This is a genomic window from Nitrospirillum amazonense (genome assembly GCF_007828035.1).
In the GTDB taxonomy this organism is placed as follows: Bacteria; Pseudomonadota; Alphaproteobacteria; order Azospirillales; family Azospirillaceae; genus Nitrospirillum; species Nitrospirillum amazonense.
On the sequence record NZ_VITV01000020.1, the window covers coordinates 1 to 56305 of the forward strand.

Annotated in this window: 49 protein-coding genes, 1 tRNA gene and 1 pseudogene (1 of these 51 cut by a window edge); 21 read left to right on the plus strand and 30 right to left on the minus strand. The window is 67.4% G+C overall.

Annotated features, from left to right (window positions below; genetic code table 11):
- Positions 1 to 192: 192 nt before the first annotated feature.
- The 8 genes from FBZ87_RS28350 to FBZ87_RS28385 all read right to left on the minus strand — a co-directional run bounded on the left by FBZ87_RS28350 (position 193) and on the right by FBZ87_RS28385 (position 7595).
- Complete coding sequence (locus FBZ87_RS28350; RefSeq protein WP_040845399.1) at positions 193 to 621, minus strand: DUF1489 family protein; 429 nt, start codon at positions 619 to 621, stop codon at positions 193 to 195.
- A gap of 233 nt (positions 622 to 854) precedes the next feature.
- Complete coding sequence (locus tag FBZ87_RS28355; protein WP_145613931.1) at positions 855 to 1196, minus strand: acyl carrier protein; 342 nt, start codon at positions 1194 to 1196, stop codon at positions 855 to 857.
- Positions 1197 to 1371: 175 nt separating this feature from the next.
- The gene (locus tag FBZ87_RS28360; protein WP_145613932.1) at positions 1372 to 2331 is read right to left on the minus strand and encodes an ion channel; all 960 of its coding nucleotides are present in this window, start codon (positions 2329 to 2331) and stop codon (positions 1372 to 1374) included.
- Complete coding sequence (locus FBZ87_RS28365) at positions 2331 to 2936, minus strand: 2-hydroxychromene-2-carboxylate isomerase (protein WP_145613933.1); 606 nt, start codon at positions 2934 to 2936, stop codon at positions 2331 to 2333. Before FBZ87_RS28365 ends, FBZ87_RS28360 begins: the two co-directional genes overlap by 1 nt.
- Positions 2937 to 3037: 101 nt before the next feature.
- Complete coding sequence (locus tag FBZ87_RS28370) at positions 3038 to 4225, minus strand: acetyl-CoA C-acyltransferase (RefSeq protein ID WP_145613934.1); 1188 nt, start codon at positions 4223 to 4225, stop codon at positions 3038 to 3040.
- On the minus strand, positions 4215 to 4844 hold the full coding sequence (locus tag FBZ87_RS28375; protein WP_186455038.1) for a TetR/AcrR family transcriptional regulator: 630 nt from the start codon (positions 4842 to 4844) through the stop codon (positions 4215 to 4217). The genes FBZ87_RS28370 and FBZ87_RS28375 overlap by 11 nt, the downstream gene beginning before the upstream one ends.
- Before the next feature lie 133 nt (positions 4845 to 4977).
- Positions 4978 to 7263, minus strand: coding sequence for an NADP-dependent malic enzyme (locus tag FBZ87_RS28380; protein WP_145613936.1), 2286 nt, complete (start codon positions 7261 to 7263; stop codon positions 4978 to 4980).
- Positions 7264 to 7510: 247 nt separating this feature from the next.
- Positions 7511 to 7595, minus strand: a tRNA-Leu gene (locus tag FBZ87_RS28385).
- 189 nt (positions 7596 to 7784) lie between these two features.
- Here FBZ87_RS28385 and lipB point away from each other — a divergent pair.
- Together lipB and FBZ87_RS28395 are read left to right on the plus strand one after the other, a co-directional pair.
- On the plus strand, positions 7785 to 8510 hold the full coding sequence (gene lipB / locus FBZ87_RS28390) for a lipoyl(octanoyl) transferase LipB (protein ID WP_145613937.1): 726 nt from the start codon (positions 7785 to 7787) through the stop codon (positions 8508 to 8510).
- A gap of 165 nt (positions 8511 to 8675) precedes the next feature.
- Positions 8676 to 9383, plus strand: coding sequence for a hypothetical protein (locus tag FBZ87_RS28395; RefSeq protein ID WP_211107292.1), 708 nt, complete (start codon positions 8676 to 8678; stop codon positions 9381 to 9383).
- Between the two features lie 33 nt (positions 9384 to 9416).
- On the opposite strand, the gene mscL is transcribed toward FBZ87_RS28395, so the two are convergent.
- From mscL to FBZ87_RS28430, 7 genes are all read right to left on the minus strand, one after another.
- The gene (gene mscL, locus FBZ87_RS28400) at positions 9417 to 9818 is read right to left on the minus strand and encodes a large conductance mechanosensitive channel protein MscL (protein WP_145613939.1); all 402 of its coding nucleotides are present in this window, start codon (positions 9816 to 9818) and stop codon (positions 9417 to 9419) included.
- Between the two features lie 205 nt (positions 9819 to 10023).
- On the minus strand, positions 10024 to 10833 hold the full coding sequence (locus FBZ87_RS28405; RefSeq protein ID WP_145613940.1) for a CheR family methyltransferase: 810 nt from the start codon (positions 10831 to 10833) through the stop codon (positions 10024 to 10026).
- Entirely contained in the window at positions 10830 to 12056 is a 1227-nt protein-coding gene (locus FBZ87_RS28410; protein ID WP_145613941.1) for a protein-glutamate methylesterase/protein-glutamine glutaminase, read from the minus strand. Before FBZ87_RS28410 ends, FBZ87_RS28405 begins: the two co-directional genes overlap by 4 nt.
- A gap of 20 nt (positions 12057 to 12076) precedes the next feature.
- Positions 12077 to 12442 (minus strand): response regulator, encoded by a 366-nt coding sequence (locus FBZ87_RS28415; RefSeq protein WP_004272883.1) that lies wholly within the window; start codon positions 12440 to 12442, stop codon positions 12077 to 12079.
- A 53-nt stretch (positions 12443 to 12495) separates the two neighbouring features.
- Positions 12496 to 12987: a chemotaxis protein CheW gene (locus FBZ87_RS28420; RefSeq protein ID WP_044559593.1), complete on the minus strand. Its 492-nt coding sequence runs from the start codon at positions 12985 to 12987 to the stop codon at positions 12496 to 12498.
- Positions 12984 to 15659 (minus strand): hybrid sensor histidine kinase/response regulator, encoded by a 2676-nt coding sequence (locus FBZ87_RS28425; RefSeq protein WP_145613942.1) that lies wholly within the window; start codon positions 15657 to 15659, stop codon positions 12984 to 12986. Before FBZ87_RS28425 ends, FBZ87_RS28420 begins: the two co-directional genes overlap by 4 nt.
- Before the next feature lie 291 nt (positions 15660 to 15950).
- Positions 15951 to 16586 (minus strand): histidine phosphotransferase family protein, encoded by a 636-nt coding sequence (locus FBZ87_RS28430; RefSeq protein ID WP_145613943.1) that lies wholly within the window; start codon positions 16584 to 16586, stop codon positions 15951 to 15953.
- A gap of 207 nt (positions 16587 to 16793) precedes the next feature.
- Between FBZ87_RS28430 and FBZ87_RS28435 the strand changes: the two genes are divergently transcribed.
- From FBZ87_RS28435 to FBZ87_RS28450, 4 genes are all read left to right on the plus strand, one after another.
- Positions 16794 to 17009, plus strand: coding sequence for a DUF3553 domain-containing protein (locus tag FBZ87_RS28435; protein ID WP_145613944.1), 216 nt, complete (start codon positions 16794 to 16796; stop codon positions 17007 to 17009).
- Between the two features lie 233 nt (positions 17010 to 17242).
- A complete protein-coding gene (moaA, locus tag FBZ87_RS28440; protein ID WP_145613981.1) occupies positions 17243 to 18292 on the plus strand; it encodes a GTP 3',8-cyclase MoaA in 1050 nt (349 codons plus the stop codon).
- 160 nt (positions 18293 to 18452) lie between these two features.
- Positions 18453 to 19325, plus strand: a complete 873-nt coding sequence (locus tag FBZ87_RS28445) for an NAD kinase (RefSeq protein ID WP_145613945.1) — start codon at positions 18453 to 18455, stop codon at positions 19323 to 19325.
- 18 nt (positions 19326 to 19343) lie between these two features.
- Positions 19344 to 19817 carry a GNAT family N-acetyltransferase gene (locus tag FBZ87_RS28450; protein ID WP_211107294.1) on the plus strand — a complete coding sequence of 158 codons (474 nt, stop codon included), beginning with the start codon at positions 19344 to 19346 and terminating at the stop codon, positions 19815 to 19817.
- Between the two features lie 28 nt (positions 19818 to 19845).
- Here the strand turns inward: FBZ87_RS28450 and FBZ87_RS28455 are convergent, their stop codons facing one another.
- Positions 19846 to 20706: an N-formylglutamate amidohydrolase gene (locus FBZ87_RS28455; RefSeq protein ID WP_145613946.1), complete on the minus strand. Its 861-nt coding sequence runs from the start codon at positions 20704 to 20706 to the stop codon at positions 19846 to 19848.
- 194 nt (positions 20707 to 20900) lie between these two features.
- Here FBZ87_RS28455 and FBZ87_RS28460 point away from each other — a divergent pair, with 194 nt between their 5' ends.
- A complete protein-coding gene (locus tag FBZ87_RS28460) occupies positions 20901 to 21917 on the plus strand; it encodes a M14 family metallopeptidase (RefSeq protein ID WP_186455039.1) in 1017 nt (338 codons plus the stop codon).
- Between the two features lie 12 nt (positions 21918 to 21929).
- Here FBZ87_RS28460 and FBZ87_RS28465 read toward each other — a convergent pair whose 3' ends face one another.
- The 3 genes from FBZ87_RS28465 to FBZ87_RS28475 form a co-directional block, all read right to left on the minus strand.
- The gene (locus tag FBZ87_RS28465) at positions 21930 to 23720 is read right to left on the minus strand and encodes a hypothetical protein (RefSeq protein WP_246134655.1); all 1791 of its coding nucleotides are present in this window, start codon (positions 23718 to 23720) and stop codon (positions 21930 to 21932) included.
- Positions 23721 to 23939: 219 nt separating this feature from the next.
- A complete protein-coding gene (locus FBZ87_RS28470; protein WP_145613948.1) occupies positions 23940 to 24431 on the minus strand; it encodes a CreA family protein in 492 nt (163 codons plus the stop codon).
- Positions 24428 to 24844 (minus strand): HRDC domain-containing protein, encoded by a 417-nt coding sequence (locus FBZ87_RS28475; RefSeq protein ID WP_145613949.1) that lies wholly within the window; start codon positions 24842 to 24844, stop codon positions 24428 to 24430. Before FBZ87_RS28475 ends, FBZ87_RS28470 begins: the two co-directional genes overlap by 4 nt.
- Positions 24845 to 25125: 281 nt before the next feature.
- Here FBZ87_RS28475 and FBZ87_RS28480 point away from each other — a divergent pair, with 281 nt between their 5' ends.
- The gene (locus FBZ87_RS28480) at positions 25126 to 25443 is read left to right on the plus strand and encodes a 2Fe-2S iron-sulfur cluster-binding protein (RefSeq protein ID WP_145613950.1); all 318 of its coding nucleotides are present in this window, start codon (positions 25126 to 25128) and stop codon (positions 25441 to 25443) included.
- A 96-nt stretch (positions 25444 to 25539) separates the two neighbouring features.
- On the opposite strand, the gene FBZ87_RS28485 is transcribed toward FBZ87_RS28480, so the two are convergent.
- From FBZ87_RS28485 to FBZ87_RS28500, 4 genes are all read right to left on the minus strand, one after another.
- On the minus strand, positions 25540 to 26307 hold the full coding sequence (locus tag FBZ87_RS28485; protein ID WP_145613951.1) for a SapC family protein: 768 nt from the start codon (positions 26305 to 26307) through the stop codon (positions 25540 to 25542).
- A 188-nt stretch (positions 26308 to 26495) separates the two neighbouring features.
- Positions 26496 to 26861 carry a hypothetical protein gene (locus tag FBZ87_RS28490; protein ID WP_145613952.1) on the minus strand — a complete coding sequence of 122 codons (366 nt, stop codon included), beginning with the start codon at positions 26859 to 26861 and terminating at the stop codon, positions 26496 to 26498.
- Positions 26862 to 27030: 169 nt separating this feature from the next.
- A complete protein-coding gene (locus FBZ87_RS28495; protein WP_145613953.1) occupies positions 27031 to 28098 on the minus strand; it encodes a Glu/Leu/Phe/Val family dehydrogenase in 1068 nt (355 codons plus the stop codon).
- Between the two features lie 254 nt (positions 28099 to 28352).
- On the minus strand, positions 28353 to 29261 hold the full coding sequence (locus FBZ87_RS28500; protein ID WP_145613954.1) for a peptidoglycan-binding protein: 909 nt from the start codon (positions 29259 to 29261) through the stop codon (positions 28353 to 28355).
- 284 nt (positions 29262 to 29545) lie between these two features.
- On the opposite strand from FBZ87_RS28500, the gene FBZ87_RS28505 reads away from it, so the two are divergent.
- Positions 29546 to 29938: an Hpt domain-containing protein gene (locus FBZ87_RS28505; protein WP_186455040.1), complete on the plus strand. Its 393-nt coding sequence runs from the start codon at positions 29546 to 29548 to the stop codon at positions 29936 to 29938.
- A gap of 75 nt (positions 29939 to 30013) precedes the next feature.
- Here FBZ87_RS28505 and FBZ87_RS28510 read toward each other — a convergent pair whose 3' ends face one another.
- Positions 30014 to 30739, minus strand: coding sequence for a response regulator transcription factor (locus FBZ87_RS28510; protein ID WP_145613956.1), 726 nt, complete (start codon positions 30737 to 30739; stop codon positions 30014 to 30016).
- A gap of 287 nt (positions 30740 to 31026) precedes the next feature.
- The gene (gene putA, locus FBZ87_RS28515; protein WP_145613957.1) at positions 31027 to 34197 is read right to left on the minus strand and encodes a bifunctional proline dehydrogenase/L-glutamate gamma-semialdehyde dehydrogenase PutA; all 3171 of its coding nucleotides are present in this window, start codon (positions 34195 to 34197) and stop codon (positions 31027 to 31029) included.
- Positions 34198 to 34326: 129 nt separating this feature from the next.
- Here putA and FBZ87_RS28520 point away from each other — a divergent pair, with 129 nt between their 5' ends.
- Together FBZ87_RS28520 and FBZ87_RS28525 are read left to right on the plus strand one after the other, a co-directional pair.
- Positions 34327 to 34812 carry an Lrp/AsnC ligand binding domain-containing protein gene (locus FBZ87_RS28520; RefSeq protein ID WP_145613958.1) on the plus strand — a complete coding sequence of 162 codons (486 nt, stop codon included), beginning with the start codon at positions 34327 to 34329 and terminating at the stop codon, positions 34810 to 34812.
- A 166-nt stretch (positions 34813 to 34978) separates the two neighbouring features.
- The gene (locus FBZ87_RS28525) at positions 34979 to 37582 is read left to right on the plus strand and encodes a TonB-dependent receptor (RefSeq protein WP_145613959.1); all 2604 of its coding nucleotides are present in this window, start codon (positions 34979 to 34981) and stop codon (positions 37580 to 37582) included.
- Here FBZ87_RS28525 and FBZ87_RS28530 read toward each other — a convergent pair.
- Complete coding sequence (locus FBZ87_RS28530) at positions 37579 to 38862, minus strand: BaiN/RdsA family NAD(P)/FAD-dependent oxidoreductase (RefSeq protein WP_281289020.1); 1284 nt, start codon at positions 38860 to 38862, stop codon at positions 37579 to 37581. The genes FBZ87_RS28525 and FBZ87_RS28530 overlap by 4 nt on opposite strands.
- A 221-nt stretch (positions 38863 to 39083) precedes the next feature.
- On the opposite strand from FBZ87_RS28530, the gene FBZ87_RS28535 reads away from it, so the two are divergent.
- The 3 genes and pseudogenes from FBZ87_RS28535 (at position 39084) to FBZ87_RS28545 (ending at position 44570) form a co-directional block, all read left to right on the plus strand.
- Complete coding sequence (locus FBZ87_RS28535) at positions 39084 to 40172, plus strand: homocysteine S-methyltransferase family protein (RefSeq protein ID WP_186455041.1); 1089 nt, start codon at positions 39084 to 39086, stop codon at positions 40170 to 40172.
- Positions 40173 to 40185: 13 nt separating this feature from the next.
- Positions 40186 to 42906, plus strand: a pseudogene (metH, locus tag FBZ87_RS28540) (methionine synthase); the annotation flags it as partial.
- Between the two features lie 98 nt (positions 42907 to 43004).
- The gene (locus tag FBZ87_RS28545) at positions 43005 to 44570 is read left to right on the plus strand and encodes a S41 family peptidase (RefSeq protein WP_145613962.1); all 1566 of its coding nucleotides are present in this window, start codon (positions 43005 to 43007) and stop codon (positions 44568 to 44570) included.
- 54 nt (positions 44571 to 44624) lie between these two features.
- Here the strand turns inward: FBZ87_RS28545 and FBZ87_RS28550 are convergent, their stop codons facing one another.
- The 4 genes from FBZ87_RS28550 to FBZ87_RS28565 form a co-directional block, all read right to left on the minus strand.
- Entirely contained in the window at positions 44625 to 45218 is a 594-nt protein-coding gene (locus FBZ87_RS28550; RefSeq protein WP_186455042.1) for a beta/gamma crystallin-related protein, read from the minus strand.
- A gap of 12 nt (positions 45219 to 45230) precedes the next feature.
- Positions 45231 to 45872, minus strand: a complete 642-nt coding sequence (locus FBZ87_RS28555) for a beta/gamma crystallin-related protein (protein ID WP_186455043.1) — start codon at positions 45870 to 45872, stop codon at positions 45231 to 45233.
- 247 nt (positions 45873 to 46119) lie between these two features.
- Positions 46120 to 47100: a methylenetetrahydrofolate reductase gene (gene metF / locus FBZ87_RS28560; protein WP_145613965.1), complete on the minus strand. Its 981-nt coding sequence runs from the start codon at positions 47098 to 47100 to the stop codon at positions 46120 to 46122.
- Between the two features lie 26 nt (positions 47101 to 47126).
- On the minus strand, positions 47127 to 48056 hold the full coding sequence (locus tag FBZ87_RS28565) for an ArsR/SmtB family transcription factor (RefSeq protein ID WP_145613966.1): 930 nt from the start codon (positions 48054 to 48056) through the stop codon (positions 47127 to 47129).
- 429 nt (positions 48057 to 48485) lie between these two features.
- Here FBZ87_RS28565 and FBZ87_RS28570 point away from each other — a divergent pair, with 429 nt between their 5' ends.
- From FBZ87_RS28570 to FBZ87_RS28600, 7 genes are all read left to right on the plus strand, one after another.
- On the plus strand, positions 48486 to 49229 hold the full coding sequence (locus FBZ87_RS28570; protein ID WP_145613967.1) for an MlaA family lipoprotein: 744 nt from the start codon (positions 48486 to 48488) through the stop codon (positions 49227 to 49229).
- Between the two features lie 136 nt (positions 49230 to 49365).
- Positions 49366 to 50019 (plus strand): MlaC/ttg2D family ABC transporter substrate-binding protein, encoded by a 654-nt coding sequence (locus tag FBZ87_RS28575; protein ID WP_145613968.1) that lies wholly within the window; start codon positions 49366 to 49368, stop codon positions 50017 to 50019.
- 99 nt (positions 50020 to 50118) lie between these two features.
- Positions 50119 to 50898 (plus strand): hypothetical protein, encoded by a 780-nt coding sequence (locus FBZ87_RS30155; RefSeq protein ID WP_145613969.1) that lies wholly within the window; start codon positions 50119 to 50121, stop codon positions 50896 to 50898.
- 91 nt (positions 50899 to 50989) lie between these two features.
- Entirely contained in the window at positions 50990 to 51505 is a 516-nt protein-coding gene (locus tag FBZ87_RS28585; protein ID WP_145613970.1) for an RNA polymerase sigma factor, read from the plus strand.
- Positions 51505 to 52488, plus strand: a complete 984-nt coding sequence (locus tag FBZ87_RS28590; RefSeq protein WP_145613971.1) for a FecR family protein — start codon at positions 51505 to 51507, stop codon at positions 52486 to 52488. The genes FBZ87_RS28585 and FBZ87_RS28590 overlap by 1 nt, the downstream gene beginning before the upstream one ends.
- A 123-nt stretch (positions 52489 to 52611) precedes the next feature.
- Positions 52612 to 55548, plus strand: coding sequence for a TonB-dependent receptor (locus tag FBZ87_RS28595; RefSeq protein ID WP_145613972.1), 2937 nt, complete (start codon positions 52612 to 52614; stop codon positions 55546 to 55548).
- On the plus strand, positions 55548 to 56305 hold the 5' portion of the coding sequence (locus tag FBZ87_RS28600; protein WP_145613973.1) for a histidine-type phosphatase. 508 nt of this gene lie beyond the right edge of the window; the window shows 758 of its 1266 coding nt (coding positions 1–758); it begins with the start codon at positions 55548 to 55550; the stop codon falls past the right edge of the window. Before FBZ87_RS28595 ends, FBZ87_RS28600 begins: the two co-directional genes overlap by 1 nt.

A 56305-nucleotide genomic window follows, 5' to 3' on the forward strand; every position in this document is an offset into this window, starting at 1 on the left:
CCAGAACTCAGGGATCGCTTCGCCGTCGCGCCGTTCGTTGTCGCCCGCCGCGTCGGTGAACGGGGTTATAGTGACCTCACCCACGCCCTGTCTACTGCTTTTTTCGCCTGACCCTCACTTTTTTCGAAACGCGGCGTAGCCCCTATTCGAAAACCAGCCCAAAGCCCGCAGGCGGCCAGGAGAAGCAATGGCTTAGGCCAGACCCAGCTGGCGCAGCTCCGCCAATATATGGGGCGGCAGGTCCTGCCCGCCGCCGCCCGCCTGGTCCAGATCGGGCGGCGCGTCCTCCGGCTTCAGGTAGCGCCACCCCTGGAAGGGGCGCTTGGGCTGGGGCACGGTTTCCACCAGTTCGGTATCCAGCAGCATGCGGCAGACCTCATCCCCCTCGGGCGAGCGCATGAGATCGAAACCGACGAAACGGGCGCGGCAGCACAGGATGCCCTTCACCACCCAATAGAGGGAGCCGCCGTCCAGCAGCTCCGCCGTGCGCGTGGGCATGCGGCGGGTATAGGTGGGAACCACCCGGTGACCGTGCCAGTCCATCTGGTTGCGGTTGCGCCAGTCGCGCATGTCGGCAAGGTCGGGGGCGCCCACGGCAAGGCGCAGCATATGAAGGGGCATGATCTCAACAAGGCCGGTGTCTATCGGGGGGTTGAGACTACGAGCTTAAGCCTGGGGGTCAAGGCGGCCCGTCACAGGGACGCCATGGTAAAACCCAATCAGCGGCATGAGCCTTGTCATGCCGCTGTAGTCCGGGACTGTGGGCGCCGGAGATTTCCGGGGAGCGCCAGCGGACTGGAAAGCGAGGAAGCCAAGCGGCGGGATGGCCGCGCCCGGCATTTGAGGGAATAAGATCAAGCCCCGACCGAGGCGTTCATGGCGCGGCACTTGGCCTCGAAGCCATCGGAGATGAATTCCGGGCGCTTGAACATGCCCTTCAGCCACGCGGCCAGCAGGCACAGCTCTTCGAGTTTCAGCACCTCATCCAGGGTGCCCTGAGGGAAGCGGATGGCGAAGCTGTCGGCGACGGTGTCCAGCACCTCTTCCACCTGCTCGATGCTGAGACCGCAGTCGGTCTCCAGCACGGCGGTGCGGGTCAGGATTTTCTCGTCGACGCCGTAGTCGTCGCGGATCAGCTTCACGATCCAACGGAATAGGTGCATCCAGTTGGTGACGCCCTCGATCGACCGGCTCACGGCATCCCGCCCCTCAAGTTAGGTCCGCGCTGAGGTGGCCCCGGAAGCGATGTGCTCCCGCCCCACACGGCTGTCAGGTCCCACCCCTATCAGAGAAGCGTTAAGACTTTTTTGACGTCGGCACCAGTGATGTTTCTTCCGTGATAACGGCCGCGCCCTGGCCCAAACCCGGTTGTCAGCGGTCGGGCGGCCGGCGGCTGCTGGAATAGCTGAAGATGGCGTTGAATCCGAACAACAGCAGCAGCATGCCGACGATGACCTCGGCCGCCACGATCAGGCGGATGAAGCTGCCCACCGGCACGATATCGCCATAGCCCACGGTCGACAGGGTCACGACGGAGAAGTAAAGGCTCTCCGCAAATCCGATCTTCTGCGGCGCGCCGCCGATCATGAACTGGCTGACGGGGGAGAAGCGGTCCACCACCGTGTAGAGGGCGGCGAAGACGATCACCAGCAGGGAGTAGAAGGTGAAGAAGGCGAAGGCCGGCTCCGCCAGGCCGGCCACCTGCTCGAAAAACTCCTCGAACAGCAGGCCCGTCTCCAGCAGGAGCACCACCACATCGTAGCTGACCAGCAGCACGATGAAGGCGATGAAGCCCATGGCGGCAAAGAAGGCGTCGCGCACCACGGGCTGGGGCGTTTCAGGGGTCAGCAGGAAGGTGGCCGCGCCCACCAAACCCAGCGGCACCACCCAGCCGAAAGCGCGGCCGAAGCGGCGCAGGTCACGCCGCCTGGCGTTGCCCTCCGGCCGCGCCTGGACGATGGCGCGAATGCCTTGGCGCCGAATCACCACGCCGGCCAGGAACGCGGCCAGTGGCAGGACGAAGCCCAGCCCCAGCAAGCCGGGCGGCAACTGTGAGAAGTGCGCCTCGACGAAGAACTCGAAGATGATGGCGTAGATGCCGACGAAGTTTGCCAAGCCGATGGTGAAGAAGCGGCTGCCGGGGAACAGCAGGTGGCAGGTGCCCACCACCACGACCACAGCCCCCAAGAGCGCCAGCATCAGGCCCGGATCCGCCCCCTGGATGGTAAGCGAGATCAAGGCCAGCAGGCCCACCGTCAGGACGATGGGCGTCACCAGGGTGCGCTTGCGCCGCCGCCGGGGAGCAACGGGGCGGGGGGTGGTCGCGGTCATCACCAGCCGCCCTGCGCCAGCCAGCGTTCCACCTGCACCAGGCGGTCCGCCCCCCAGAACCCCTCCCCATCCACGAAGATGAAGGGGGAGCCGAAGACGCCCCGGGCCATGGCGGCGTCGGTGGCGGCGCGCAGCGCGTCCTTCACCGCCGGCTCCTGCAGGCCGGCCTTGAGGCTATCCGCATCCATGCCGATGCCGGTGGCGACATCCGCCACCGCGTCCACCCCAGAAATGTCCCGCCCCTCCTGCCAGTGGGCGCGGTACAGCGCCTTCGCCAAGCTCCGCGCCAGGCCAACATCCCGGGCGGCCGCCCAGTAATAGGCGCGGGAGGACGCCACGGCATTGATCGGCATCACCTGTGGCCACACCAGCGGCAGGCCGTAATAGCGGGCGGAGCGCATCACGTCATGCCGCAGGTAATCACCCTGCAAGGGGCGCAGCACCGTTGCCGTGACGCCCGTGCTCTTGAACACCGCCCCCAGCAGGATGGGATGCCAGGCGACGGCGCGGCCATGGCGGGCCGCTAGTTCATCAATCGCCATGGCGGCGAAATAGCCGTAGGGCGAGGCGAAGTCGAAATAGAAGTCCAAGGGCTGCGCTGCCATCACAGGTCCCCTCCCCCAATGTTATTCGGGCGGCCGCACCCCTCGGCACGGCCGCCCGCCAGTATGCCCACTCGCCGGATCAGGTCCAGCGTGGATGGGTGTCAGTTGAGACGTTCGACGGCCACGGCCGTGGCTTCGCCGCCGCCGATGCACAAGGACGCCACGCCCCGGGTCTGGCCGTAGCGCTGTAGTGCCGCCAGCAGGGTCACCAGGATCCGCGCGCCGGAAGCGCCGATGGGGTGGCCCAGGGCGCAGGCGCCGCCATGGACGTTGACCTTCTCGTGGGGAATGTCGAATTCCCGCATCGCGGCCATGGGCACCACGGCGAAGGCCTCGTTGATCTCGAACAGGTCGACATCGCGGGCGGACCAGCCGGTCTTGGCGAACAGAGTCTCGATGGCGCCGATGGGGGCGGTGGTGAACCAGTTGGGCGCGCGGGCGTGGCTGGCATGGCCGACGATGCGGGCCAGCGGCGTGAGGCCGCGCTTCTCCGCCACACTGGCGCGGGTCAGCACCAGGGCGGCGGCACCGTCGCTGATGCTGGCACTGCTGGCCGCCGTCACCGTGCCGTCCTTACGGAACGGGGTCTTCAGCGTGGGGATCTTCTCCGGCTTGCCCTTCAGCGGCTGCTCATCCCGGCTGATGACGACATCGCCGGCCTTGCCCTTCACCGTGACGCCCACCGTCTCGCCGTCGAACCAGCCGCCTTCCACCGCAGCCTTGGCCCGGCGCAGGCTTTCGATGGCGTAGGCGTCCTGCATCTCGCGGGTGAACTGGTAGTGGCTGGCCGTGTCCTCCGCGAACGTGCCCATGGCGCGGCCGCGGTCGTAGGCGTCCTCCAGCCCGTCCAGCGCCATGTGGTCATAGATGGTGGCGTGGCCGTAGCGATAGCCGCCGCGGGCGCGATCCAGCAGATAGGGGGCGTTGGACATGCTTTCCATGCCACCGGCCAACGCGATATCGACGCTGCCCGCCACCAGCAGGTCATGGGCCACCATGGCCGCCTTCATGCCGCTGCCGCACATCTTGTTCAGGGTGCTGCACGGCACGGACTGCGGCAGGCCGGCTGCCAGCGCCGCCTGGCGGCCAGGCGCCTGGCCCTGGCCGGCCTGCAGCACGCAGCCCATCACCACCTCATCGATGGCGTCGGGCGCCAGGCCCGCGCGCTCCACCGCCGCCTTCACGGCAGCAGCACCCAGCTGGGCGGCCGGCAGGCTGGACAGGTCGCCCATCATGCCGCCCATGGCGGTGCGGGCGGCGCTGACGATGACAATCGGATCACTCGACATGGTTCATCTCTCCCGTTTGATTCTGTGAGGTGCCCAAGGCGCCGTCCACCTGGACGCGCCAGGCACGGCGGACGAAATCCAGGCCCTCCGGCTCACCCAGCAGGCGGCAGGTCATGGTCTGGGCGAAGGCGATACCCACCATCTGGAACGCGAACAGGGTGCAGTCGAGGCCGGGGCGGAAATGCCCCGCCGCCACCGCCATGGCGGCCCCCTGCCGGATGAAGGCGCGCAAGCGGCGCTGGGCGCCGGCTATCTCATCCCGCAGCGGTCCCGGCCGGTCGTCCAGTTCCAGGCTGGCCGCCTGGATGGGACAGCCGCCCGGAAAGGGGGGTGACCGGTTCCAGGCCCACCAGCCCTCGGCAAAAGCCTCCAGCCGCGGCAGGCCGCGCGGCAGGTCCAGCACCGGCCGGATGACATGGGTGGTGAAGCAGGCCTGGGCCTCCTGCAACACCGCCACCTGCAGCTGTTCCTTGGACCCGAAATGGGCGAACAGCCCGCTTTTCGACAGACCGGTACGCTCCGCCAACAGGCCGATGGTGAGACCTGACAGTCCATCCGTACTCATGAGGCTCAAGGCCTCACCCAGGATGGCGGCGCGCGTGCGGACACCCTTGCTCATGAGCGAAAAATAAACGAACGATCGTGCTATTGTCAAGGCAAGGGCCCTGCGCCGAAAAGCGAAGACCCGTCCCGGATCGCTCCGGGACGGGTCTTCACCGCTGTCAGCCAGGGGGTGCCCCGGAGGGCCAGGATCAGGCGTCCTCGCCCGCCTCATGCATCTGGGCATCGACCACGGCCAGGGCCGACATGTTGACGATGCCACGCACGGTGACCGAGGGGGTGAGGATGTGCACCGGCTGGGCGGCGCCCAGCAGCACAGGTCCCACCGGCTGTCCCTCGCCCAGGGTCTTCAGCAGGTTGAAGGCGATGTTGGCGGCATCGCGGCTGGGCATGATCAGAAGATTGGCCATGCCCTTCAGGCGGCTGTTGGGGAACACCCGATTGCGGATGTCTTCGGAAATGGCGCTGTCGGCATGCATCTCGCCCTCAACCTCCAGCGTCGGGCACTGCTGCTCGATCTTGGCCAGGGCGGCCCGCATGGTCAGGGCCGAGGCGTCGCCGTGGCTGCCGAAGTTGGAGTGCGACAGCAGAGCCACCTTGGGCACCACGCCGAAGCGCCGCACCTCCTCCGCCGCCAGGGCCGTCATGGCGGCGATCTGATCGGCCGTGGGTTCCGGCGTCACATAGGCGTCGGCCAGGAAGAAGGTCCCCTTGGGCAGGATCAGCACCGACAGGGCGGCGGGAATGGTGGTGCCCGGCTTCAGCCCGATGACGTCCAGCACATGCTTCAGGTGCCAATCATAGAGGCCGACTGTGCCGCCGATCATGGCGTCGGCGTCGCCCTTGCGCACCATCATCAGGCCGATGACGGTGGTGTTGTTGCGCACCACCTGGCGGGCGCGGTCCGGGCTGACGCCCCGGCGCTCCATGATGGCGTGATAGCTCTGCCAGTAGTCGGCATAGCGCGGATCGTTCTGCGGGTCGACCAGCTCGACATCGCGGTCCAACTGGATGCGCAGGCCCAGCTTCTCGATACGGCGCGCCACCACCTCGCGCCGGCCGATGAGGATGGGCTTGGCCAGGCCGTCATCCACCACGAACTGCACGGCGCGCAGCACCCGCTCCTCCTCGCCCTCGCAATAGACCAGGCGCTTGGGCGCCTGCTTGGCGCGGGAGAACACCGGCTTCATCAGCAGGCCGGAGCGGAAGACGAACTGCGACAGCCGCTCGCGGTAGGCGTCGAAATCGGTGATGGGGCGGGTAGCCACACCGCTGTCCATGGCCGCCTTGGCCACCGCCGGCGCGATCTCCAGGATCAGGCGCGGGTCGAAGGGCTTGGGGATGATGTTGTCGGGGCCGAAACCGGCCTGCTGGTCGCCATAGGCGGCGGCCACCACATCATGTTGTTCCGCCATGGCCAGGCGGGCGATGGCCTCCACCGCGGCGATCTTCATCGCCTCGTTGATCTGGGTGGCGCCCACGTCCAAGGCACCGCGGAAGATGAAGGGGAAGCAGAGGACGTTGTTGACCTGGTTGGGGTAATCGGAGCGCCCGGTGGCGATGATGGCGTCAGGCTGCGCCTCGCGCGCCTCTTCCGGCATGATTTCCGGGGTGGGGTTGGCCAGCGCCAGGATGACCGGCTGGCCCGCCATCTTGGACACCATGGGCTTGGTCAGCACGCGCGGGGCGGACAGGCCCAGGAAGATATCGGCCCCGTCGATGATGTCGTCCAGCGTGCGGGCGTTGGTCTTCTTGGCGTAGCGGGCCTTGCGCGGGTCCATCAGCTCGGTGCGGCCGTCATAGACCACGCCCTTGATGTCGCTGACCCAGATGTTGTCCACGGGCATGCCCATGTCGACCAGCAGGTCCAGGCAGGCCAGCGCGGCGGCGCCGGCGCCGCTGGCCACCAGCTTGACCTCATCGATCTTGCGGCCGCGCAGCTTCAGCGCGTTGGTGATGGCGGCGGCGACGATGATGGCGGTGCCGTGCTGGTCGTCATGGAAGACCGGGATCTTCATGCGCTCGCGCAGCTTGCTTTCCACGTAGAAGCATTCCGGCGCCTTGATGTCCTCAAGGTTGATGCCGCCGAAGGTCGGCTCCAGTGCGGCGATGACCTCGACCAGCTTGTCGGGATCCTTCTGGTCGATCTCGATGTCGAAGACGTCGATGCCGGCGAACTTCTTGAACAGGACGCCCTTGCCCTCCATCACCGGCTTGGCGGCCAGCGGACCGATGTCGCCCAGGCCCAGCACGGCGGTGCCGTTGGTGATGACGGCCACCAGGTTGCCGCGCGAGGTCATCTGGCTGGCCTCGGCCGGGTCGGCCACGATGGCCTCGCAGGCGAAGGCCACGCCGGGCGAATAGGCCAGGGCCAGATCGCGCTGTGTCGCCAGGGGCTTGGTCGGCGTGACGGCGATCTTACCCGGCGTCGGCAGCCGGTGATAGTCAAGGGCGGCTTCGCGAAACTCGTCGGACATGGGGCCGGTCTCTTCTGCGGGGGACTGGGTCGCGAGCGGCGTCACGGTGCGCCGATGCTTCCACGGGCGTCGTAAACCGTTCGGTCTGCTTTCTGCTTAAGGCGGGGGGGCCGGCATTGTCCAGAGGCCATGGGCACTATGGTGCCATTCGACGTCGGCGCGCCCACCTGCCATGCGCGGAACCGGCGGCAAGCGGCCATCCGGAAACGCGAAAGGCCGACCCCAAGGGGGCCGGCCTTTCAGGTGATGGTGCGGTCAAGAAGACTCGAACTTCCACGGGTTGCCCCACAGCGACCTCAACGCTGCGCGTCTACCAATTCCGCCATGACCGCATCATGTCAGAACCTCGTCGGCAAGGGCTTGCCAACGGGTGAACGGGGGAATAGCAAATCGCCGATCCCATAGCAAGCCCTCGTGTGGCCCCATCGGGATCGGGACACACTATATAAAGGCGTGACCCTGAAAAGACCCCGGCGCCGCACCCGCCGGAGCCGCCTTAGCACGACAGGTAAGCAACCGCGATGTCCCTGCCCCTGACCGAAACCGACGCCCGTCCCGTCTCTCCTCCCTTGGCCGGCCCTGAATGGCGCATCAGCGACCAGCCGGTGCCCTACCCCGAGGCGGTGGCCGCCATGGAGGAGCGCGTGGCCGCCATTCGCGCCGGCACGGCGCCCGAACTGGTGTGGCTGCTGGAACACCCGTCGCTGTACACCGCCGGCACCAGCGCCAAGGCGGAGGATCTGCTGGACCATGGCCGCTTCCCCGTGTTCCAGACCGGACGCGGCGGGCAGTACACCTACCACGGTCCCGGCCAGCGCGTGGCTTATGTCATGCTGGACCTGGTGAGGCGCGGGCCCGACGTGCACCGCTATGTCACCAATCTGGAGGAATGGATCATCCGCACCCTGGCCCTGTTCAACATCAAGGGCGAGCGGCGCTGCGGCCGGGTGGGCATCTGGGTGGACAAGCAGCCCTATGGCGGGCTGCCGGGGCAGGAGGACAAGATCGGCGCCATCGGCGTGCGCGTGCGCCGCGGGGTCACCTTCCACGGCATTTCCCTGAATGTGGATCCGGATCTCAGCCACTTCGGCGGCATCGTGCCCTGCGGCATCACCCAGTTCGGCGTCACCTCCATGCACGCCCTGGGGAACCTGGTCAGCCTGCACGAGGTGGACGCGGCGATGCGCGACGCCTGGAACGGCGTGTTCGAGACCCCCGGCCCGGCTGTGGAGGCGTGTACCCGGTAACAGGCGCCCCGACTACCTATTTAGGGCTTAAACCTGCGATAGTTGGACCTCCGCCCCGCTGCCACGCATAATTGAAGCAGTATGGCAACGGCGGGGGACGCCATGGAAACCGCGATCGCTTCTGGGCCTGTCGCAACGGCCAATCGGCACACTTTCTATGTGGCCATGGCTGCCGTCTTCCTGGCCATCGCCTTTGGCGGGTTCACCCCGACCTATTGGCGGCCGGTGCTCAGCGGCACCTTCCACCGGCCGGCCATCGTCCATATCCACGGCTTCGTCCTGTTTTCCTGGTGCTTGTTCTATTTCGCGCAGACGCTGCTGGCGGCGCGGGGCCGGACACCCGACCACCGGAGCTGGGGCTTGGCCGGCATCGCCCTGTTCAGCGTGATGATCTGCACCATCCTGGCCAGCCAAGTCGCCGTGCTGAACCTGTACGCCCAGCTGGGGTACGGCGACGCGGCCAAGCGCTTCGCCGCCGTCTCGCTGACGGCGCTGCCCCTGTTCATCGCCGTCTTCGTGCTGGCCATCGTGATGGCTCGACGACCGGAGGTGCACAAGCGGCTCATGATTCTGCTCATGGCCCTGCTGATGCAGCCGGCCATCGCCCGCGTTTTCGTGGCCCTTCTGGCACCGCCCGGGGCGGCGGCGGAGGGCCCGCCCCCGCCGCCGTTCGTGGCAATCCCGCCCGGCCTGGTTGCCGACCTGCTGCTGGTCGTGGCCCTGGTTCATGACTGGCGGACGCGGGGACGGCCTCATCCCGTCTATGCCTATGGCTTGCCGCTGGCCATCCTGAACCAAGTGGCCATGGTGCCTATCGCCGGCAGCGCCACCTGGATGACCCTCATGGATGGTTATACGAAGCTGTTCGGATAAGTGCCGCCCGGGGGCACGGGGTTAGTCCCGGGGTCAGTTCCTGGCCTTCAGCAGGTCGCGGATTTCCTCCAGCAGCACCTCCTGCCGGGGCGGGGCGGAAACCGCCTTGGTGCGGAAGCGGTTGACTTGCTTCACCAGCAGGAACACGGCGCCGGCGACGATGAAGAAGCGGATGACGACGTTGATGAAGACGCCATAGTTGACGGTGGCGGCACCCGCGTCCTGCGCCGCCTTCAGGTTGGCGTAATGCTCCCCGTTCAAGGCCAGGAAATAGCTGGAGAAGTCGATGCCGCCCATGAGATAGCCGATGGGGGGCATGATCAGGTCATTGACCAGCGAATTGACGATGCCGGTGAAGGCGGCACCGACGATGATGCCGACAGCCAGGTCGATGACGTTGCCCCGGCTGATGAACGACTTGAATTCTTCCCACATCCTCGCGTCCCCTTTATTCGCGCGGTCCCGGTTGCGCGGGCCGCTTCATGGGTTGGTGGATGCAGTATGCAGACAGCGGGCCGCCAGGGTCACTACCCACAGGATGTAGGCGGCCCCCGCGAAAGCCCGATCAAGGAAAGGGCCGGTCCCGTCGCTGGGCCGGCCCCTGCCATGAAGCGATATCTCCGACCCTCAGGCCCCGCCCTTAGGGCAGGACGTACAGGCCGCGCTGGCCTTCCATGGGCTTGAACCTGTCGGTGATGCCCAAGACGGTTTCGGCGCCGCCCAGGTACAACACGCCGTCGGGCGGCATCTGCTTGGCGATGGCCTCCAGCACCTTGGTCTTGGTCGGCTGGTCGAAGTAGATCAGCACGTTGCGGCAGAACACCACGTCGAACTGGCCCAGGGGCGACAGGTCGGTCAGCAGGTTGTATTCGCGGAAGGTGGCCATCTGCCGGATCTGCGGCGACAGCTGCCATTTGTCGCCGGTCTGCTTGAAATACTTCACCAGCATGGTGATGGGCAGGCCGCGCTGCACCTCGAACTGGGTGTAGATGCCGGCGCGCGACTTCTCCACCATCTCCGACGACAGGTCGGTGCCCACGATCTCGATGCGCCAGCCGTTCAGGCGGACGCTGTCCTCCGACAGCATCATGGCCAGTGAGTAGGCCTCCTGCCCGCTGGAGCAGGCGGCCGACCAGATGCGGATGGATTTCTTGGCGGCCCGGCTTTCCAGCAGGGCCGGCAGAACCACCTGCTTGAACTGGTCGAAGGGCTTCTGGTCGCGGAAGAAGGACGACTCGTTGGTCGTCATCGCCTCCGTGATGTCCTTCAGCAGGTTTTCGTCCTTGCGGGCGCGAACCGTGGCCGCCAGCTCATCCAGCGTTTTCAGGTTCCACTTCCGCGCTACGGGCATGAGGCGCGATTCCAGCAGGTAGGCCTTGTCCTTGGTCAGGACCAAGCCCGAACGCTGCTTCAGCATCGTGCAGAACATGTCGAAGTCTTCGACCTTCATGCCGCCGTCCTCAGTGCGATCTTGCGGATAAACGGACCGATCTCCTTCAAGGGCAGGATGGAACTGCACAAGCCCGCCATTGCCACGGCGCCCGGCATGCCCCACACCACGCTGCTGGCCTCGTCCTGGCCAACAACCATACCCCCGGCCTGGACCACCTGGTCGCAGCCGCCGCGACCGTCATGCCCCATGCCGGTGAGGATGACCGCCAACACCTTACGCCCATAAATCTTAACAATACTGCGCAACATCGGATCGACCGCCGGCCGGCAGAAATTTTCCGGCGGATCCTTAGTCAATTGCGCGGTGGTCACGCCGTTGCGCGACACCAGCAGTAAGTGGTTGTCGCCCGGCGCCACATAGGCGCGGCCACCGACGATGGGTTCCCCGTCCTTGGCCTCCGCGCACTCGATCCCGCACTGGCGGGTGATGTGCTCGGCCAGGATGGTCGTGAAGGTCGCCGGCATATGCTGGGTGATCACGATGGGCTGCTGCAGCCCGCCACGGAAATTGGCCATCACCTCGAACAGGGCCTGCGGCCCGCCGGTGGAACTGCCGATGGCGATGATGTCCGGCCGGATGTCGGGCGCCGGCCGCAGCACCACCGGGCCGTGGTCCAGCAAGCGGCTGCGGATGGGTGACGGTGCCGCGGGCGCCGCGGTGCCGGCGGGAGCCGCCGCCGGCGCGGCGCCGGGAATGGGTGCCACGACGGGGCGTGGAGCCAGCGGCCGTGAGGGCGCGCCCTTGGACGGATCGGCCCGGCGAGCGGCCTCGCCCAGCGCCTGGACCTTACTGACCAGCTCCGCCTTGAAGCTTTCCGCGCCCGTCAGCTCCCGCGTCGAGGACGGCTTGGTGACATAGTCTGAGGCACCAGCGCGCAGGGCCCGCAGCGAGATGTCGGCGTTCTTGGCCGTCAGGGTCGAGGCCATGATGACCTTGACCGCCGGATCGGCGGCGATCAGCTGCGGCAGGGCCGTCAGGCCATCCATCACCGGCATCTCGATGTCCAGGACGATGACGTCCAGGGTCTGACGCTGCAGGGTGTTGATGGCCATCTGGCCGTTGGCCACGGAAGCGACGACACGGATGGTGCCGTCACCCTCAAGGGTACGCGTCAGCAAGCCACGGATGACCGCCGAATCGTCCACGACCATGACCCGGTACGGCTCGGTCGTGGAGGCCGCCGAAGACGCGGCCTGAGGTCGTCCGGGGATATCGTTCATGATCTTATGGTTCCCGGGCGTCAGAGAAGCCCGACCTGCTGGAACTTGGTTTGGATGATCTCGCTGTCGAAGGGCTTCATGATGTACTCGTTGGCCCCGGCCGACAGCGCCTCCTGGATGTGGGCCAGATCGTTCTCGGTGGTGCAGAACACCACCTTGGGCGTCTGGCCCCCCGACATCTTGCGCAGACGCCGCAGGAACTCGATGCCGGTCATGACCGGCATGTTCCAGTCCAGCAGGATGGCGTCCGGCATGGACGCCGCGCACGCTTCCATCGCCTGCTTGCCATCCTCGGCTTCTGAACAGGTGAAGTTCAGCTCTTCCAGGATCTTGCGCGCGACCTTGCGGACGACGCGGCTGTCATCGACGACCAGGCAGGACTTCATGCAAAGGACCTCGGTTGCTAAGCGCTCGAAAGCACCGGTGGGTTAAGCCAGGCTCAGGCGGCTTCGGTATTAGCGAAATTCAACAACCGCGACACGTCAAGCACAACGAGAAGATTTTCCCGCAGACGATAAATACCCGTGGACACTTCGCGCCAACGCGCGTCCATCGTGGCGGGCTGGCGCTCGAAGTCATCCGAGGTCAGGCTCAACACTTCACCGACGCTATCGACCATCAGGGAGTAAAGCTCTCCCTTGTGATCCACGACGATGCTCATGCCGGGCTTGTCCGCCGCCCGCGGCGGCAGGCCCAGGCGCAGGCGCACGTCGATGGCGGTGACGATGCGGCCGCGCAGGTTCAACGAACCGGCAACCTCCGGCGGCGCCAGGGGGATGCGGGTGATGCGTTGGGGACCCAGCACGTCCTGCACCTGCAGGACCGGGATGCCGAACACCTGGTCGGCGATGGTCATGGTGACGAAGTCTTCGTTCTTGACGACCGCGACTTCGGTGCTGGCGGTGCGCTTGGCGGGCAGGTTCGTACTCATGCGGCACCCTTGGTCTCGGAGATGGTCTGCTGCAGCGTGAAGAGAAGCGCGTCGCGGTCGAACTTCGCCACATAGTCGGTGAAGCCGGCCTGGCGACCGCGGTCAAGGTCGCGCGGGGTGGCGTGGCTGGACAGGGCCACCAGCGGCACGTTCTGCCAGCGGCTGTTGCCACGGACGGCCTGGGCGAACTCAAGCCCGCTCATGCCCGGCATCTCGATGTCACTAACGATGACGTCGAAGTCCTCGCCCGATTCACAGAGGCCCAGGGCCTCATCCGCGCTCTGCACCGCCGTGACGTCGTAACCCGACACGGTCAGCAGCGGGGTCAGCAGATTGCGGAAGAAGGGGCTGTCGTCGACCAGCAGCACCTTGTGCAGGCGCTCGTCCTCGAAACGGTCGGTGGCGTTGCCGAACCAGTCGCGGAAGGCCTGGGTCAGGTAGAAGCCGGCGTCGATGACGTCCGTCGCCTTGTCGGCGATGATGGCGCTGCCCATGAAGCCGGCGCGTTCCGTGCCCAGTTCCACCTGCAGGCGGTCTTCGACGATGTCGATGATCTCGTCCACCACAAGGCCCATCGAGCGGTCGCCGTCGGCGAATACCAGCACCGGCTGGCGCTTGTCGCGCTGGACCTGCCAGGACGGGTCGATGGGCACCAGCGGCATCAGCTTGCCACGGTACTGCACCACCGGCTGGCCGTTGGAGGCCTCGACCTGGTTGAGGTCGATGTCTTCCAGGCGGGCCACCAGCGACAGCGGGACGGCCTTGGGCGCGCCGTCGCCGGCGCGGAACAGCAGCAGGGCCATGCGGTCGTCCTGACGGGTGGACTGCTTCGCCTCCGCGGCGGCGGCGGCGGTGTCGTGCATGCCCCCCGCGATCTCACCGGAGAAGCTGGCGATGCCGTTGGGGTCCAGGATCATGATGACGGAGCCGTCACCCAGGATGGTGTTGCCCGAGAACAGCTCGATATGGCGCAGGATGGGGGCCACCGGCTTGACCACGATTTCTTCCGTGTCGAAGACGCGGTCGACGATGATGCCGAAGGTGTAGTTGCCGACCTGGGCCACCACGATGAAGGTCTCGCGGTTGTCCTGGTCGCCGTCGCCCAGCTTCAGCAGCCGTTCCAGGCTGACCAGCGGCAGCAGACGGTTGCGCAAGCGCAGGACCGGCGTGCCATTGATGCGCTCGATCTTGTGCTCGCTGTCGTTGGCGGCGCGCACCAGCTCGATCACGCTGATCTGCGGGATGGCGAAGCGCTCGCCGCCGCATTCGACGACCAGGGCCGAGACGATGGCCAGGGTCAGCGGGATCTTGATGGTGAAGGTGGTGCCGCGGCCCTCGACGGACTTCAGCTCGATGGTGCCGCCGATCTTCTCGATGTTGGTCTTCACCACGTCCATGCCGACGCCGCGGCCGGAAACGCTGGTGACCTTGGCGGCGGTGGAGAAGCCGGCCTTGAAGATGAACTGCTGGATCTGCTGGTCGGACATGCCGGCCAGCTCGGCCTCGGTGGCCAGGCCGTTCTGCAGGATCTTGCGCTTGATGGCCTCGATCGCCAGGCCCTTACCATCATCGGAGATCTCGATGATGATGTGGCCGCCCTCATGGAAGGCGTTCAGCGTGACGCGGCCGGTCTCGGGCTTGCCCTTGGCTACGCGCTCCGCCGGCAGCTCCAGGCCGTGGTCGGCAGAGTTGCGGACCATGTGGGTCAGCGGGTCCTTGATCAGCTCCAGCACCTGACGGTCCAGTTCCGTCTCGGCACCCAGCATCTGCAGGTCGATCTTCTTGTGCAGTTCGTGCGCCAGGTCGCGCACCAGGCGCGGCAGCTTGGCCCAGGCGTTGCCGATGGGCTGCATGCGCGTCTTCATGACGCCTTCCTGCAGCTCCGACGTCACGTGGTTCAGGCGCTGCAGCGGGACCGCGAATTCGCTTTCCTTCTGGCTGCGCAGGATCTGCAGCAACTGGTTGCGGGTCAGCACCAGCTCGGAAACCATGGTCATCAGGTTTTCGAGCAGATCGACGTTGACGCGGATGGTCTGGTTGGCCAGGGACGACTCGCCATCACCACCACCGGCGGCGGCGGGGGGCGGCGGGGGCGCTGCCTGGGGGGCGGCCGGGGCCGGGGCCGGCGGGGCGGCCTCCGCCACGGGCGCCACTTCGCGGGTGGTGGCGGCCGCCGGCACCGACGGCGCGGCGGCCACGGGGGCCGGCGGCGGCGGGGCCACGGGTTCCGGCACGGGTTCGGGCGCCGGCGGGGTCGGTGCGGCGGCGGCAGGGGCGGCCGCGGCGGGCGCCTCCCGGCCTTCCGCCAGCGCGTTCAGGCGGTTGATCAGATCTTCGTCGTTGCCGGCCGGCTCGGCCTCGGTCTTTTCCAGAACCAGCAGGATCGACTTGATGGCGTCCAGGGATTCCAGGATCAGCGTGACCGCGTAGGGGCTGACGTTAAGCTCGCCATCGCGGAAGCGGCCCAGCACGTTCTCCGACGCGTGGGCCACCGCCTCCAGCCGCGGCAGGCCGAGGAAGCCGCACGTGCCCTTGATGGTGTGTACCAGCCGGAAGATGTTGCTCAGCAGGCTGGGATCATTCGGGTTCTGCTCAAGCCGCACCAACTCAACGTCCAAGACCGCGATATTTTCATTGGTCTCGGTCAGAAATTCGCTCAGCAGATCATCCATGGTCCACGTCCCGTTGCCATGCGCGTATCGAAGCCGTCCCGACGGGCGGCCCCGTTTGGAATAAGGTTTAAGCCCCCAACCCCGCCCCACATCAAAACACCCGGCCAAACCCCTTCGGCCGTGATGGGTGTCCTAATAGTGACAGGGGGCGCCACTCCCTACACCCATCTTTTCCAGAAAGACGATTAAGAACACGTTACTCCTGCGAGATTGATGGCGTGCCCCGTGCGACAAGACAAGCGATAAACGCGTTAAGGTTCGCTATCGGCGTGAAACGGCACCCGGCCCCCGTCAGCCGGCCCGTCTCTCCAGCCAGAAACGCAATGCTTCCGCACCTTTGGCCTCGGTGACGATGCGCCAGCCGCACTGTTCGGCGAAGCGGCCGGTGACATAGGCCTGCACGCTGCGCGGGGTCAGGTCCGCTTGCGCCACGGCCCCGTCCAGTGCCTCGCGCACCTCGTCGCGCAGGCTGACGGTGCGCCCCTCGGCCGACACCGAGAGCGCCGCGCCGCCTGCCCCGGAGGCGACGGTCACCACCCCGCCGTGAGGCATGGCCTCCTCCGCCAGCAAACCCAGGTTCAGCGCCAGTTTCAGCACGCCGTCGTCAGATCCGGGCATGACGTCGGCAGGCCAGTCCAGGCGCGTGCGCCCACCCCGAAACCAGGCGCCCAGCACCGTCCGCGCCTCGGCCGCGGTGAAGGCGCTGCTGTTTCCGGCCGCCCCGTACGCCAGGCGGAACAGGCGCAGGCGCCGAGCCGCCTGGTCCGCGCTGTCCGCGATCAGGGACATGGCCTCGTCGGCCATGGATTGTCCCATCTCCTCAATAAGTTCGACGCCATTGCCGATGGCGCCCACCGGGCTGATCAAATCGTGGCAAAGGCGGGAGCAGAGCAGCTCGACAACGTGCAGTTCCAGGGAGACCGTCATTCGTATGGGCCTTGTTTTGGGGCCTTGTCCGGGCGGCGTGGCGGTTCATAGTGGGCACGGCGCAGCATAGTGGACGTCCGGCCGGATGGCAGGGGTTTAGCGAAGCGCCCGCCCAAGAACAAACGGATAAGGGCAAAAGGATAGGTGACGCTTTTTTTCGCCGCTGCCGGTGCCCACCCCACCCTCTAGCCCTAGGATATACGCCCCATGCCCCCCTTCACCCCCGAATCAGGTGCGGCCGCGGCACTGCTGACCCCCGGTACCTACGTCGTGCATGCGGGCCGGCCGGACTGGGGCCTGGGACAGGTGCAGTCGGCCGTGGGCGTGCGGGTCACCGTCAACTTCCCCCACGCCGGCAAGCAGCTGATTGATGCCAGCGTCGTGCCCCTGCGGGTGGTGGAACCGGAAAATTGGACGCCCTGACCGCCCGGCCACCCGGCCATGGCCCCTCATCGCAGCTTCCATCGCGCCGTTGCCGCCATCACAGCATCGCGGGGGCTGCATTGCTATGGTTGCCGCACCATATTTGCCGTAGATGAGGGAGGGGATGCGCCGCCGCGGGGCGGGCGGCTCCCTGAGCGGCTTGGTTGAGGACGGTTGAGACGATGGCGGACGGCGCCCTGACACCCATGGCCAACGGGACCCCCGGCACGATGATGCCGGCGAGCGGCCGGTCGCCACTGGTCGATCCCTTCGGCCGGTCCATCCGGTACCTGCGCGTTTCCGTGACCGACCGCTGCGACTTCCGCTGCGTCTACTGCATGGCGGAGGAGATGACCTTCCTGCCCAAGGCGGAAGTGCTGTCGCTGGAAGAGCTGGAGCGGCTGTGCGGCGCCTTCATCCAGACGGGCGTGCGCAAGCTGCGCCTGACGGGGGGCGAGCCCCTGGTGCGCCGGGGCATCATGGACCTGATCCGCCGCTTGGGCCGCCACTTGGATACCGGCGCCTTGGACGAGCTGACGCTGACCACCAACGGCAGCCAGTTGGCCAAGTACGCGACCGAACTGTACGCCGCCGGGGTGCGCCGCGTGAACGTCAGCCTGGACACGCTGGACCCCGACCGCTTCCAGGCCATCACCCGCTGGGGCAAGCTGGCCCCGGTGCTGGATGGCATCAAGGCAGCCAAGGACGCCGGCCTCTCCGTCAAGATCAACTGCGTGGCCCTGCGCGGGGTGAATGACGGCGAGGTGCACGACCTGGTCGCCTGGTGCGGGCGGGAGGGTCATGACCTAACCTTCATCGAGGTCATGCCCCTGGGCGACATGGACAGCGGTGACGCCGGGGGTGCCAACCAGGGCGGCACGGTGCGGGCGGACCAGTATTGGCCCCTGTCCATGCTGCGCGCCGAACTGGCCAAGCGCTGGACCCTGACCGACCTGCCCATCAGCACCGGCGGTCCCGCCCGCTATGCCCGGGTGGCGGAAACCGGCGGCCGCGTCGGCTTCATCACCCCCATGACCCATAATTTCTGCGAAAGCTGCAACCGGGTGCGGCTGACCTGCACCGGCATGCTGTACATGTGCCTGGGCCAGGACGACGCCGCCGACCTGCGCGCTGTGATGCGTGGCGCGCCCGGTGACGACGACGCCCTGCTGGCCGCCATCAAGGAGGCCATCGCCCGCAAGCCCAAGGGCCATGACTTCATTATCGACCGCCGCCAGAAGGCGCCGGCCGTCTCCCGGCACATGAGCGTCACGGGCGGCTGAGGCCGGCACCACCTTCGCGATCCATTCTCAAAGACACCGGTTTCCGGGGCAGCTGGGCATTTCCTTTGCCCGGAGCAATCCGTTAAGGTGTGCGTCCGTTTCGGTCAAAAGGCCCGCCCTTCCCTCCCTCCCCCGAGTCCTGGACCCAGGCGAAAGCGCCATGCTCGACGAACCCACACGCCCCGCCGCCTCCCCGCCGGGCCCAGCCGGCCAGGCGCCCGTCCCGGCAGCGGCGGAGGCAACCGCGCAATGCGCCCCGGTGCCCCTACCCGCCAAGCCGGGCTTCTGCATCGTGGCGGCGGAGACGCCGGAGGCGGAGGCCGCGCGCGCCACATTGTCGGAGCGCTATCGCACCGTGCGGGCGGAGGACGCGGACGTCATCATCGCACTGGGCGGCGACGGTTTCCTGCTGGAAACGCTGCACCGCCATCTGCCCTTGTGCAAACCCGTCTACGGCATGAACCGGGGCTCAGTCGGCTTCCTGCTCAACAACTTCAGCCCCCGGGGCCTGACCGACCGCGTGCGCCGGGCACAGCGCGTGGCGCTGAACCCGCTGCGCATGGTCGCCGTCAACGCCCAGGGCCGGCATGAGGCGCTGGCCTTCAACGAGGTGTCGCTGCTGCGTGAGACGCGCCAAGCCGCCAAGCTGCGCATCAGCGTCGATGGGGTGGAGCGCCTGCCGGAACTGGCCTGCGACGGCGCCCTGGTGTCCACCCCCGCCGGCAGCACGGCCTACAACCTGTCGGCCCATGGCCCCATCGTGCCCCTGGGCGCCGGCATCCTGGCGCTGACCCCCATCAGCGCCTTCCGCCCCCGCCGCTGGCGCGGCGCTCTGCTGCCCCACACCGCCAAGCTGCAGTTCGACATCCTGGAAGGCGCCAAACGCCCCGTCAGCGCCGTGGCCGACTTCACCGAAATCCGCGACGTGGCCCGCGTGGAGGTCTGCGAGGACCGCAGCGTGGCGTCCATCCTGCTGTTCGATCCGGAGATGAACCTGGAGGAACGGATTTTGAAGGAGCAGTTCACACCTTAGCTGGACCTGGGCCCTCTCATGACATCCATGGCCGGCACCGTGATCCGGATGAGGCGCTCGCTTGATGGGCCATTGCCCGCCCCGGCTTGGCCGGAGGGTGTACGGCTTACTTCCTTCTCCCCCATGGATGCCCCGGAGGCACACGCCCTCTTCACCATCGGCTACGCCAACGGCGGAGGCGGCGTGGGCGGCCTCGACGATTGGTGGACCGACCTTTCCACGGACGGCGAGTACGATCCCACGCTGCTTTTCCTGGTGAGGGATTCAGAGGATCGGTTGGTCGGAGCCGCGCAATGCTGGACCAGCGCCTTTGTGAAGGATCTGGTGGTCCATCCCCTATGGCGCCGTCGCGGTATCGGCCTCGCGCTGCTGTTCCATGTCTTCGCCTCTTTCCGGGAACGGGGAGCGACTGCGGTGGAGTTGAAGGTGCTGCGCGACAACCCACGCGCCCTCGGCCTTTATGGCCGCGCCGGAATGACCGTAAGGGACTGACAGTCCGGCTTTCCGCATGGCGGCCCTGCTACTCCGCCGCCATACGCCGGTCGCCCACGCGGGCCAGGGCGAAGGCGTGGATGGCGCGCATCAGGTCTTCCAGGTCGTGGGACAGGCGCCAGTAACCGTCGTGCCGCTCCAGCGTCTCCTCATCCATGTACAGGCGCCGATCGATCTCCAGCTGCAGGCTGTTGCGGCCGCGGGTGGGGATGCCGTAGCGGCGCACCAGCTCAACCCCCTTGTAGGGATCGTTGTGGCGCACCCGGTAACCCATGCCGCGCAGGGTGGCGGCCACGAAGCGGGTGAAGGATGGGTCGCAGCAGGCGCCGTCCCGGTCGCCCAGCACAAAATCGGCGCCGGCGTCGCCGGTACCCAGGGTCGGCATGGAGTGGCAGTTGATGTGCCAGACCTGGCCGAAGCGGGCGTGCAAGCCGTCCAGCGCCGCCTTCAATTGGGCGTGATAGGGCCGCCAGTAGCGCTCAATGCGGGCCTGCACCTCCCTCACCGTCAGCTTGGCGGCGTACAGCGCCTCCCCCGGGCGGCTGACGGTGCGTATCAGACCCATGCCGTGGCGGCTTTTCTCCGATGGGTTCAGCGGGCCCGGCCAGGAGTCCGCCAGGCAGGCCGGGTCGATGTCGTCCTCCGCCCGATTGACGTCGATGTAGCTGCGCGGGAACAGGGCCTGCAGCAACGTTGCGCCCAGGACCGGGGCACGGGCGAACAGCTCGTCCACATGCGCGTCTTCCGACTGGCGCAACAGCATGAGCGGGCAGCGGGGGCTGAAGCCCAGGGGATAGGCGGACCCGCTGTGGGGCGAGTCATAGACGACGGGAACGGGCGTGCCTTCCGGGTCATGGCGCACCAGCACATCATCTATGATGAATTTCATGCCAACCTCACAACCGCCGATGACGGCGGCAACAAAGCCAGCCGTCATAAGCTTTTACCATAGCGCAGGCTGGGGCATCCCGTCCCTTTCCTTGACGCGTCGGACCCGTCACTATTGCTCAACCAGCCCAATACGGAAAAGGCGGCCATGGTTCCAAGGGGTTCGGACCCGACAGTCAGGGATGGATGCTCGTGATGTGGGACCGGTTCAGCCAGCCCCCCGGCCCCGCCGCGCCCGAGCCGCCGCTGGCCATGCCGGACCTGCGCGCCCACCGTACGGGCAACACCGGCGTTCCCTATGTCTGGCGGTTCGAAGCCAAGGGCGAGGGCCCCCACGTCGCCGTCGTCGCCCTGATGCATGGCAACGAGCCTTGCGGCGCCGTGGCCCTGGATCGGCTGTTGCGCCGGGGGTTGCGGCCGGCGCGCGGCACCTGGACCCTGGCCTTCGCCAACACGGATGCCGCAGCGGGCGGCCGCCTGTTCGGGCCGGCGGGGACGCCGGCGCGCTATCTGGACCGCGACATGAACCGCCTGTGGGCCGGCGTCAGGGCGGAGGTGCCCGCCCGGGGCCCGCCGCCGGTCTACCCACAGGGCCGGGAACAGGCGCGGGTGGCGGCCATCGCCCCTTGGATCCTAACGGCGGACCTATTGCTGGACCTGCATTCCATGCAGGTGCCGTCGCCCGCGCTGACCCTATGCGGCCGCTCCCCCCGCGCCCGCGCCCTGGCGGTGGCGCTGGCCGATCCCGGCTGGGTGGTGGCGGACGATGGGCATGCCGACGGCATGCGCCTGATCGACCATCCCCGCTTCTCCGCCCCGGGCAGCAGCGCCGCCGCCATCCTGATGGAATGCGGCCAGCACTCGGCCCCGGCCGCCGGCGTCCAGGCCTGGCGCGGCCTGATCCGCTTCCTGGCGCAGTCGGAAACCCTGGACGCCGCCACCGCCCGCACCCTGCTGGCGGAGGCGAACGCCCCCGCCACGCCCGCCAAGCCCACCGTGGTGGACGTGACCCACGTCATCCAGGCGGAAACCGATGAGTTCGCCTTCGTGAAGCAATTCCAGGGGCTGGAGCGCATCGCCGTTGGCGGCACCCTGCTGGCCCTGGACGGCAAGCGCGCCCTGCACACGCCCTACGACGACTGCGTCCTGGTCATGCCCACGCGCACCCCGCGCCGGGGACAAACCACGGTGCGGCTGGGGCGGATTGTGTGACGCGGTCGCAGATCACATGAACTGGGCACGGTTCAGCAGGTCGTAGAAATTGCGCAGCACGGCGGCCTTCTCGGCCTCGGTGGTTAGCCCTTCGACGAATTTTGTGTCGAAGTTGGGCTGGCGCAAATGGCTGATGATCTGGTCGCGCACGATGCGCCGCGCCTTCGGGCTGGCCAGCACCTCCGCCCCAGCGAACTGCACCAGGCGTGTGGCACGCACCCGCAGGCTGGCGGACGGGTCGTCCAACCGCTCGATCACCCGCCCGTCGACGATATAGGTTGCTACCAGGTCATCCAGGCGCGCGCCCAGCTTTTCGCCCATGTCGCCCGGCAGGGCGTCGCCCTCCGTCACCAGGCGATAGAGCGCGGCGCTGGCCTCCATCTTCGGCTTCAGCGGCAGGGTGCGATCCACCAGGTCGTTCAGTCCGCCCACGCGGTTGGCGATCTCCAGCGCCTGGGCGGCGATGGCGGCACCGTCCTTGGCGCCCACGTCCGACCGCGCCAGACAGGCCAGGTAGACCAGCCGCTCCGCCCCCGTGGGCAGCAGCTGCAGCACCGATTCCAGTGCCAGCCGGCGCCCCTCGGCCCCGCCTTGCTCGATGAAACGGTGATAGCCCATCAGCACCGCCTCGGCCATCGCCGGGCCGCCCAGCAGACCGTCGGGCCGCATCAGCCGGTTGACCAGGTTGCGATACTTGGCGATCTGGTGCAGCGGCTCGCCATGCGACAGGCGCTGGGTGCCCCGCACCTGGCGGCGCAGGAAATCCAGCAGTACCGCGCGGGTCTCGTTGCCATGGGGCCCCGCCGCCCAGCGGCTGATGGCCGCCGTGCAGGGCGGCGACATCTCGACCCCCTGGGGCTCGAACGTGCCGCCGATCAGATCGATCATGCGGTTCAGGGCCGTCATCAGGTCCGGCTGGCGGCCCAGCATGTCGCGCACCATGTCGGGCGCGACCAGCACATCGGCCAGCAGCTGGTCCAGCAGGGCCGCGTCGTCGGCCGGCAGGCTGTCGTCCGACGCCAGGTCGATCAGCAGTTCTGCCTTGCCCAGCAGGCCGCGGATGTTCACCAGGTCGCGGCAGACGATGACCTTGCCGAGATAGGCAGCCTCTTCCGCCGCCGCGTCGGGGCTGGCGGCCGTGGCCGTGCCCAGGATCTCGTCCACCTGGCGCATGGTGGCGGCGAAGCCGATTTCCTTCGGGTAGGGCAAGGCGCGGTTGGCCACCGCCTTCTCCGCCCGCTGTCGCAATTCCTCCAGCACGCCCAGGATGACGTCGCGGCGGGCGCGGCTATCCTCTCCCGTCTCCTTGCTTTGCAGGGTGGCGATGCGGCTGACGGCGTTGGGGACCAACGCCTCGAAGTTCAGGACGCGCTTGGCCTCACCGGCGTTGTGCAACAACTCGGACGCGGTGACGCCTTTCTCATCCAGATACTGGCGCAGCACGCGGGAGATCAGCACCCGGCTGTCGAAGGCCAGGTACTCCTGCGGCATCTTGCAATAGTGCGCCTCCTCCACCGGGACCGGAGCAATGGGACGCTTGGGTTCCTGCCGGTATTCCGTATGGATGATGGTATCGACGGTCTCCCCGCCACGGCCGGGGCGCACGAATTCGCGGATGATGCGCACGCCGGTGCGGTTGGGTAGGATACGCGCGGCCAGTGCCCGCGCATCCTCCTCCTTGCGGCAGATCTGCTCGGTGATCCAATGGTCGTCCTTCAGGTATTGCACCTCGAAGGAAACGCCACGCGGCTCGCTCAACGGCGGCGGTCTGTCCGCCTTGTCCTGCAGCAATCCCAAGACCATCGCCCGCCCCGATCGGCAATAGCGCCCATGGGACGGGAAGCCCCTCCCCGTCCTCGCCAGGCCATCTTCCGGCCCATTGGCAGCCCCGCCCCTAAGCCGAACGCACCACCGATGTATGGATGCTGCCTAAAGGGTGACGCCGCCCAAGTGGGTAGTCAACCGAATGATGTATGCCGGCCGGGGGAGAGGTGCGCTTTTTTACCTCGATTGAACAGGGCGTTAACGCTCCGGCTTGCCCTTCGTCCAAGTGGGGTTGGCGTTGAACAGCGGCACCGTTGAAATGGCCATCTTGGCCGACGCGTCCTTCACCTGGCGGCTGTAGACGACGTAGATCAGGGTGTCGTTGGCCCGGTCATAGATTCGCCGGACGGCGATGGACTTGAAGATCAGGCTCTTGCGCTCGGAAAACACCTCCTCGCCATGCTTGGAGGTGTCGATCTTGCCGATGACGATGGGGCCCGTCTGGCGGCAGGAGATGGAGGTGTTGGACGGGTCTTCGAACCAGTTGCCCTTGCGCAGCCGGTCGATGACACTGCGCGAGAAGCTGACGATGTGGCAGGTCACGCCCTGAATGTCCGGGTCGGGCACCGCCTCCACCGTCAGTTCATTGCCCGTCCAGTCGTTGCTGAACGACCCCACCTCGTCGGCGCGGGAGGCACCCGCCGCCAAGCCGGCAAGCGTCAGGGCGGCGGCAAGCAGCAGGCGCCTCAATTGGTCAACTCTTCCATGGTCTGGCGGACGATCTGCACGATCTGACCGCCGCGGCCGGCCACGTCGAAACCCGCGGCGCTGCTGATGACCGACAACTCGATCTCCGTCGTAGGAGCATAACGGGCAATCTCCGCCACCACGACGTTGGACAGGACCTCTTCCTTGTCCACGCCCAGCGACTTGGCAACCTCGGTCCGCCAGCTGTTGATGGCAGAGATGATGGCCGATTCGATCTGGGCGGTTTCCTCCTTGCGGCGCAGGTCCCGGTACTGGACCAGCACGCGCCAAGCCCCATCGGCATAGGCGGTGTCGATGCGCGAAACCTCCACCGTACGCAGGAACGAGGCCAGGCGGGTCTCGTCCTCGTCATGCGCGGCGTCACGGATGGAGAAGGTGCGGATTTCCAAGGTCATGCGCTGTCCCGGTCAGAGGGCCCGGAGGGGGTCCGCCCGGCACCGGGCCGGCGGGCCACATCCATGGATATCCGGCAATATAACCGAGGCAGGGGCGCTTGACAGGGGGCTGAGGCATCGCCACGAAGGTTTTTCGGGGTGGGCTTGCGGATTTTCGCCTCGCGTGCGCCTGCGGATTTCACTATCACCAGCCCGATCGTTCGCCGGCCGACGGGTCCCACAGGCCCCGGCATCCCGGCGGATGGTCCTGTTCCGCCGCCGCAGCCCAAGGAAAACGACCCATGCCTACGATCCACGTTATCGATGCCGATGGCGCGGAGCACGTCATCGAGGGGGATATGAAGGCCTCCGTGATGGAAAACCTGTGCGATCACGACTTGCCGCTGGACGCCGACTGCGGCGGTTCCTGCGCCTGCGCCACCTGCCATGTCCTGGTGGACGCCGGCTGGACCGCCCGCCTGCCCCCACCCAGCCTGGATGAACAGGCCTTGCTGGAGGAGGAGCCGACCTACCAGCCCGGCCGCTCTCGCCTGTCCTGCCAGATCGACTTCAAGCCCGAACTGGACGGCTTGCGCCTGACATTGCTGCCGCGCCGCTGAGGTCGGTGACCCGTGTAAAGTCGGTGACCCGTGTAAAGACGAAGGGCGCCGGTGATCCCTCACCGGCGCCCTTCGCGTTCATGGGGTCTATCGACCTCAGGCCTTCTTGGCCAGTATCCGCTCGGACGCCAGTTCCGCCAGGATGCTCCAGCGGGACAGCGAGATGAAGTGGGAATAGACCAGGCCCAGGTAGCCGCGCTTGCGCCAGTCCAGGAACACATCGTCCGGCAGCTCGTTGAACTTCTTCTCATCGATGATGGTGAAGCCCGTGAGGGTCATGCGGCTGTTGTCGTGCGACAGCGTGAGATCCAGGCGCTGTTCCACCAGCAGGCCGCGGTCGTGCAGTTCCTTGCAGAACGCGCTGGTGGCGACGGCGGACTGGTTGAAGGTGGCGCAGAAGTTCAGGGCGTCGTTGCCCGCGGCGCCGGCCTTGTCACCTTCGAACAGGGGGACGTCACCGTCCGGACCCACCAGGTTGGCATCCTCTTCCAGGCACAGCACCAGGCGCTCCCGGTCCGGGGTCTCCATCATCAGGAAGGGGTAGCGGCGGACATAGGCCGGGATCGGCGTGTTCTTGCGCCAGTTGCCCTCACCGTCGACGAACAGGTTCTCGTCCGGGCGCACGCCGGTCAGAACCACCGCGGCCGGGTTGTTGCCCAGGGTGAAGACGATGGGGTAGTGGCCGTTGAGGGAGATGAACTCCTCGCCCACGATCGGAATGGCGTTGGCGTTGGCAGCGTAAGAGAACGTCCGCTGCTGCTTCAGCTTCCAGTCCCCGTGACGGCTGATGTCGACGGGAACGGGCTCCCGATAGAACGGAGGCATCTGGCCGGCTTCGGAATTGGCGGCGGCGGCGTCGGTCATGGCAAAAGGTCCTGGTTTACCGGTTAAATTCAAACTGACCGGGAATTGGACCCTGATGTGCGCGCCCTCTCCCCGACAGGATGGGCTCTGGAGTGCCGGAATTGTATGCGTGAGTCAACAGTCCCGCGACCCAGCCATGACTTGAACGCGTGACGAACTGTGACATGTCCGGCTTTGCGCCGCGCATGTCAGCGGTTGCGCAGCGTGGCCTTCTTCCGCTGCGCGCCCACCTCCTGCTCGCCCAGCCAGATGACCAGCGTGGCCGCGCCGGAGATGATCTGCAGCACCTTTTCAGCCTTGGCCGGCATGCGGATCTTGCGCGTCATGCAGTAGTTCACCAGCGCCGCGGCCACCTCCATCTCGGCGAAGGTCGCCTCATGCATCTTGCCGTAGTCGTCCTCGATGGGAAGCTGCACAGTGATGGGCGGCCCCTCGACGATGACGGGATCCTTCACCATGCCCACGGGCAGCTTGCGATTGAGGCGCCCGGTGAATTCCACGATCGCCGTCATCAGCTCCCGTTCGGTGAAGCTGATCGCGCGCAGTTCCTGCATGCCCCGTCCCCTCGAATACCCCTGCCCCTGATTGGGGCAGGCGGCATCATATAGGCGGCCCGACACCCAAGTCACCCCCGCCGTAAGGATCATAATCACCCTGATTCACAACGAAAAAGGCCGGCCGCCCACCGGGGCGCCGACCTCTTCCGTCATGGTCTTCAAGACCTCAGGCGACCTTGGCCATGCCCTGGGCGCGGCCGGCGGCCAGGCGTTCGCGCGCCATCTGGTCCGCCACCTCGTTGGTGGGGCGGTCGTCGGCGTCGGCGCGGCGGAAGATGTCCGCCAGCGTGCCGTGGATGGCCTCCACCTTCGCCAAGATGGCGTCCTTGCTGTAGGTGCCGCCGACCTCGCCCGCGACGTTGATGATGCCGCCGCCGTTGATGACGTAATCGGGGGCGTAGAGCACGCCCAGGGTCCGCAGCTGCCGGCCGATGGCGTCCACCGACAGCTGGTTGTTGGCGCCGCCGGCAACCACCTTGGCCTTCAGCTGCGGCAGCGACTGCTCGTTCAGCACACCGCCCAGGGCGCAAGGGGCGAAGACATCAACGTCCTGGGCATGGATGACGGAGGGGTCCACGGCCGTGGCGCCGTGGCGATCGACCACCCGCTTCACCTGGTCGGCGAAGATATCGCTGACCACCAGGACGGCGCCGTCATCGGCCAGGCGCTGGCACAGGTGGCTGCCCACATTGCCCAGGCCCTGCACGGCGACGCGCACACCCTTCAGGCTGTCGGTACCCAGGCGGTGCTTCACGGCAGCCTTGATGCCCAGATACACGCCATAGGCGGTGAAGGGCGACGGATCGCCGCTGGCGGCGGCGCCGTGGTTCAGGCCGGCCACATGCTTGGTCTCGCGGCCCATGAGCTGCACGTCGGCCACGGTGATGCCCACGTCCTCCGCCGCGATGTAGCGGCCGCCCAGGCTTTCCACCATACGGCCGAAGGCGCGGAACAGGGCGTCGGACTTGGCGGTCTTGGGGTCGCCGATCAGCACCGACTTGCCGCCGCCCAGGGGCAGACCCGCCATGACGTTCTTGTAGCTCATGCCGCGCGACAGGCGCAGGACGTCCTTCACGGCGTCGGCCTCGGTCGCGTAAGGCCACATGCGGCAGCCGCCGCAGGCGGGCCCCATGGTGGTGTCGTGGACGGCGATGATGGCCTTGAGGCCACTCTCCGGGTCACGGCCGAACAGGACCAGCTCGTGATTGTCGAAATCCGGAGCGTCGAACAGCATGGGGGCACTCTCCTGCCTGGGGCCCGGAACCATGGCGCCGGGCCGGTGATCCGGCCCATTCGCATGCGGCGGGGGCGGAACTGTCTGCAGGACGAAGCTTAGGGGCGGGACCTGGGCCGGTCGATTTCGTTGTTTTATTGCGCGGCGCAGCTTTGGCGAACACTCGGGCCTCTGCCGTGCAATGTCCTGTCGCGCCGCTGGTGCCGCGACTGAATTCCCCGGAATCGAGGCGCGGTGGGCTGGAATTTGCCGGCTCAGCGGCCGACGCGCAGGCCAGGCGGGCCGCTGGGGCGGGCCGGTGTCTCGCCCAGGCGGGGCATGACACGGCCATCGGGCAGGCGGGTATTCTCCCCACCCAGCGAGGGCTCACGCCGGACGTCGCCCGGCCGGCCGCGCTTGGGCGCCTTGCGGCTGGGGCGGCGGCCGCTCCACCACCAGATGCCGGCCATCAGGGCCAGCAGGGCACCGACGAAGCCCAGCAGGGCGTTGCGCGCCCAGTCCGGCGCGGTGATCTCGGTCGGCGCCTGCTCCGGCGTGTCGCCGGTGGACTGTGTCTCCACCGCGATGCGGCCGGCGCCGGTGGTGCTGGTGGCGTCCTGGCCCGGGGCCGGCTGGGCAGTCGACGTCCCGCCCGGGCGCTGGGTGACGGACGGCGGGGGTAGATTGGCCGGCGTCCCCGACGATGCCGAAGGGCCCGGGTTGCGCGAAACGCTCAGCACCGTGCTTTCCTGGGCCTGGCCGCCTTTCTCCACCCCCACGGCGGAGCGGGCGGCCTTGGGCTGCACGTCCTCCTCCTTCAGGCGAGGCTGCGAGGCCTTGGCACGGCTGGTGGGATCGGCCAGATTGCCCACCGTCTTGTCCACCGGACGGCCTTCCATCATGCGGGCGATGGTGTCCTGGTCCAGCTTGCCGGTGACCTTCAGTCCCTCGGCCTTCTGATATTGCCGCAGCGCAGCGACGGTCGGCGGGTCCATGCGCGAGGAAGCGCGGCCCTCGTACAGCTCCTTCTCTTTCAGGATGTTCTGGGCCCATTGGATGGTGGCGCTATTGGGCTCGCCACTATTGGTGTCGCTGGGGGCGGCCAGCGCCAGGCCGGCACCCGCCGTGGTCAGCATCACTGCCGCGATGGCAGAGGCGAACAAGGGCCGGCGGGCATTGAACATCGTGAAACTATCCTCTTCCAGGTCACGTCGCGGGAGGGAAACCCGGGATCAGCGTGTTACAATTCACGCCACTTTGCCATGCGCATTTTAGCCGCCGGCCCCCCTAAATGCTGCATTGCGTCCAGACCAAGTGGGTATCTCTGACGGCGACATCGGGTCCGCGCGGGCGACAACCCCGTCAAAATCTCGCGTCATTGTGTGAAAATAATGGCGCCGGGTGTTGTAACGTTCCCCGGTGGAAGGCCAAACAAGACAACAAACCAAGACTGCAACGGAAAACGCCGATGACCGCGCACACTGAGGCCGAAAGCTGGCCACTTGAAGACACGCCCACCCTGGACCGTGGCGTGCTGACCGCCCACATCAACGACTTGGGGGCGGACCTGGTGCGCCAGATCGCGGAGAAATACCTGGACGACGCGCCGGCCAGCGTGGCGGCGGTGCGCGCGGCCCTGGAGGCGCAGGACCTGCCCCTGCTGCAGAAGCTGATCCACCGCCTGGGCGGCGGCGCGCAGACCGTGGGGCTGGCCGCCCTGTCGGCCCAGGCGCGCAAGGCGGAGCATGCGCTGCGCCAGGGCCACAACGACGAAGGCATCCGAGAGGCCACCCGCCTGCTGGCCCGGGTGGGCAGCGACCTGGCCGTGCTGGACGAATTTCGTGCCAACCTGAAGGACTGACGCCCATCCGGCTCAGACGAAACGGGCCCGATCCAGCCGGATCGGGCCCGCAGCGTTTCGGACGTTACCCCGGGATTACGCTGGGCCGGTCACGTCGGCGCCCAGGCGGTAGCCCAGGCCCTTTTCCGTCAGGATCAGGCGTGGCTGGACCCCGCCATCGTTCATCTTTCGGCGCAGGCGGCTGACCAGCACGTCGATGGTGCGGTCGCTGGGGTTGCGGTCGGTACCGCTGACGGCGTCGATCAGTTGGTCGCGCGTCACCACCCGGCCGCCGGACCGGACCAGCAGGGCCAGCAGCTCGAACTCGCCGCGCGTCACCCGCACCTCGACACCCTGGGTATCGATCAGGCGGCGACGGGCCAGGTCGATGGTCCAGCCGCCGAAGCGGCGCACGGTGCCCTCGGCCCGGCGCATCTTGCTGGGATGGGTCCGGCGCAGCAGGTTGCGCGCCCGGGCCAGCAGCTCACGCGGGTTGGGCGGCTTGGTCACATAGTCATCGCCACCGGTTTCCAAACCGAAGACACGGTCGTCCTCGTTGGCGCGCCGGGTGACGATGATGATGCCGACGTTGGAAATCTCGCGTATGTCGCGGGCGATGGAAAAACCATCCTCGTCCGGCAGCTCGATGTCCAGCAGCACCAGATCCGGGGGTTGCCGGATGATGGCCTCCCGCGTCTGCTTGCCGTTGGCCGCCTCGGCGATCATGAAACCGGCCTGATGAAAGTATCCCGCCAGCAAGGCCCTGGTCGCCGGCTCGTCCTCAACGATCAGGACCAGCGGCGCTTCCACACTCTCCGTCATGACTCTTCCAACCCCCCTGCCGGCCATTGCCCCAAATGCACCGCCGGACGTTGGCGACAGAATGTCCCTCGCGGGCCGTCAACGCAAGTCCCTGGCGAACCAAGGCTGTGCGGCGTTCCTATAGGGAAAAAGGCCAGGGCTGAACCGCGAAAAGCTCCCCCAAAAGGAAGAGGCGGGCACCCATGGCCAATCGCCACAAGTGCCCGCCCCCATCCGGACCCTACTGCCCAGGGTGTTCCAAGCCCGAGTCTTTGCCCGAGTCTTGGGGTACGATGCGCCGTTGCTGGTCAGCCGCCGAGGCCAAGCAGGTCGGCGTTGCCGCCAAAGGCGGTGATGTTCACGGTCAGCGTCTTCTCGGTGGCGAAGCGCAGCAGATAATGCGGACCGCCAGCCTTGGGACCCGTGCCCGACAGGCCGTGGCCGCCGAAGGGCTGAACGCCGACGACGGCCCCCACCATATTGCGGTTGATGTAGGTGTTGCCGCAGTTCAGGCGCCGGAAAATCTCCTGCGCCCGGCCTTCCAGGCGGCTGTGCACGCCCAGGGTCAGGCCGTAGCCGGTGGCATCGATGTCGGCCAGCACCTGGTCCAGGCTGTCGGCCTTCCACCGCACCAGGTGGAGGATGGGGCCGAACACTTCGCGCGGCAGCCGCTTCAGGCTGTCGATCTCATAAAGGCGCGGCCCGAAGAACGTGCCGTTGGCGAGATCCGCGCCCGGGTCGCACGCATGGATCAGCTTGGCCTCGCGGTCCATGCGCGCGGCATGGGCCACCAGGATCTGCCTCGCATCCTCATCGATGATGGGGCCGACGTCGGTGGCCAGGTCCATCGGGTCGCCCAGGGTGACCAACTGCATGGCGCCCTTCAGCAGGTGCGCCATCTGGTCGGCCACATCGTCCTGCACGAACAGGACGCGCATGGCGGAGCAGCGCTGGCCCGCCGACTGGAAGGCGGAGGTGATGCAGTCGTCCACCACCTGCTCCAGCAGGGCGGTGCTGTCGACGATCATGGCGTTCTGGCCGCCGGTCTCGGCAATCAGGGGAACGATGGCGCCGTCGCGGGCGGCCAGCGCCCGGTTGATCAGGCGCGCGGTTTCGGTGGAGCCGGTGAAGGCCACGCCGCCGATGCGGGCGTCGGCCACCAGGGCCGCGCCCACCGTCTCGCCATCGCCCGGCAGCAGGTGCAGGATATCACCCGGCACGCCGGCCTTGTGGAACAGGCGCACGGCGCGGGCGCCGACCAGGGTGGTCTGCTCCGCCGGCTTGGCCACCACGGCGTTGCCGGCGGCCAAGGCGGCCGCCACCTGGCCGGTGAAGATGGCCAGCGGGAAGTTCCACGGGCTGATGCAGACGAAGGTGCCGCGGCCGTGCAGCGACAGCTCGTTGCTTTCGCCCGTCGGGCCCGGCAGGCGGGTGGGCGCGCCGAACTGCTTGCGGGCGAGGTCGGCGTAATACCGGCAGAAGTCCACCGCCTCGCGCACCTCGGCGACGGCGTCGCCCCAGGTCTTGCCCGCCTCGCGGATCAGAATGCCCAGCAGGGCCGGGGCGTCGGCCTCCAGCGCGTCGCCCATGGCGTCCAGGATTCGGGCGCGCCCCTCGCCGCCCAGCGCGTCCCAGCCGGGCTGGGCCTGGGCGGACAGCGCCAGGGCGCGGTCGATATGCTCCGCCGTGGCGTCGGCGGTGGTGCCCACGGTGCGGGTGCGGTCGGACGGATCCAGCACCGGGCGGCCCTTCTGACCGGCCAGGTCCTGACCGCCGACGATGGGGCCGGCCGTCCAGGCCTGGGCCAGCGCGGCGTCGATTCCGGCGCGCAAGCTGCGCACCGTGGCCTCATCCGCCAGGTCGACACCGCGGGAGTTGGCGCGGTCGTCACCATAGAGCTTGTCGGGGGTCGGGATACCGGCATGGCGCAGCACGGGCAAAGCCTCCAAAAGGGCGATGGGGTCGGCAACCACCTGGCTCACCGGGATGGCCGGGTCCATGTAGGCGTTGACGAAGTTGCTGTTGGCGCCGTTCTCCAGGAGACGGCGAACGAGATAGGGCAGCAGGTCCTCATGCGTGCCGACAGGCGCGTAGATGCGCACGCGCGGCACGTTCTTCAGACGGTCGCGCGCGGCGGCGTACAGCAGGTCGCCCATGCCGTGCAGGCGCTGAAACTCCAGGTCGCGGTTGTCGCCCGCCAGGTGCAGGATGGCGGCGATGGTGTAGGCGTTGTGGGTGGCGAACTGCGGATAGATCGCGTCCTTGGCCGCCAGCATCCGCCGCGCGCACACCAGGTAGCTGAGGTCCGTCGCCGCCTTCTTGGTATAGACGGGATAGTCGGCGTGGCCCTGGGTCTGGGAGAACTTGATCTCCGTATCCCAATAGGCGCCCTTGACCAGGCGCACCATCAGCCGGCGCCCGGCGGAGCGGGCCAGCGCCGCCAGCCAGTCCACCAGATGGGCGGTGCGCTTCTGATAGGCTTGGATGGCCAGGCCCAGGCCGTTCCAGCCGGCGAGGTCGCCATCGCGCGCCAGGGACTCCAGCAGGTCCAGCGAGATGTCCAGGCGGTCCGCCTCTTCCGCGTCGATGGTCAGGTTGATGTCCCAGCGCTTGGCCGCCAGGCACAGATCCTTCACGCGCGGCAGCAGCTGGGCCATGACATCGGCGCGCTTGGCGAAGACATAGCGCGGGTGCAGGGCCGACAGCTTGATGGAGACGCCGGGGGCGGCGTAAGGGCCGCGGCCGGCCGCCGCCTTGCCCACCGTGTCGATGGCGTTGAGGTAGGACGCCTGGTAGCGGTCCGCCTGCTCCCAAGTGCGCGCGCCCTCGCCCAGCATGTCATAGGAATGGACGGTGCCTTCGGGCTTCGCCTTCTTCGCTTCCGCCACCGCCTCGGCGATAGTGCGGCCCATGACGAAGTGTTCGCCCATGACCCGCATGGCCTTCATCATGGCGGCGCGGATGACCGGCTCGCCCGAGCGCTGGACCAGGCGGCGCAGCAGGCCGGGGGCGTCGCCCTGCTTTTTGGTGTCGACCTCCACCACCCGGCCGGTCAGCATCAGGCCCCAGGCGGCGGCGTTGACGAAGGCGCTGTCCGACTGCCCAAGATGCTGGTCCCACTGCCCCTTCGTGATCTTCTCGGCGATCAGCCGATCGGCCGTGGCCGGATCGGCGATACGCAGCAAGCATTCGGCGATGCACATGAGGGCGATGCCCTCCTGATTGGACAGGCCGAACTCCTGCATGAAGGCATCCAGGGGACCCAGTTCCGACCGGCGGGCGCGGGCGGCGTTCACCACGTCCACCGCCTGGGCGTCGATGGCCCGGCGCTCTTCCGCCGTCAGGCCGTGCGCCGCCAGCAGGGCGCGCACCGCCGTCTCCTCATTCACATGCTTGGCCCGGCGCAGGGCGGCGCGGGGGCCGTCAAGGTCGGGCGTGGAGGGGGAGGGAGGGCTGGACGGGGCGGTCGCCTGGTACATGACACTGCCTGGGGCTTGGGTGGGGCGATAATGTCGCGGATTATGGCGAGATCACCGGCATATTTCCCGCCAATTTGCGCAATTTTTCAGTATATCCTCCGGCGAAGACGCCCTTCGGACGATGAAAATATGACCCGCCAAACCGCTGACCAGCTGGACCGCATCGACCTGAACATCCTGCGCATCCTGCAGGAGGATGGGCGCCTGTCGAACGTGGAGCTGTCGCGCCGCGTGAACCTGTCCCCCACCCCATGCCTGGAGCGGGTGCGGCGCCTGGAACGCGACGGCTATATCCAGGGCTACGCGGCGCGGCTGGACCCGGAACGGCTGGGCCGCAGCCTGATGGCCTTCATCGAGGTGCGGCTGGACCGTACCAGCCCCGACGTCTTCAAAATCTTCGCCGACGCCATCTCCCCCATGGACGAGATCCAGGAATGCCACATGGTGGCCGGCGGCTTCGACTACCTGATCAAGGTGCGGGTGGCCGACATGGCGGCGTACCGCGCCTTCCTGGGCGACAAGCTGTCCAGCATCCCGGGCGTGGCCCAGACCCACACCTATATGGTGATGGAGGAGGTGAAGTCGACGGCGGCCATTCCGGTGCCGGTGCGGTGAACCAGCGGCTGGGCTCTTATTCAAGCAGCGGCGCCACAATGGCAGCGCATTCCAAGACAAAATTGCCAAGGTCGCAATTATTTAATCAACTTTAAATAATATCTATCGCGAGGGCTGTTATCAGGTCGCCCGCATCGGCCCCTCCTCGCCATAGGATAGACCTACCATGTTCCGGAGCATGTTGCTGCGCCGCACCGCCGTGCCGCTGATCCTTTGCCTCGCCCCGCTTGCTGCCCACGCCGACGAAGCGCCGCCGGCGGATCAGATTCAGGAGGTGGTCGTCACCGGGTATGGCCACAGCCTGCAGACGGCCAGCGACGTGAAGCGGCAGGCGGACCAGGTGGTCGACTCCGTCTCGGCCGAGGACATCGGCAAGTTTCCGAACCAGAACGTGGCGGAAGCGCTGCAGCTGGTCACCGGCATCACCATGACCCGCAGCCGCAGCGAAGGCCTGGACATCGCCGTCCGGGGCTTCGCGTCCAACTTCCAGACCACGCAGCTGAACGGCCGCAGCATCGCGGTGAATGAAAACGTGGAAAACGGCGGCGTGAACGGCCGCCAGTTCCGCTACGACGTGCTGCCGTCCGAACTAGTATCGCGCATCGATGTCCAGAAGTCACCCACCGCCGACATGAACGAGGGCGCCATCGGCGGCAACATCAACATCCTGACCTTCCATCCCTTCGACCTGGGCACCACCGCCAGCGTCAACGCCCAGGGCAGCTATTCCGATCTACGCGACCGGGTGGACCCGTCCGTGTCCGGCATCGCGTCCTGGGTGAACGCCAACCGGGACCTGGGCGTGCTGATTGCCGCCTCCTACATGGAACGCTCGGTGCGGCAGGACCGCGAATACAGCACGGGCTGGCAGATCACCAAGGCCTGGGACCCGTACTTCGGTGGCGACACCTGGACCCCCACCCGCATCCGTCCGACCATCGAGCAGGAGGATCGCCGCCGTTACACGGTGGACGGCGCCCTGCAGTGGCAGCCCAATGAGCATTGGGAAACCAATGTCGACGTGCTGTTCTCCCGCCTGAAGGACAATTACGACGAATACGGCATCGACTTCTATCCGGGCGACAGCGCGGTGAAGCCGGCGGCGGGCACCTTCACCGTCACGGACGGCACCATGGTGCGCGGCACTTTCAACAACGTCTTCACCATGGCGTCCCGCGAAACCTCCGGCCAGCGCCACGACCTGTTCGTCGCCGGCCTGAACCAGAAATGGACCGACGGTCCCTGGACCGTGGACGGCGATTTCTCCTATTCCTCGGCGCACAGCGTCACCGATGACCCCATTCACCGCAGCCGGCTGCAGGTCTACCTGCCGCTGACCATGGATTTCACCCGGGGGTATGAGGCCGCCTATGACCTGATCACGCCGGTCAACCTCAACAGCCCCGGCAGCTACGTCGGCCGCCGCCTGGAATACCGCGATGAGGACAGCAAGGATTACGATTGGGGTGGCCGCCTGGACGTCACCCGCGACCTGAACGTCGGCCCCCTGTCCAGCCTGGTGCTGGGCGGCGAGTACCGGGAGCGGGAGCGCGACTATTTCCGCCGCGACCTGGTGAGCGAGGCGGGGGTCAAGGGTGTTCCCGGCGGGGCCTTCCCCTCCTCCCTGTTCGAAGCCTTCCCCTATTCCGACTTCATGAGCGGGTTCAGCGGCAACTTCCCGCGCACCTGGCTGGTACCCAACGGCCGCGCCTTCTTCGCCAACTACTTCGACAATTCGCTGCTGAACACGCCGCTGACAGCCGCCGACCTGGCCAACGGCTTCAAGGTGACGGAAGAGACCGCGGCCGGCTATGGCCGGCTGAACATGAAGACAGCCCTGGCGGGCATTCCGCTGACCGGCAACGCCGGCCTGCGCGTGGTGGACACCAGGCAGGTCTCCAGCGGCTACGCCACCAACGGCGTCACCGCCACGCCGGTGCGCTATGAAAAGAACTACACCGACCTGCTGCCCAGCCTGAACGTGAAGGCCGACCTGACCGACTACCTGGTCTCGCGCTTCAGCGTGGCCCGGGTGCTGACCCGGCCGAACCTGGGTGACATCGCGCCGCGTCTCAGCATTTCCAACGACGCGCCGACCGGCAGCGGGGGCAACCCCAACCTGTCCCCCTACATGGCGACCCAGTATGACGCCACGCTGGAATGGTATTTCCGCAAGGACGCGTCGCTGACCGGCGGTGTGTTCTACAAGCAGCTGGACAGCTACATCACCGCCAAGAACACAGAGATCAATATTCCCGGCCGCGGCGACATCCGCGTCACCACCCTGGCCAACGGCGGCAATGCCGAGGTCCGGGGGTTCGAGCTGGCCTATCAACAGGTCATGACCTTCCTGCCCGCCCCCTTCGACGGCCTGGGGCTGCAGGCGAACTTCACCCACGCCGATGTCACGACCCTGTTCGTCACCGGCACCCGTACCGTCCGGGACCAGCTGCCCGGCCTGTCCAACAACAGCTACAACCTGGTGGGCTTCTACGACTACGGTCCCTTCGGCGCCCGCCTCAGCTATTCCTGGCGCAGCGCGTACATGAGCGGGTTCGGCAACGAGGTCAGCTCGGACACCAATGTCGATGCCTACGGCACCCTGGACGCCAGCCTCAGCTACGCCGTCACGGACAACATCACGCTGACCCTGGAAGGAACCAACCTGACAGGCGCCGCCCTGTACAACTACGGCAACACCACCACCCAGGCGCGGGAAATCTACTACTACGGTCGCCGCTACACCGCCGGGGTGCGGGCGAAGTTCTAATCACTGGCATCGGGCCGGCCCACGTGCCGTGACCGGCCCGAGTCCCGCTCCAGAAACGCGGCGATACCCTCCGCCGCCGCCAGCGCCCCGCTGAAGCAGGCTTGCAGCAGATAGCCGCCGGTGGGCGCTTCCCAGTCCAGCATTTCCCCCACGGCGAAGACGCCGGGCATGCGGCGCAGCATCAGGTGGTCGTCCAGTTCGGCCAGCTTGATGCCGCCGGCGGTGGAGATGGCGCGGTCCATGGGGCGGATGGCGGCCAGGGTGAGGGGCAGCGCCTTGAGACACCGGGCCAGCGCCGCCGGGGTGGCGAGATCGGCGGGCGTGGCGCCCTCGCGCAGCAGGGCGGGCATGACGCCCTCCAGCCCCAGGGCCTTGCGCAGGCGGTTCTTCAGGCTTTCCGACGGCGGCGCACGGCCCAAGCGCGCCGTGATGGCGGCCAGGTCCAGGTCGGGCTTGAGATCGATGTGCAGCACCGCCTGGCCGTCGCGGGCGATGGCCTCCCGCAGCGGCGCGCCCAGGGCGTAGAGGGCGCCGCCCTCCAGGCCCGTCCGGGTCACCACCGCCTCTCCCCGGCTGGTCTCGCCGGCGAAGGACAGCGAGATGCGCTTCAGGGGCTGGCCCTCCGCCCGCTCGACGAAGGCGGGGGACCAGGCGACGTCGAAGCCGGCGTTGGCGGCACGGAAGGGGACGAGGTCAACGCCCCTCGCCGCCAGCAGGGCCGCCCAGCCGCCATCGGAGCCCAGGCGCGGCCAGCTGGCGCCCCCCAGGGCCAGCAGGATGGCGTCTGCCGCCACCGCCAGCGGGCCTTCCGGCGTGTCGAAGGTCAGGGCGCCGTGGGCGTCCCAACCCGTCCAGCGGTGACGGGCCTTCAGCGTCACGCCCAGCCCGTCCAATCGGCGCAGCCAGGCGCGCAGCAGGGGAGAGGCCTTGAGACCCACGGGAAAGACGCGGCCGCTGCTGCCGACGAAAGTTTCGACACCCAGGCCGTGCACCCAGGCGCGCAGGTCGTCCGGCGTGAAGCGCCTGATCCACGGCGCCACCATCGGCGCCGCCGCGCCATAGCGGGTGAGGAAACGGTCCAGCGGTTCGGAATGGGTGATGTTCAGGCCACCGCGCCCGGCCATCAGGAACTTGCGCGCCGGTGAGGGCATGGCGTCATAGACGGTAACGGCGATGCCCCTGCCGGCCAACGCCTCGGCCGCCATCAGGCCGGCGGGACCGGCACCGATCACGGCCACCGCCCGGCGCCCGCGCCCCTCTTGCTCCGCCGTCTGCGGCACCCTCTGTCCCCTACGAATTCAGTCCTAGCCGCTTCTAGGCACGCACCGCCATCGCCGTCAATGCGCGCCACCACAAAAGCGCATGGCGCCTGCGTCACATGCATCACATAAAGACATCTTTATGTTTGCATCTGTATCCCCACATCACTAGGGTGGCGAACATTGTTACCTGAGAACCGGCTGCTTCGATGCCCGAAGGCCCGCCGGCGGAGTACGCGATCATGGCCCTGACCCGTTCCGAACGCCTGGCCCGCCTGCCGGAGCTGCTGAAACAGCGCATCCTGGTGCTGGATGGCGCCATGGGCACCATGATCCAAGGCTACAAGCTGGATGAGGCCGGCTATCGCGGGGAGCGGTTCAAGGACTGGCACCGCGACGTGCGCGGCAACAACGACCTGCTGAACCTGACGCAGCCGCAGATCGTGCGCGAAATCCACCAGCAGTATTTCGACGCCGGCGCCGACATCGTCGAGACCAATACCTTCAACTCCACCAGCATCAGCCTGGCCGACTACGGCATGGAGGATCTGGCGTACGAGTTCAACAGGGCCGGGGCCGCCCTGGCCCGTGCCGCGGGCGACGCGCTGGAGGATGCGGACACCCATGACGGTGTGGTGGGCCGCCCGCGCTACGTCGCCGGTGCCATCGGCCCCACCAACCGCACCGCCTCCATCAGCCCGGTGGTGACCGACCCCGGCTTCCGCAATGTCGATTTCGATGAGCTGCGCGCCGCCTACCGCACCCAGGTGGAGGGCCTGATCGACGGTGGCGTCGACATGCTGCTGGTCGAGACGATCTTCGACACGCTGAACGCCAAGGCCGCCCTGTTCGCCGTCGAGGAAGTGCTGGAGGAAAAGGGGCTGAAATTGCCGGTCATGATCTCCGGCACCATCACCGACCGCTCCGGCCGCACCCTGTCCGGCCAGACGACGGAGGCCTTCTGGAACAGCCTGCGCCATGTGAAGCCGCTGAGCATCGGCCTGAACTGTGCCCTGGGTGCCGACCTGATGCGCCCCTACGTCCAGGAACTGAGCCGCGTCGCCGACACCTATGTCAGCGCCCATCCCAACGCCGGCCTGCCCAATGAGTTCGGCGGCTATGACGAGACGCCGGAACAGATGGCCGACGCCCTGCGTCACTGGGCCGGCGACGGCCTGGTGAACATCGTCGGCGGCTGCTGCGGCACCTCCCCCGTCCATATCCGCGCCATCGCCGAGGCAGTGAAGGGCATCACCCCGCGCCCGCCCGCCGACCGCCCGGCGCGCATGCGCCTGGCCGGGCTGGAGCCGTTCGAGATGCCGGCCTTCTAATCCACCCCGTCCAGACCCAGGCGCCCCGCCCCTCGTTTCGCTTCCGGAATCAGCCGCCATGACCCAGCCCCGCACCGCCGTCTTCATCAATGTGGGTGAGCGCACCAACGTCACCGGATCGGCCAGGTTCAAGAAGCTGATCCTGAACGGCGACTATGAGGCGGCGCTCGCCGTCGCCCGCCAGCAGGTGGAGGGCGGCGCCCAGATCATCGATGTCAACATGGACGAGGCCATGCTGGACAGCGAGGCCGCCATGGTCCGCTTCCTGCGCCTGATCGCCTCGGAACCGGACATCGCCCGCGTGCCGGTCATGATCGACAGTTCCAAGTGGAGCGTGATCGAGGCGGGGCTGAAGAACGTCCAGGGCAAGGCCATCGTCAATTCCATCAGCCTGAAGGAGGGCGAGGACGCCTTCATCGCCCAGGCCAAGAAGGTGCGCCGCTACGGCGCCGCCGTGGTGGTCATGGCCTTCGACGAGAAGGGCCAGGCCGACACCGAGGCGCGCAAGGTGGAGATCTGCCGCCGCAGCTATGACGTGCTGGTCAACAAGGTGGGCTTCCCGCCGGAAGACATCATCTTCGACCCCAACATCTTCGCCGTCGCCACGGGCATCGAGGAACACAACAACTACGCCGTCGACTTCATCAACGCCACGCGCCGCATCCGTAGCGAGCTGCCGGGCGCCCACGTCTCCGGCGGCCTGTCCAACGTCTCCTTCAGCTTCCGCGGCAACGAGACGGTGCGCCAGGCGATGCATGCCGTGTTCCTGTACCACGCCATCGCCGCCGGCATGGACATGGGCATCGTCAACGCCGGCGAGCTGCCGGTGTACGAGGACATCCCGGCCGAGCTGCGCGAGCGGGTGGAGGATGTGATCCTCAACCGCCGCGAGGACGCCACCGACCGCCTGCTGGAAGTGGCGGAGAAGTACAAGGGCGGCGGCGCCAGGAAAGAAGCGGACCTCAGCTGGCGCCAGGCGCCGGTGAACCAGCGCCTGACCCACGCCCTGGTGCATGGCCTGACCGACTGGATCGACGAGGATGTGGAGGAGGCGCGCCAGGCCGCCGACCGCCCGCTGTCGGTCATCGAAGGCCCGCTGATGGACGGCATGAACGTGGTGGGCGACCTGTTCGGCGCCGGCAAGATGTTCCTGCCCCAGGTGGTGAAGTCGGCCCGCGTCATGAAAAAGGCCGTGGCCTACCTGCTGCCCTTCATCGAGGCGGAGAAGGACGGGGCCGCCAGCCGCAGCAACGGCAAGGTGCTGCTGGCCACGGTCAAGGGCGACGTGCACGACATCGGCAAGAACATCGTCGGCGTCGTCCTGCAATGTAACAACTACGAGGTCGTGGACCTGGGCGTCATGGTGCCTTGTGCCAAGATCCTGGAGACGGCCAAGCAGGAGAAGGCCGACATCATCGGCCTGTCCGGCCTGATCACCCCGTCGCTGGACGAGATGGTGTTCGTGGCCAAGGAGATGCAGCGCGAGGGCTTCGACCTGCCGTTGCTGATCGGCGGCGCCACCACCAGCAAGGTGCACACGGCGGTGAAGATCGACCCGGCCTACCAGGGCCCCGTCGTCCACGTCATCGATGCCAGCCGCGCGGTGGGCGTGGCCGGCAACCTGATCAGCCTGGCGGCCAAGGGCGACTACACCCAGGGCGTGAAGGGCGATTACGCCCGCATGCGCGAGGCCCACGCCCGCGCCCAGGCCGGCCGCGCCCGGCTGCCCATCGCGGACGCCCGCGCCAACCGCGCCCAGCTAGACTGGGCGGCGTATGAAGCGCCGCAGCCGCTGAAGCCCGGCCTGACGGTGTTCGAGGATTACGACCTGGCGGAGCTGGTGTCGCGCATCGACTGGCGCCCCTTCTTCCAGGCCTGGGAACTGGCCGGCACCTTCCCCGCCATCCTGGAGGACGCCGTGGTGGGCGAGGCGGCGCGCAACCTCTACGCCGACGCCCAGGCCATGCTGCAGCGGATCGTCGGCGAGAAGTGGCTGACGGCCCGCGCCGTGGTCGGCCTGTGGCCCGCCAACACCGTGGGCGACGACATCGAGATCTATGCCGACGCCAGCCGCACGATGGTGACGGCCACGCTGCACACCCTGCGCCAGCAGATGGCGCGCGAGCCCGGCCATGATCGCCCGCACCTGGCCCTGGCCGACTTCGTGGCGCCCAAGGAAACGGGTGTGCCCGACTGGGTGGGCGGCTTCGCCGTCACCGCCGGCATCGGGCTGGAAGAACGGGCCAAGGCGTTCGAGGCGGCGCACGACGACTACAGCGCCATCCTGCTGAAGGCCCTGGGCGACCGCCTGGCCGAAGCCCTGTCGGAACGCATGCATGAGCGCGTGCGCACCGAGCTGTGGGGCTACGCCGCCGGCGAAGCATTGAGCAATGAGGACCTGATCGCGGAGAAGTACCGCGGCATCCGCCCGGCCCCAGGCTACCCCGCCTGCCCCGACCATACGGAGAAGGGCATCCTATGGCAGCTGCTGGACGCGGAGAAGAACGCTGGCGTCACGCTGACCGAAAGCTACGCCATGACCCCCACCGCCGCCGTCAGCGGCCTGTACTTCGCCCACCCCGACGCCAAGTACTTCGGCCTGGGCAAGGTGGAGCGTGACCAAGTGGCGGACTATGCCGCGCGCAAGGGCATGGACATAGCCACCATGGAACGCTGGCTGGCCCCCAACCTGAACTATGAGCCCACCGCCGCCGGGGACGCGGCGGCGGCGTGAGGCTGCGGCGGGCGGTCGCAGTCACGTCGCGTTCATCATCCTGTGGCCTGGTGGCGCTATGGTTTCCTCTTGGTTGAGAAACCCGCCACAGGCCACCCATGCCGCTTCATCGCCTTGTCCTTTTCTTCTTGATGGTTGTGATCTGCCTGCCCGCAATCGCGGGGGTGCGCAGCGACTATCCCCCCAAACCCACCACCGTGCAGGGCTGGCGCAAGGCAGCGGCGGAAGATTTGGCCGCCATCCACACCCTGCTGAAAGAAAACCATCCCGCCATGGTTGTCGATAAGGGGGGCGAAAGCTTCAAGGCCTGGATCGACAAAGGCTATGAGCAAGCCAAGCGCCAAATCCCCGACATCCGGGGGGAGTGGGACTATTATTTCCTGATCACCCATTATGTCGGCGGGTTCCGCGACGCCCACATCGGCATCAACCGCCATAGTGACCTCCCGGAGCCTGAGATCCAGCGCTGGCCCGGCATCGTCCTCGCCTACGCCAACGGACGATATGTCGTGCACAGCACCGCCCCCTGGCTCGCTGACCGGGCTCCGCCTTTAGGGGCAGAGTTGGTCACCTGCGACGGGCATTCCGTGGATGCGTTGGCCCGGGCGCGGCTGGATCTTTATTGGGAGAACATGGATCTGGAACGGGGCGCCTATCAGGGCGCGTGGCAGCTTCTCATGGATGTCGGCAACGGCTTCGCGCCCCAACCACGGACCTGCCTGTTCCGGACGCCCGCTGGCATCAGGTCATATCCGTTGGAGTATCGCAAACCGGTGACCGAAGATGACTTGTCAAACCGCGTGAGCGCGACGGCACCGGCAACATCGTCCCCCCTGGGGGTGACCAACCCGCTACCAGGCGTTTGGTGGATCGCCCTGCCTTCCATGCGACCGGCCAAAGCGGACTGGGATGCATTGATCACGGATGTGGAAAGCCACTTAGCCGATATCCGCGCTGCCCATCAGGTGGTGATTGATCTGCGAGGGAATTTGGGTGGCAACGATATGATCCCGTTCCACTTGGCCTCCCTGCTGTGGGGAAGGGATTTCCTCCTCAGCCACGAACACAAAACCCCACGTGTAATCTATCGAGCCACGCCTTTAATCATTAGAAAATATAAAAAACTGGAAGAAAAAAGCTTGCTCCTTGATTCCACTATAGCACGCATCACGCCACCGCTTCAGCGGGCTCTGAATGAGGGAAAATCCAAACTTATTTTCAACTCATCGCAGAGTAACCTGGACGATACGCGCCCGGACAACCGCATGAACGGTCAGGTCGTTCTGTTAACCGACCACAATTGCGTCTCTGCTTGCCTGGACGGCATGGACATGATGCTTCCGCTGCCCAATACTGTACAGGCCGGCTGGGAAACATGGGCTGACACCATATTCGGCGCGGTCATACACAAATCTTTGCCCTCACGACGATGGTCGCTCTATTTCTCCGTCAACGCCGCAGTCGACCGCTGCCGGGGAAACAACATCCCGTACCGGCCATTGCCAGGCTTCCGCTTTTCCGGGGACATCACGGATACCGCCGCCATCCAGGCGTGGGTCCAGCATCTGCCGGCGACACCGGCGGACTGGGGGGCGACCGGTCCTGGCTGCCCCCGCTCCCAACCACAGCCGGTCCATCCGCCGCCCATGGCCATCATGGATTGAGGACCATGGATTGAAGGACAATGTGGCCAAGCGACACGCCGAAATTACCCCCGCCTAATCCTCCGGCCAAATGTCGGTTTGGCGGTAGGCGCAGTTATAGCCCCACACCTTGCCGTCCCAGGTCAGTCGCCCCTCGCTTGGGCCACCGTCGAAATCGCCCTCACCCGAGGAGCCGAAGCGTTGGGCGAAGGCCGCCCGGATATCGGGTCGGCAGTCGCCCGCGCTGGTGAGGGACCATAGGGTCGCCGGCCTCCGGGTGTTCCACACGATGGGGGAACCGGTACCGGTGGTCGCCGCCGGTGCCGGCGCCGGCCGGTCGACCCGGCGTACGGACGAAATGGCCTGGTCCAGGCCGATGCGGGACAGGTCATTGATGACATCCCAGGCCCTGACCGTCTCGCAGTCACGATAGCCCGCATGGCGGCACACCTCCCACGTTCCCCCTGTGACCGTCAGGGATCGCGCCCGGTCGTTCCAACCGCTGTCGGCCAGGTTCTCGACATCATCCTCAACATCGAGGGTGCTTCCGCCCCGGTCCTGTCCCGAATACAGGGTGACCATGGCGTCGTACGCCCATGCGGTCCCGGGCAGGGCGGCAGCCAACATCAGGCCCGTGGACATCAGCAGCCGCGCGGTGACACCTGCCATTCCCATCCCCCATCACTGCCAGATGTTGATCTGCTCCGGCGTGCAGCGGTAGTGCCAGCGCTCACCGTTCCAATGGATGCGGCCTTCCCATTCCTCGCCCCGGAAATCGAAGTCGTGCGGCCGGCCGAAGCGCTGGACGAAGGCGTCGAAGATCCGGTGGCGGCAGTCGCCCATAGGCGGCGGGCCGTCGCGGCGATCGTCGTCCCAGGTGATGCCGCCCTGCGGCGGCGGCGGCGGCTGGTCATAGGCGCCGGGCGCGTTGTTCCAGGTGATGCCCCCGCCATAGCTGGGCGGCGGGCCATAGACCGGCGGTGGCGGGGGCGGCGGTTCCGGCTGGTAGTAGCGGCCGTCGATCTGGCGGGCGGACGAGATGCTGGCGAACAGGCCGATCTCGCCCAAGTCGCCGATGCGGGTGCCACGACCCACGCGTTTGCAGTCGCGGAAGCCCGCGTTCTTGCACACCTCCCACTCGCCCGAGCGCACGATCATGGACTTGGCGCGGTCGTTCCAGCGGCCCATGTCGGCCAAATTCTCCACACCGTCGCGAACGGTCAGCGCGTCACCCCGGAAAAAGGGTTCGGAGAAAAGGGTGATCTCACCCGCCAGCGCGCCGCCAGCGGTCATCAGGGTGCCGGCCAGGACGGCCGCGCCCATCAATCGGTGCATCAATCGTGTCATGACGGTCCACCCTGTCATCGGCCGGCGCTGGGCTTTCCCCGCACCGGCCATTCCATTGGGGGCATTGCTTGCAAGAATGCCTTCCCGGCGGATGTAACCTAAACCGCCGAGAATGGCGAGCCCATGGCAGGGCGATGGCATCATTCGGATTTCGCGGCCGGCATGCCCTCAGCTTCCGGTCCGCATACGCTCCCCGAAAGCCTCCGGTGCCCGCCGTTGCCTATCAGGCGGCCTTGGGCGCCCGTACGCCCAGCATATGACAGATGGCGACCGTCAGGTCGGCGCGGTTGAGGGTATAGAAATGGAAATCGCGCACCCCTTCCCGCTCCAGCCGCAGGCATTGCTGCACGGCCACGGTGGCGGCCACCAGCTGCCGGGTCTCCGGTTCCGCGTCCAGGCCGCCGAACAGCTCATCCATCCAGGCGGGCACAGCGCAATTGCATTTGGCGCCCAGTTCCACCGCGCGGGCAAAGTTGGTGATGGGCAGGATGCCGGGCACGATGGGGATGGCGATGCCGGCGGCCGCGACCGTGTCGCGGAAGCGAAGGAACCGGTCGGTATCGAAAAAGAACTGGCTGATGGCGCGGGTGGCGCCGGCGTCCACCTTGCGCCGCAGATTGTCGATGTCGGCGGCGGCGCTGGCGGCCTCCGGATGGGTTTCCGGAAAGCAGGCCACGGAGATTTCGAAGTCCGCCACGCGCTTCAGCCCGGCCACCAGGTCGGTGGCGTAGGCATAGCCGCCGGGATGGGGCTGGTACCCGCTGCCGCCCAGGCCGCCGCTGCCATCCGCCGCCTGGGGCGGGTCACCACGCAGCGCCACGATGTGGCGGATGCCGGCGTCCCAATAGGCGCGTGCGATGGTGTCGATCTCTTCCTTGGTGGCCGCGACGCAGGTCAAATGGGCAGCGGCCGGAATGCCCGTCTGCTGCTGGATGGCGGTGACGGTGGCGTGCGTGCGTTCACGCGTGGAGCCGCCGGCACCGTAGGTGACCGAGACGAAGGCCGGCGACAGCGGTGCCAGGCGACGGATGGCCTGCCACAGCGTCTGTTCCATCTTTTCCGTCTTGGGCGGGAAGAATTCGAAGCTGACGCGCAGGTCGCGCGGCACGGTCACCAGCGGCTCCCCCCCACCCAGGGCACGGTCGGTGGCGGCGGTCTCGTTCACGGCGATCTCGTTCACGGCGGTTTCATTCGCGGTGGTCATGGCTTTTCTCAGCGTCTTCGGGACAATCAGGCGGGCCGCTGGCCGGACCACAGGGTCACGGTCAAGGGAGTGCCGGGCAGGTGCACGGGTTGGGCCGGCGTCAGGCCGGCATGGCCGAACCACTGCGCCATTTCGGCATCCGTGAAGCCCAGACGGCGGTGGGCATGGTCGGTCCGCAGGTTTTCCAGGTCATGGCTGGCGAAGTCGACCACCACCACACGGCCGCCGGCGCGCAGCACGCGCGCGGCCTCCACCAGCACCTCCTGCGGGTCCTCGGCATAGTGCAGCACCTGGTGGATGATCACCATGTCTTGGCTGCCGCTGGGGACAGGCACCTGGTACATGTCGGCCAAGCGCACCTGCACGTGGCGCAGGCCCGCCTTTTCCAGGTTGACCCGCGCCACCGCCAGCATCTCGCGCGAGGCGTCGATGCCCAGGGCACGGGTGACGTGGGGGGCGAACAGCTCCAGCATGCGGCCGGTGCCGGTGCCGATGTCCAGCAGATCGCCGATGCCACCGCCCGGCACGAGGGCCAGCAGCGCCTGTTCCACCTCGCGCTCGGGCACGTGCAGGCTGCGCACCTCATGCCAGCGGGCGGCGTTGTCGCGGAAATACTGGGCCGCCGTCTCCTGCCGCGCGCGCTTGATCTGATCCAGCCGCTCCAGGTCCAGCGCCAGGCCGGGGTCGTCCGCCGGGATGGCATCCACCAGGGTCCGCGCCAATTCCGCCACCGCCCCCCGCTCCGCCAGGCGATAGTAGGCCCAGATACCTTCGCGGAAACGGTCCAGCAGCCCCGCGTCGCACAGCAGCTTCAGGTGCCGCGACACGCGCGGCTGGCTCTGCCCCAGGATCTGCGTCAGCTCGCTGACCGTCAGTTCGCCATGGGCGCACAGGGCCAGCAGGCGCAGGCGCGTCGGCTCAGCCGCCGCCTTCAGGGCCCCCAGCAGAAAATCCATGGTCCAACGATCCCCATGCCACCGCAGTCTATGGGATCATTTGTACATATAAAGATGTCTTTATGCGAGAGAATAATGACAACAATACGAGACGACAAAGGCGCCATACGGACGATGGGCAAGGCGATATAATGGCCTAGGTCCCGGCGCCGGCCCGGAAGCGCGGTTGCACCCGCCCCACTCGTTCGATGGCCGACCCCTATATCGAAGGTCAGATAGAAAATGGCCCCACCTTGGCCCACCTCTTAGTGGTGCCTGGATTTGGCCACAAAGTATGCCAATCATTCACTAATAACCAATTTAACCGTGGGTTGACGCATGCGCCCGATGTCGCCGATCCCGCAGGGCGGGCCCTTGGTTCCTTTGAAGCCGGCATGGCTCCTGGCGCACCGGCGCCGGCGACTGGCCCCGGCATTACTTGCGGTGGGGATGCTGCTGGGCGTCTCGGCCTGTGCCCACAATCCGGATGGCACGCCCCAGCACCCGGCCCTCGCGGGCCCCGAGGCCAACGACCCGCTGGAAGGCATGAACCGGGGCATCTTCTGGTTCAACGACCAAGTGGACCAGGCCGTGCTGCGTCCGGTGGCCCAGGCTTACCGCTGGGCCATCCCAGCGGCGCTGCGCGACGCCGTGTCCAACGTGCTGAACAACGTGCGCTCCCCCCTCACCCTGGCCAACAACATTCTGCAAGGCGACTGGGATGGCGCCGGCGTAACCGTGGAACGCTTCGTCATCAACTCCACGGTGGGCATCGGGGGTCTGGTGGACGTGGCCGCGGCCAACGGCATCCCCTACCACTACGAGAGCTTGAGCCAGACCTTCGCCGTCTGGGGCATAGACGAAGGGCCCTATCTGGTGTTGCCCTTCCTGGGCGCCTCATCCGTGCGCGACGCCGTGGGCTTCGGCCTTGAAGCATGGGGTGACCCGGTCACTCGCGTATCCAGCAACACCGACAATGACTGGGCCAACTATACCCGCGTGGGCCTGACGGTGCTGGATGCTCGCTCAACCTATTTCGAAGCGCTGGACGATTTGCGCAAGAACAGCGTCGACTACTACGCCGCCATGCGTGCCGCCTACCGGCAGCAGCGTGATGGCTATGTCTTGAACGGCAAGGCAGATCCGCGCCAATACCCCAGCATTCCAGACTACTCGCAGAACCCTGACCCGTAATAGAAAGGCGCCGGGCCCCGGGGATCACCGGTACCGGTCGGGTGTTGAAACTGTACTGCCCCGCCGTGACACCCATCACTGCATCCGCCCCCGTCCCCGACAGACTGTCCTGACACACGAAGAGATCAACAAGGCCATGACCAACATGCTGACGCGCCGCACCCTTTTGCTCGGCACCGCCACGATGGGCCTTGCCCTGTCCCTGGGCTTGCCGTTCGCCACCCCCGCCCAAGCCGCCGCGGATGCCGGTGCCGCCGTGAAGTTCGTCCAGGGCCTGGGCGACAAGGCCATCGGCGTCCTGTCCAAGCCTGGCGCCTCGAAGGCGGAGATCCAGTCCACCTTCAACCAGCTGCTGCAGCAGAACTTCGACCTGCAGACCATCGGCCGCTTTGTCCTGGGCCGCTACTGGAACGTCGCCAACGACGCCCAGCGCCAGGAATACATGAAGCTGTTCCAGACCATGATCGTCTCGGTCTATTCCGAGCGCTTCAGCCAGTACGCGGGCGAGACCTTCAAGGTCGGCGCCGCGCAGCCGGATGGCGAGAAGGATGCCATCGTCAATAGCCAGGTGGTCCGTTCCAACGGACCGGCGGTGAACGTCGACTGGCGACTGCGGTCCAAGGACGGCAGCTTCCGCATCATCGACGTGGTGGTGGAAAACGTCAGCATGAGCCTGACCCAGCGGTCAGAGTTCGCGTCGGTGATCGAAAGCCATGGCGGCGACTTCAACGCCCTGCTGGAAGCCCTGCGCGACCGGATTCAGAAGGCCAACGCCGGCGTGGCCCAGTAAAGGCCGGCACCCGAGAGAATTGGCAGTTGGAATGGCGTCCCGGGGGAACGACCCCGGGACGCCATTTTCTTTTGACGCCGGGCGCCGTAGCCTCCCGTCATGCTGAGGGAATGGATCGCCAGCCGGCTGACGCTCTGCCCGCCCGCCGCCCGGCGGCTGGGCTACCATCACGAGTCCGCCGCCATCACGGCGCGGGCCCGGCGCCAGCGCGCCGCGTGGGCATTCCATCTGGCCAACAGCCACCGCACGGTGGCGCAGGCGGCACAACGCTTCGGCCGGGGCGGCACACTGCTGGTGCTGGGGTCCGGGCCGTTGCTGGACCTGCCGCTGGACATCCTGACGCCCCGCTTCGGCCACATCGTCCTGGCCGACATCGCCCACGGGCCGGAAGCCCGCTGGCGTGCCTGGCGCGACACCAAAATCACGCTGGACCTGGTGGACCTGACGGGGACGGCGGCCGACATCGTCGCCGGCCGGCCGCTGAAGCCCCATTGCGACGCGTACGTCGATACCGCGCCGGACCTGGTTCTTTCCCTGAACTTGGCCTCGCAGCTGCCGCTGGCGGCGCGCGGCCTGGTGGCGGCGCAGGAAGGGGAAACGGCGGCCGATGCCCTGGCGGCGGACATCGTGCGGGCACACCTGGACCATGTCGCGCGCCTGGCCGCGCCCTGCCTGATCCTGGCGGATATCGAGCGGCGTTGGCTGAACGGCCAAGGCCGCATCCAAAGGGTCGAGGACCCCTTGTTCGGCCTGACACTGCCGGGGGAGCCCCTGGCCACTTGGCCATGGACCGTGGCACCCGCCGGTGAAATCACCCGCGACAAAGGCTTCGAGACCACCGTGGCGGCCCACCTGCTGCCGGCCCCCCCTCCGCCTTAAGGCCGGGTCATGAGAATGTCACGCGCCGGAGGTCGCAAATGGTGGCGGTTGGTGATAGAGGCCGCGCCATCGAGGGCCAAAGGCGCACGCCATGACCGAGGATTCGCTTCCAGAACGCACCAGCCTTTACCGGTTCATCATGCGCCGCGTGGGTGATCCCTGGGTCAGCGAAGACCTGGTGCAGGAAACCTTCATCCGCCTGTTCACCTACCGGCTGAAAAGCACGGTGGGCGACAGCGCCGCCCTATGCTTCCGCATCGCCCAGAATCTGGTGCGCGATCATTTCCGCGCCAGCCGCCGGGCCTCCACCGAGGAGTTGGGCGACGACCTGGCCTGCGACGCGCCCCGGGCGGAAGAGGTGATCATGCATCGTCAGCGCGTCGCCGCCTTTCAACGGGCGCTGGATGCCATGCCGCCCCTGCGCCGCGAGGTCTTCATCCGGCGCCGCCTAAAAGGGGAAAGCCTGCGCGATATCGCCCAGACGCTGGACATCAGCGAGGCGGCGGCTGAAAAACATGTGGTGCGCGCCTTGGAATGGCTGCATCAGGAGATGTCCCGCAGTGAGCGCGCGCGCCCCCGCGCCACGCGGCAGGAGGAATTGCCGTGATGGCCGAGCGTCGCGATGTCTGGAGCCCCAGCCCGGTGGAAGAGGCGGCCCGCTGGGCCCTGCGCCGTGCCGACGCGCCCCTGACGCCGGAGGAGGAAGCCGCCTTCCAGGCCTGGCTGGCGGCCGACCCAGGCCATCGCGACAGCTATCAAGCGCTGCACGCTACCCTGGAGGACCCAGCCCTGACCGAGGCGATGGCCGGCCTGGACGCCGCACGACGCGCGGCCCGCCAACCCAAGTCCAATGACGACCGTCGGGTGCGGCGCCTGCTGCCCGGCCTGGCTCTGGCGGCCTGCGCCGCGCTGGCGCTGGTTGTTGTCTGGCCCAACGTCGACCGCTACATGGCGACACCGCTGCGCTATGAGACGGCCGGTGGCCAAGGCCGCACTGTCACCCTGCCCGATGGCACGGCCCTGAACCTCAACGGGGATACGGTGGTTGAGGCGCGCCTGGGCCACGGCCATCGCTGGCTGACCCTGAGCCGGGGCGAAGCCTATTTCGACGTGGCGCACGACAGCGACCGGCCCTTTGAAATCGAGGCCGGCGGCCGCGCCGCCATCACCGTGCTGGGTACCGCCTTCGACGTCGATCTGACGCGCGACGTGGTTGAATTGTCGGTCTATCGCGGCCGGGTGCGCTTCACCGCCGCCGGCGCCGGCACGGGCCGGGAACTGACGGCCGGCCAGCGCGCCGCCGTGCACAACGGCCAGCTCCAGGCTCTGGCGGACTTCAACCCCGCCGCCGAAGACTGGCGCCAAGGCTGGCTGGAGACGGAAGGCATCACCCTGGGCCGGCTGGCGGAGCGGCTGAGCCGCCGCAGCCCGTTGCCCATCGTGCTGACCGACAGCCGCCTGGCGACGCGTCAGGTTTCCGGCCGCTTCCGCCTGGATGATCCGGCGCGGCTGCTGGGCACGCTGGGCCGGGTGCATGGCTTCACCGTGGATCGGCAGGCCGACCGACTGCTGTTGGTTCCCGCGGCCTGAGTCTCCGAGCCCCGCGTCTTATAAGCTTCATAAAATTCGATGTCCGGTTTCGAGGCCTCCGGTCGTCTTCCGGCCCGAGGTCGCGCCCACGGGGGGACGCGGCCACGGGATTTGGGGACAAGAATGAAGAACCTGGACACGCCGCTCACCGGCACCCTGCGCCGCTTGCGCGCCTCGGCCTCCGCCCTGGCGCTGGCCACGGCCGCCCTGACCGCCACGGCGCCGGCCGCCCCGGCGGCACAAAGCTTGACGCAATTCATCATCGCCGCGGGCGACCTGCGTGGCGCCCTCAACGCCTTTTCCCGCGCCACCGGCATGCAGGTGCTGGCCGACCCGGCGCTGCTGGACGGCAAGCGCACCGGCGGCCTCAACGGCGCCTTCAGCACCTCGGATGCGCTGGGCCGCCTGCTGGCCGGCACTGGGCTGGACTACACGCTGGATGGCGACAGCGTCGTGCTGAAGATGGGGGCCACCAAAGCCGCGACCGCCGCCCCGGCGGCCACCGCGCCCGCCGGCAGCCTGGCGGCCGCCGACGCCAGCCCGTTGGAGGAGATCGTCGTCACCGGCTTCGCCGGCAGCGTCACCCGCGCCTTGGATACCAAGCGCCAGGCGGACAACGTGGTGGACGCCATTTCGGCTGAGGATATCGGCAAGTTCCCCAGCCAGAACGTGGCCGAGGCCATGCAGCACATCCCGGGCGTCACCATCTCCCGCGACCGGGGCGAGGGCCTGTTCGTTCGCATTCGCGGCCTGGGGCCCGATTTCGAGGTCACCACCCTGAACGGCCGCAGCATGGCGGTGAACGAGAACGTGCGCGACAGCGGCCAGTCGGGACGCAACTTCCGCTTCGACACCCTGCCGTCGGAGCTGGTGTCGGGCATCGAGGTGGTGAAAAGCCCCCTTGCCAGCCAGGATGAGGGCGCCATCGGCGGCCTGGTGAACATCCGCACCTTTCGCCCGCTGGAGCTGGGCGACCTGACCTTCACCGGCTCCGCCAGCGGCAGCTACGCCCAGCTGGCCGACGCCGCCGACCCTCACGTCTCCGGCCTGACCAGCTGGAACAACGACGCCAAGACCTTCGGCGTCCTGCTGGCTGCGGTGTATGACGAACGCACGGTGCGCCAGGATCGCGTGCTGGGCAGCAACTGGACCCTTTACCCCAACGGCATCGACACCAACGGCGACGGCAAGGCCGACAGCGGCGCGGTCATCGACGCCAGCGGCGTGCGCCCGACCCTGGAAATGCAGCACAGCCGCCGCGTGGGCATGAACGCGGCGGCGCAGTGGGCGCCGAATGACAATCTGGAAGTCGGGCTGGACGTGCTGTTCACCCGGTTGAACATGCACTACGACGAGAAGACCTACTCCGCCGACTGGACCATATCCAAGGCGGTGCCGGGCAGCGTGTCCATCCGGGATGGCGCTATTGTGGCGGCGACCGCGCCGGTCAGCGTGCAGATCGGGCGCGAGGAGTCCGACCTGCTGCACACCAACTACCAGGTAGGCCTGAACGGCAAATACCGCATCGACGGCTGGACCCTGTCGGCCGACGGCGCCTACAACCGCGCCGACAGCGGCACGCCCACGCCCATCCGCCGGTCCCGCATCCTGGGGTCCGCCGGCCAAGTCAGCTTCAGCATGCCGTCGTCGGACGATGGCGTGCCCAGCCTGAACTATCTGACCGCCGACCTGAACTCCATCACCCTGCTGCCGGGCCGCCGCCTGGAATGGCGCACCGAGAATGCCAAGGACACCGAAGGCGCCATCCAATTCGATGCGGAGCATGACCTGGACTGGGGGCCCTTCTCCAAAATCCAGATGGGCGCCAAGTACCGCGACCGGGGCCGCGACTACGACCGCCGCGACCTGACCATCACCCAGAACATCGCCGGCCAGTACTTCCCCGCCAGCTATTACGACAGCTTCCCGGTCAGCGGCTTCCTGGCCGACGCCTCCGGCACCCTGCCCCGCACCTGGCTGGTGCCCGACACCAGCGCCTTCTACAGCCGCATGGATCCCAACCTGGTGAACCAGCCGCTGACCGCCGCCGACCAGCGCAATTCCTACAAGGTGACGGAAACCATCGGCGCCGGCTACGTCATGACCAGCCTGTCCACCACCCTGTTCGGTTTGCCCCTGCGCGGCGACGCCGGCGTGCGCGTCACCAACACCGACCAGACGTCCAGCGGCAGCGCCACCAGCGGCACCAAGGCCATCCCGGTGCGGTACGAGCGCATCTACACCAACGCCCTGCCCTCGGCCAACCTGGTGCTGGAGCTGCAGCCCGACGTGCAGCTGCACCTGGCGGCGTCCAAGGTCATCACCCGGCCGTCGCTGTCCAGCCTGGGCCCGCAGATCACGCTGAACTCCTCCAACACCATCTTCACCGCCACCGGCGGCAACCCGCAGCTGCGCCCGTACGAGGCCTGGCAGTACGACGCCTCGGCCGAGTGGTACTTCACCCGCAGCAGCGCGCTGATCGCCGACTTCTTCTACAAGGACATCAGCACCTTCACCTTCAACCAGGTGACCCCGCTGGTGGTGGACGGGCAGAGCTATCTGCTGACCGCCCCCGTCAACGGCGGCGGCGCCCATGTCATCGGCGGCGAGCTGGCCTATCAGCAGCTGTTCACCTTTCTGCCCGCCCCCTTCGACGGCCTGGGCTTCCTGGCCAACCTCACCATCACCAACTCCGGGGCGACCTACCACGACATCACCACCGGCCGCTTCTTCGAGGCCGACCTGCCCGGTGTGGCCCGTCACAGCTACAACCTGACCGCCTTCTATGAGAAAGGCCCCATCGGCGTGCGCGCCGCCTACAGCTGGACGGGCAACATCCTGAACCAGGTGGGCACCAACGGCCTGTCCTCGGTCAACGATCGGGCCTTCGGCACCCTGGACCTGAACGCCACCTACGCGGTGGACGACCACCTGACCCTGACGGCGGAGGCCATCAACGTCACCGGTGCGGCGCAGAGCCAGTATGTGAACAACGGCATCTTCGCGACATACACCGACTTCGGCCGCACCTTCCGGTTCGGCGTGCGGGCGAAGTATTGATGCGCGGCAAGGCCCTGCTGCGGGGGCTGGCGGCGGCGATGCTGCTGCTGGCCCTGCCCGCCCGGCCGGAGGCGGCCGGGGCGGCAGAAGACCAGTTGGAACGGGTGGTCATCCTGACCCGGCACGGCATTCGCGCCGCCATGTCGACACCAGAGGAACTGGGCCGCTGGACGGCGGAGGCCTGGCCGGCCTTCGCCGTGCCGCCCGGCCACCTGACGGCCCACGGCTTCCAGGCAGCCAGCCTGTTCGGCGCCTATTATCGGGAGCACTACCGGGCGCTAGGCCTGCTGCCGACCGGGGACTGCGCCGCCGCCCAGGTGCACGCCAACCTGCCCCAGCGCACGGTGGAGACGGGGCGGGCGCTGGCCGAACAGCTGTTGCCCGGTTGCCCCGCCCGCGTCGACACCGTGTCGACCAAGGCCGACCCGCTGTTCGATCCCGTGCCGGCGGGGGCCACGCATCTTGATCCCGACCTGGCCCTGGCCGCGGTGCGCGGGCGCATCGGCGACGCCACGGCCTGGACGGCGGCGCATGCCGACACGGTGGAGGCCCTGCAGCGCCTGCTGCTGAACTGCGCCCCGGCGGAATGCCACGCGCAGGCCCAGCCCGGTGGCAGGCTGGCCAGCCACCGGTTGTTGACCGACGTGCCGTCGTCGCTGGATCGGGGCCAGGGCGAGGACTGGCTAAGGTTGCAAAGCCCGCTGGCCACGGCGTCAGGCCTGACGGAAAGCCTGATCATGGCCTATGCCGATGGGGC

What these genes read in the sequence shown, in the direction of transcription:
- FBZ87_RS28585 (WP_145613970.1), top strand. Translation starts at nt 50,990, where the DNA reads ATGACCGAGGATTCGCTTCCAGAACGCACCAGCCTTTACCGGTTCATC.
- FBZ87_RS28450 (WP_211107294.1), top strand. Translation starts at nt 19,344, where the DNA reads ATGACATCCATGGCCGGCACCGTGATCCGGATGAGGCGCTCGCTTGAT.
- moaA (WP_145613981.1), top strand. Translation starts at nt 17,243, where the DNA reads ATGCCGGCGAGCGGCCGGTCGCCACTGGTCGATCCCTTCGGCCGGTCC.
- FBZ87_RS28550 (WP_186455042.1), bottom strand. Translation starts at nt 45,218, where the DNA reads ATGGCAGGTGTCACCGCGCGGCTGCTGATGTCCACGGGCCTGATGTTG.
- FBZ87_RS28575 (WP_145613968.1), top strand. Translation starts at nt 49,366, where the DNA reads ATGACCAACATGCTGACGCGCCGCACCCTTTTGCTCGGCACCGCCACG.
- FBZ87_RS28570 (WP_145613967.1), top strand. Translation starts at nt 48,486, where the DNA reads ATGCTGCTGGGCGTCTCGGCCTGTGCCCACAATCCGGATGGCACGCCC.
- FBZ87_RS28410 (WP_145613941.1), bottom strand. Translation starts at nt 12,056, where the DNA reads ATGAACGATATCCCCGGACGACCTCAGGCCGCGTCTTCGGCGGCCTCC.
- FBZ87_RS28360 (WP_145613932.1), bottom strand. Translation starts at nt 2,331, where the DNA reads ATGACCGCGACCACCCCCCGCCCCGTTGCTCCCCGGCGGCGGCGCAAG.
- lipB (WP_145613937.1), top strand. Translation starts at nt 7,785, where the DNA reads ATGTCCCTGCCCCTGACCGAAACCGACGCCCGTCCCGTCTCTCCTCCC.
- FBZ87_RS28395 (WP_211107292.1), top strand. Translation starts at nt 8,676, where the DNA reads ATGGCTGCCGTCTTCCTGGCCATCGCCTTTGGCGGGTTCACCCCGACC.
- FBZ87_RS28485 (WP_145613951.1), bottom strand. Translation starts at nt 26,307, where the DNA reads ATGACCGACGCCGCCGCCGCCAATTCCGAAGCCGGCCAGATGCCTCCG.
- FBZ87_RS28380 (WP_145613936.1), bottom strand. Translation starts at nt 7,263, where the DNA reads ATGTCCGACGAGTTTCGCGAAGCCGCCCTTGACTATCACCGGCTGCCG.
- FBZ87_RS28480 (WP_145613950.1), top strand. Translation starts at nt 25,126, where the DNA reads ATGCCTACGATCCACGTTATCGATGCCGATGGCGCGGAGCACGTCATC.
- FBZ87_RS28525 (WP_145613959.1), top strand. Translation starts at nt 34,979, where the DNA reads ATGTTCCGGAGCATGTTGCTGCGCCGCACCGCCGTGCCGCTGATCCTT.
- FBZ87_RS28535 (WP_186455041.1), top strand. Translation starts at nt 39,084, where the DNA reads ATGGCCCTGACCCGTTCCGAACGCCTGGCCCGCCTGCCGGAGCTGCTG.
- FBZ87_RS28430 (WP_145613943.1), bottom strand. Translation starts at nt 16,586, where the DNA reads ATGACGGTCTCCCTGGAACTGCACGTTGTCGAGCTGCTCTGCTCCCGC.
- FBZ87_RS28455 (WP_145613946.1), bottom strand. Translation starts at nt 20,706, where the DNA reads ATGAAATTCATCATAGATGATGTGCTGGTGCGCCATGACCCGGAAGGC.
- FBZ87_RS28370 (WP_145613934.1), bottom strand. Translation starts at nt 4,225, where the DNA reads ATGTCGAGTGATCCGATTGTCATCGTCAGCGCCGCCCGCACCGCCATG.
- FBZ87_RS28545 (WP_145613962.1), top strand. Translation starts at nt 43,005, where the DNA reads ATGCCGCTTCATCGCCTTGTCCTTTTCTTCTTGATGGTTGTGATCTGC.
- FBZ87_RS28595 (WP_145613972.1), top strand. Translation starts at nt 52,612, where the DNA reads ATGAAGAACCTGGACACGCCGCTCACCGGCACCCTGCGCCGCTTGCGC.
- FBZ87_RS28420 (WP_044559593.1), bottom strand. Translation starts at nt 12,987, where the DNA reads ATGAGTACGAACCTGCCCGCCAAGCGCACCGCCAGCACCGAAGTCGCG.
- putA (WP_145613957.1), bottom strand. Translation starts at nt 34,197, where the DNA reads ATGTACCAGGCGACCGCCCCGTCCAGCCCTCCCTCCCCCTCCACGCCC.
- FBZ87_RS28465 (WP_246134655.1), bottom strand. Translation starts at nt 23,720, where the DNA reads ATGGTCTTGGGATTGCTGCAGGACAAGGCGGACAGACCGCCGCCGTTG.
- FBZ87_RS28500 (WP_145613954.1), bottom strand. Translation starts at nt 29,261, where the DNA reads ATGTTCAATGCCCGCCGGCCCTTGTTCGCCTCTGCCATCGCGGCAGTG.
- FBZ87_RS28425 (WP_145613942.1), bottom strand. Translation starts at nt 15,659, where the DNA reads ATGGATGATCTGCTGAGCGAATTTCTGACCGAGACCAATGAAAATATC.
- FBZ87_RS28415 (WP_004272883.1), bottom strand. Translation starts at nt 12,442, where the DNA reads ATGAAGTCCTGCCTGGTCGTCGATGACAGCCGCGTCGTCCGCAAGGTC.
- FBZ87_RS28375 (WP_186455038.1), bottom strand. Translation starts at nt 4,844, where the DNA reads ATGAGCAAGGGTGTCCGCACGCGCGCCGCCATCCTGGGTGAGGCCTTG.
- FBZ87_RS28490 (WP_145613952.1), bottom strand. Translation starts at nt 26,861, where the DNA reads ATGCAGGAACTGCGCGCGATCAGCTTCACCGAACGGGAGCTGATGACG.
- FBZ87_RS28445 (WP_145613945.1), top strand. Translation starts at nt 18,453, where the DNA reads ATGCTCGACGAACCCACACGCCCCGCCGCCTCCCCGCCGGGCCCAGCC.
- FBZ87_RS28510 (WP_145613956.1), bottom strand. Translation starts at nt 30,739, where the DNA reads ATGACGGAGAGTGTGGAAGCGCCGCTGGTCCTGATCGTTGAGGACGAG.
- FBZ87_RS28590 (WP_145613971.1), top strand. Translation starts at nt 51,505, where the DNA reads ATGGCCGAGCGTCGCGATGTCTGGAGCCCCAGCCCGGTGGAAGAGGCG.
- FBZ87_RS28505 (WP_186455040.1), top strand. Translation starts at nt 29,546, where the DNA reads ATGACCGCGCACACTGAGGCCGAAAGCTGGCCACTTGAAGACACGCCC.
- FBZ87_RS28555 (WP_186455043.1), bottom strand. Translation starts at nt 45,872, where the DNA reads ATGGGCGCGGCCGTCCTGGCCGGCACCCTGATGACCGCTGGCGGCGCG.
- FBZ87_RS28405 (WP_145613940.1), bottom strand. Translation starts at nt 10,833, where the DNA reads ATGAAGGTCGAAGACTTCGACATGTTCTGCACGATGCTGAAGCAGCGT.
- FBZ87_RS28350 (WP_040845399.1), bottom strand. Translation starts at nt 621, where the DNA reads ATGCCCCTTCATATGCTGCGCCTTGCCGTGGGCGCCCCCGACCTTGCC.
- FBZ87_RS28460 (WP_186455039.1), top strand. Translation starts at nt 20,901, where the DNA reads ATGTGGGACCGGTTCAGCCAGCCCCCCGGCCCCGCCGCGCCCGAGCCG.
- FBZ87_RS28495 (WP_145613953.1), bottom strand. Translation starts at nt 28,098, where the DNA reads ATGCTGTTCGACGCTCCGGATTTCGACAATCACGAGCTGGTCCTGTTC.
- FBZ87_RS28520 (WP_145613958.1), top strand. Translation starts at nt 34,327, where the DNA reads ATGACCCGCCAAACCGCTGACCAGCTGGACCGCATCGACCTGAACATC.
- FBZ87_RS28565 (WP_145613966.1), bottom strand. Translation starts at nt 48,056, where the DNA reads ATGGATTTTCTGCTGGGGGCCCTGAAGGCGGCGGCTGAGCCGACGCGC.
- metF (WP_145613965.1), bottom strand. Translation starts at nt 47,100, where the DNA reads ATGACCACCGCGAATGAAACCGCCGTGAACGAGATCGCCGTGAACGAG.
- FBZ87_RS28365 (WP_145613933.1), bottom strand. Translation starts at nt 2,936, where the DNA reads ATGGCAGCGCAGCCCTTGGACTTCTATTTCGACTTCGCCTCGCCCTAC.
- FBZ87_RS28435 (WP_145613944.1), top strand. Translation starts at nt 16,794, where the DNA reads ATGCCCCCCTTCACCCCCGAATCAGGTGCGGCCGCGGCACTGCTGACC.
- mscL (WP_145613939.1), bottom strand. Translation starts at nt 9,818, where the DNA reads ATGTGGGAAGAATTCAAGTCGTTCATCAGCCGGGGCAACGTCATCGAC.
- FBZ87_RS28475 (WP_145613949.1), bottom strand. Translation starts at nt 24,844, where the DNA reads ATGACCTTGGAAATCCGCACCTTCTCCATCCGTGACGCCGCGCATGAC.
- FBZ87_RS30155 (WP_145613969.1), top strand. Translation starts at nt 50,119, where the DNA reads ATGCTGAGGGAATGGATCGCCAGCCGGCTGACGCTCTGCCCGCCCGCC.